Raw genomic sequence first — 43,385 nt, forward strand, 5'->3', positions numbered from 1 at the left:
ACCGCCCGCCGGGACGGGGCGCGATCCGGCCCGGCGGGCGACGTCCGTGGGCCGCCGGGCGCCGTGGACGCGGGCGGCGTCTTCCTCGCGCGCCGCGCGTCCCGCGGGCGGCGGGGCGCGTGCCGCGCGTCCCCGTCCGGCCCGGGAGCCGGATCGCGTGGTCGCGACGGCCGGCCGGGGACCCTCACCGCCTGGATCCTCCTGGCTTCGACCGTCGCCCGTCACGCTAACGCGCCCACCCCACTTAGGCAAGCGCTTGCTCGGTACGGTGCGCGATACGCTTGACGAAACCCCGGAAATCACGCGTTAGGCGACCATGCTCGATCAGCGACTCCAGCCCTCCACGCCGTATGCCGCCCTGATCTTCGACTGTGACGGGACCCTCGTCGACACCGCCGCCGCCAACGAGAGCGCCTGGCGGGACGCGTTGGCCGGATGGCAGGTGGAGCTCGACCCCGCGTGGTACCGCGCGCGCACCGGACTGTCCGGCGACCGCCTGCTGGCCGAGCTGGAGGTCGAGTTCGGGGTGGAGCTCGACCACCGGGCGGTGCGCGCGGCGGCGCTGGACGCCTACCAGTGGCTGATCCACACCGTCACCCCGCACCGGCCGGTCAGCGCGGTCGCCGAGGCCCACCGGGGGCGGGTGCCGATGGCGGTGGCCTCCGGGGGCGCCCGCCAGGCCGTGGAGGAGACCCTGCGCGTCACCGGTCTGCGCCCGCTCTTCGACGCCGTCGTGACCAGGGACGACGTCCGCTATGGCAAGCCCGCCCCGGACGTCTACCTCCTGGCGGCGCGGCTCCTCGACGTCGCGCCGTACGCCTGCGTCGCCTACGAGGACACCGACGAGGGAGTGGCCGCCGCCCTCGCCGCGGGCATGACCGTCATCGACGTCCGCCCCGCCATCCACCGGCCGCACTGACCCGCAACGCTCCTGCCGCCGCGCATCATTGGCTAGTTGTACTATCCAGTAGTGCGGATATCCGAGCTCAGCGCCACGTCGGGCGTGCCCATCCCGACGATCAAGTACTACCTGCGCGAGGGACTCCTCCCGACGGGCGCGCAGACCTCGGCCACCCGGGCGGAGTACGGCGAGAGCCACCTGCGGCGGTTGCGACTGATCCGCGCGCTGCTGGAGGTGGGGCGGCTGCCCATCGCGTCCATCCGCAAGGTGCTCACCGCCGTCGACGACGAGAGCCTGAGCATGCACCACGTGCTCGGCACCGCGCACTACGCCATCGCCCCCCCGGTGGAGCCGCCGGCGGCCGGCGAGGAGTGGCGGCGCGCCCGTGCCGGGGCCGACGCCCTGATCGACGACCTCGGCTGGCGGATCGACCCCGAGGCACCCACCCGCGACGAACTGGCCCACGCCATCCTCGCCCTCGACCGGCTCGGCATGCCCGCCACCGGCGAGGCCCTCCGCCCCTACGCCGAGACCGCCGCCAGGCTCGTCGCGGAACACGAGATCGGCACCATCCCCGTCGGCGGCCCCCGGGAGGCGGCGGTCGAGGCCCTGGTCCTCGGGACGGTCCTGCACGGCAGGGTCCTCGATGTCATGCGGCGCCTGGCCCAGGAGTCGGCCTCGGCCCACATCTTCGGCATCTCCTACGGCGCGGACGGCCCCCGGGACGGAGACGGCCCCCGCAGGCTCCCCGGCGGAGACGACTCTCGCGACGAGAACGGCCCCCGCGGCGAGGGTGGTCCGCGCGCCCGGAACGGCCCCCACGGCGAGGACGGCCCGCGCACCCGGAACGGCTGACGAGGACGGCCCGCGCACCCATAACGGCCCCCGCGGCGGGAACGGCGACCCGCCGCGCGGCGGCGGGAGAAGCCCGAGTGACGGATGTCTCATTCGCTCCCTTCGACCCTGAAACGGGCAGCTCACAGGCGTGTTTTACGGATGTGCGGAGTTCTCCGGTGGCCGCTGCCTGGCCAAACGGCCCTGGGTAACACCCTGTTCACATTCGGGCAACAGTTGCGAAATCGCGACTTGCGAATCTTTGAGCGCAGCAGATCCCCTTCCTCCTCAAGGACTCCGCCGATGACCTTCAAGGCTGAATACATCTGGATCGACGGCACCGAGCCGACCGCCAAGCTCCGTTCCAAGACCAAGATCCTGGCGGACGGCGCCGACCTGCCGATCTGGGGCTTCGACGGGTCCAGCACCAACCAGGCCGAGGGCGGCTCCTCCGACCGCGTGCTCAAGCCGGTCTTCAGCTGCCCCGACCCGATCCGCGGCGGCGACAACGTGCTGGTGCTCTGCGAGGTCCTGAACATCGACATGACCCCGCACGAGAGCAACACCCGCGCCCCGCTCGTCGAGGTCGCCGAGAAGTACGCCGCCCAGGAGTCCTGGTTCGGCATCGAGCAGGAGTACACCTTCTTCAAGGAGGGCCGCCCGCTCGGCTTCCCGCTCGGCGGCTTCCCCGCCCCGCAGGGCGGCTACTACTGCGGCGTCGGCGCCGACGAGGTCTTCGGCCGCGAGATCGTCGAGAAGCACCTCGACTACTGCCTGGCCGCCGGCCTGGCCATCTCCGGCATCAACGCCGAGGTCATGCCCGGCCAGTGGGAGTTCCAGGTCGGTCCGGCCGGCCCCGTCGAGGTCGCCGACCACCTGTGGATCGCCCGCTGGCTGCTCTACCGCACCGCCGAGGACTACAACGTCGCCGCCACCCTCGACGCCAAGCCGGTGAAGGGTGACTGGAACGGCGCCGGCGCGCACACCAACTTCTCCACCAAGGCGATGCGCGAGGGCTACGACGCGATCATCACCGCCTGCGAGGCTCTGGGCGCCAACGCCATGGAGCACGTCAAGCACTACGGCCACGGCATCGAGGACCGCCTCACCGGCCACCACGAGACCGCTCCGTGGGACAAGTTCAGCTACGGCGTCTCCGACCGCGGCGCCTCGGTGCGCATCCCGTGGCAGGTCGAGGTCGACAAGAAGGGCTACATCGAGGACCGTCGCCCGAACGCCAACGTCGACCCCTACAACGTGACCCGCCTCATCGTGGGCACCTGCTGCTCCGCTCTGGAGAAGGCCGGCCAGGTCTGATCCGGGTCCGATCACCGCGAAGGCCGCGAACGCCCTGCCGGGGGCGGTCGCGGCCTCGCCGTTTTCCCGGCCCGGACGGTGCCCGGGGGACGGCCAAGGCAAGACGAGACGTTCCGGCTCGCCGTTTGGTACATTCGGCCGCGTGAAGACACCCAATCCGGCCCGCCGCAGCGAGCGGTCGCGCCGGGCCATCCTGAGCGCCGCGTTCGATCTGGTCGCCGAGGCCGGGTACGCCAAGCTGACCGTCGAGGCGATCGCCGCGCGTGCGGGCGTGGGCAAGCAGACGATCTACCGCTGGTGGCCGTCCAAGGGCGCCGTCTTCGTCGACGCGGTGCTCTCCCTCAGCGAGGACGACACCGGCGGCCTGTCGTTGCCCGACACCGGCGATCTCCGGGCCGACCTGAGCGGCGTGCTCCGGGCCATCGTCGACGAGTACAACGACCCCAGGCTCGACGCGATGAGCCGGGCCCTCACCGCCGAGTCGCTGGCCGACCCCACGCTCAACTCCGAGATCACCGCGCGGATCCTGGGGCCGCTCCTGGAGGTGACCAAGGACCGGCTGCGCAGCGCCCAGCGGGCGGGGCAGGTGGCCGCGGACGCCGACCTGAGCGTGGCCGTCGAGCTGCTGTACGGGCCGATCTACCACCGCTGGATGCTGCGCACCCACCCCCTCACCCACGAATACGCCGACACGGTGGTCGAGTTCGCCCTCCGGGCCCTGGAGCCCGCTCACTAACGAACCAGATTCGGTTTCTAGCAAAGACGCGAAAGATCCCTTCGTGCACCCTCTGACCGGTCTACCAGCGGGAAAGGGGGGCCCAAAATGCCCTCCTCCCGAAAATCCCACGAAACAGGTCCTTTAGGACAGCGCTAAACAGCTATCGCGCGCCGTACCATAACTGCGATGCGCGACGTAGTGGAGCAATTACAGCGCCTGGGCATGTCAGGGTACGAGGCCAAGGCGTACGTCACCCTGGTCGGCGCCGGACAGCCGCTCAACGGCTACGAGGTCGCCAAGCGTTCCGGCGTGCCGCGAAGCACGGTCTACGAGACGCTGGGCAAGCTCGTGGCCAAGGGAGCGGCCTACGAGCTGCGGGAGGCCGACGACGCCACCGACTACCTGCCACTGCCGCCGCGGTCGCTGCTGGAGCGGATGCGCCGGGAGTTCGACGACTCGATCGAGGCGCTGGAGTCCTCCCTGCCGGCGATCGTGGCGCCGCCCGAGGCCCATCTGATCCACAGCCTCAAGGACGCCGGCGCGCTGCTCGCCCGTGCCGAGGACGTGATCGCCGGGGCGCGCGCCGACCTGTTCCTGTCAGTCTGGCCCGAGGAGATGAAGCGCCTCTCCCCACTGGTCAAGCGGGCGGTCGAACGCGGCGTGGAGACCTCGCTGATGCACTTCGGCCCGGCCGAGAACCCCGTGGGACACCTGTACGAGCACCGCTTCTCCTCCCCCGAGGAGGTCTCGGAGGGCCTGGGCTGCCGGCTCCTGGTCGTGGCCGCCGACCGGCGGGAGACCCTGGTCGGCGGCTTCACGGGCGACACGGCGTGGGGCGTCTACACCGAGGACCCGGCCGTGGTGACGATGGCGGTGGAGTACATCAGGAACGACATCGCCCTGCAGATCATCGCCGACCGGGTCGGCCACGAGACCATGCGCGAGTTCTGGGCCGACGACCCCCGGCTCAAGCGCCTGCGCGCCGGCCACGGCCATCCGGCGGCCCTGATGCGCGCCGCGGGCCTGCCCGCCCACCCGCGGGTTCCCCCGCCCGGCGCCGACCGGCCGGGGACCCGCTGACGTCCGCCGGTCCCGCACCGGCCCGTCCACTGGGAGAAGAAGGGCTTTTAACGTAGATGTGACATCCTTCGGAGAGATTGTCGCAATCTGGATTGTCTCCACCTCGGGGAAAGGCAGCACATGGACAAGCCGGTCATCATGACGGTCGACGATGATCCGGGCGTCTCGCGCTCCATAGCGCGCGACCTGCGGCGGAGGTACGGCCAGTCGTACCGGATCGTCCGGGCCGAGACGGCGGTGCAGGGCATCGAGAGTGTGCGCGAGCTGCGGCTGCGCGGCGACGACGTCGCGGCGATCCTGGCCGACTACCGGATGCCCCAGATGAACGGCGTGGAGTTCCTGGAACAGGCGATGGACCTGTACCCGTACGCCCGCCGGGTGCTGCTGACCGCGTACGCCGACACCGACGCGGCGATCCAGGCGATCAACGTGGTCGACCTCGACCACTACCTCCTCAAGCCGTGGGACCCGCCGGAGGAGAAGTTCTACCCGGTGCTGGACGCCCAGCTGGATGCCTGGCAGCGGACGGACCGGCGCGAGACCGACGAGCTGCGGGTGGTGGGGGCGCGCTGGTCGGCGCGGTCGTACAAGGTCCGCGACTTCCTGGCCCGCAACCAGGTGCCCTACCGCTGGGTGCTGGCCGACAGCCCCGAGGGCGCCGAGCTGCTGGCCGCGGCCGGGGAGACGGGCGGGACCGGCCCGGCCAGGCTGCCACTGGTCATCACCGCCGAGGGCGTCACGCTCATCGCGCCGAACACCGCCGAGCTGGCCGAGGCCGTCGGGCTGTCCACCGCCCCCGCCACCGACTTCTACGACCTGATCGTCATCGGCGGCGGCCCCGGCGGGCTGGGCGCGGCGGTCTACGGGGCCTCCGAGGGGCTGCGCACGGTGATGGTCGAGCAGCACGCCTCCGGCGGGCAGGCCGGGCAGAGCTCCCGCATCGAGAACTACCTGGGCTTCCCCGACGGCGTCTCCGGCGCCCAGCTCGCCGACCGCGCCCGCCGCCAGGCGCTGAAGTTCGGCGCGGAGCTGCTCACCGCGCGCAAGGTGACCAGCCTGGAGGTCAAGGGCCAGGCCAAGGTGGTGGGCTTCGCCGACGGCGGCAGCATCGCCGGGCACACGGTCATCCTGGCCACCGGCGTCTCCTACCGGCGGCTGAACGCCCCGGGCCTCGACGACTTCATCGGCTCCGGCTGCTACTACGGCGCGGCCGTGACCGAGGCGCCGGAGTGCAGGAACCGCGAGGTCTACATCGTGGGCGCGGCCAACTCGGCCGGGCAGGGCGCCGTCCACCTGTCGGGGTACGCGAGCAGGGTCCACCTCGTCGTCAGGGGCGACGGGCTGGAGAGGACCATGTCGCACTACCTGATCGAGCAGATCTCGCAGCTGCCCAACATCGAGGTGCACACCGGGACCGAGGTGGTCGGCGCCGAGGGGGACGGCCACCTGGAGCGGATCACGCTGAAGGGCCCGGACGGCGAGCGCACGGTCGACGCCGAGTGGCTGTTCGTCTTCATCGGCGCCGAGCCGTTCACCGAGTGGCTCGGCGACACCGTCGAGCGCGACGCGAAGGGCTTCATCCTGACCGGGCCCGACCTGACCTCCGCCGAGAACCGCCCCCGCAACTGGCCGCTGCGGCGTGAGCCGTACCACCTGGAGACCAACGTGCCGGGGGTGTTCGCCGCCGGTGACGTGCGGGCCGACTCGATCAAGCGGGTCGCCTCGGCGGTCGGCGAGGGCGCGATGGCCGTGGCCCTCGTCCACCGTTACCTGGAGCAGGCGTGACCCGCCGGGCCCCCGCCCGGCGGCGGTTCCCGAAGGAGGCCGCATGACCGGCACGGACGTGCTCCGCAAGCTGTTCCTCTTCGAGAAGCTCGACGAGGAGCGGCTGGAGTGGCTCGCGGCCAACGGCACGGAACGGGAGTTCGCGGCGGGCGAGCCGATCGTCAGGCAGGGCGAGCCCGCCGAGTGCTTCGTCGTGCTGATCGACGGTGAGGTCGTGATGATCACCGAGACGCCCGCCGGGGCGGTCACGATGACCCCCACCTCCCAGCCGGGCGTCTACGCCGGGGCGGTCTCCGCCTACCTCGGCGACCGCGCCCCGCAGAACTACACCCACTCGCTGCGCGCCACCAAGCCGTCGCGGATCTTCGTGCTCCCGGCCGAGAAGTTCCGCCGGATGATGAACGAGTGGTTCCCCATGGCGGTGCACCTGCTCGACGGGGTGCGCCTGGGCGGGATGGCCCAGCGGGAGCTGATCGACCGGCGGCAGCGCCTGACCGCGCTCGGCACGATCACCGCCGGGCTCACCCACGAGCTCAACAACCCGGCCGCCGCGGCCGTGCGCGCCGTGGGCGACCTGCGGGAGAAGGTGCGGATGTCACGCAGGCGCCTGGCCGAGCTGGCCGAGTCGGGCATCGAGCCCGAGCGGCTCCGCGCCCTGGTCGACCTGCAGGAGGCGTGCGCCGAGAAGGCCGGGGAGGCGCCGAAGCGCTCCCCGCTGGAGACCTCCGACGCCGAGGACGAGCTGTCCGACGCCCTGGAGGAGGCCGGGGTGGAGGAGGCCTGGGACATCGCGCCGCCGCTGGTGAGCGCCGGGTTCACCCCCGGCCTGCTGGAGAAGGTCCGGGACGCGGTCGGCGACCGGCACCTGAACGCGGCCGTGCACTGGCTGGCCGAGGCGACCGAGATCTCGCAGATGCTCAACGAGATCACCGACGCGACCGAGCGGATCTCCTCGCTGATCGCCTCCGCCAAGCAGTACTCCCAGATGGACCGCGCGCCCTACCAGACGGTGGACGTGCGGGAACTGCTGGACAGCACGCTCACCATGTTCCGCGGCAAGATCCCCCCGGGGATCACCCTGGCCACCGACTACGACCCCGCGCTCCCGCCCATCCCGGCCTACGCCGGGGAGCTGAACCAGGTGTGGACCAACCTCATCCACAACGCCCTGGACGCGATGGGGGGCACCGGGACCCTCACCGTCCGCACCCGCCTGGAGCACGACACGGTCGCGTTGATCGAGATCTGCGACACCGGCCCGGGCGTCCCCGAGGAACTGCGCGAGCGGATCTTCGAGCCGTTCTTCACCACCAAGGCGGTCGGCGAGGGCACCGGTCTCGGCCTGGACATCTCCTTCCGCATCGTCTCCGGCCGCCACGGCGGCGACCTGCGTGTGGAGTCGCAACCCGGGGACACCCGTTTCCAGGTGCGCCTGCCCCTCGCCGAGACTCCCGGCCCCGCCGCGGCCTCCGGGACGTCCTGACCCCCGGGACGTCCCACGGGACGTCCCGGCTCCCGCGGAGACCCCCTCCCGGGGCGGGGCCGGACCGGCCCCGCCCCGGGAGGGGCCGTGCAGCGAAGCTCCGCCGCGGCCCGCGCGTCCCCGGCGGAAGGGGCACCGCCCGCTAGGAGCCGTGGACGCCGTTGACGATGTCCATCAGGCGGGCGAGGACCTTGCCGCCGGAGACCCGGACGCCGTCGTGCTCCCACTCGTTGGTCACCCACGTCCGCACGCCGCCGACCGCGCGGGCGGTGCGCATGGACAGGCCCTCGTCGACGTACATGTCGTCGTAGTAGACGGCGGCGGCCACGGGGACGCGGTTGGCGGCGAGCCGGGCCGGGTCGTAGAGGGCGGGCCAGCCGGACTCGGCGGCGAGGATCTCCGCGGCCCCCTTGAACGGGCGGAGGGCGGCGATGTCGTCGAACATCCAGGGGTAGATCATCTCCCCGGTGGGGAGCGTCGGCTCGGCGTCCTCGTGGAACTCCTCGGGCAGCAGCCGGTGGGCCGCCCAGGCGGTGGCGGTGCCCTGGGCGTAGATCGACTCGTGCAGGACCGCGTAGAGCGGGTTGCCGACGAACCCGGTGGCCATCATGGCCTCGTACAGGAACAGGTCGGAGAGCCTGTCGCCGTGCCATGCCTCCTCCAGCACCCAGTGCAGGTATTCGGCGCCGTCGCTCATGCCCAGGCACAGGCCGAGGGTCTGCAGGCGGCGCACGGTCAGCACGTCGCCGTCCGGCAGCGTGGCCCGGTGGCGCCGCAGGTGGGCGGCGACCGCCTGGAGGCGCCCGAAGTCTTCGGGGTAGCGGGCGAAGTAGCGGGCGACCTTGTCACGGACCCGCGGGTAGGTGCGGGCGTAGACGTCGTCGGCGGTGGCGTCCAGGCCGGGCAGGCCGCCCGCCACGTAGCAGGCCCGCAACCCCTCGGGAGCCCGGGAGAGGTAGGTCAGCGTGACGAAACCGCCGTAGCTCTGGCCGAGGGTCTCCCACGGCCGGTCGCCGCAGAGCCTGCGCCGGATCAGCTCGGCGTCGGCCACGATCGAGTCGGCCCGGTAGTGCTTGAGGCGGGCCGCGAGCTCCGCGTCCGTACCGGTCACCGTCCGGGCGGTGAGGGGCGTGCTGCGGCCGCTCCCGCGCTGGTCGAGCAGGAGGACGCGGTGGGTCTTCAGCGCGTGCCCCAGCCAGCCGTCGGCCGCGGTGGGCCGCGGTGACTTGCCCCCGGGCCCGCCCTGCAGGAAGAGCAGCCAGGGCAGGCCCTCCCCCCGCCTGGCCGGGTCGACCGCCTCACGGGCGAACACCTCGATCGTCGCCCCGCCGGGATCGGCGTGGTCGAGGGGAACGGTGAACGTGTGATCGGTGAGCGCCACACCGGGCAGAAGGACAGTCACTCGGGAGAAGCTACCCCACCCCGCCGGCCGCTCCCGGTTCCCTCGGCGGCGCCCGGCCCGGTGCCCGGGGGAAACGCCGCACACACGGGGGAGAACGGCGACGGCCGGGACCGCGGAGACCGGGCGGGCGGAAACGCCCCACACGCGAGGGGAGGACCGGGAGGCGGCCGGTGCGCCGGGAAGCGTGGCCGGAACCCCCGTACGCGGGAGAGGACGGCGCTCCCTCGCAAGCGGGAGGCAATCGGCTTGTAAGCGGACGACCGCACGATGCGAACATGACGAACCCCCGCGTCGTGGACATGACGAACCCCCGCGCCGGTGAAACGGCAGGCCCCCGTGCCGTCCCGGTGGCCGTCGCCCGCCCCGCCCGCCCCGCCCGCCTGCTGGGCGTGCCGCTTCTCGCCGCCCTGATCGCCGGATGCGGCGTCCTGGGGGGCTCCGGTGACCCGACCGCCGCCTCCCCCGCCCCGGCCCGCGCGACCTCGGACGCGACCGCGCCACCCGCGACGGACACGCTCCCGCCGCGGGAACCGGCGACATCGCCGGAGCCCTCGGCCCCGCAGGAGACGGCGGACGGCTCTGGCGGGGGCGGGGCGGTCGCCCCCGGGGGTACCCTCGCCGACGGCGGAACGGTCTCCGCCGAGCTGACCCGGGCCGGTCAGAAGGACACGTTCACCCTGGACCTGGGCGACGCCCGGCAGTTCTACGTCGCCGACATGCAGGGAGACTGCGGCATCCGGATCCAGGTGGTCGCCGAGGCCGACGGCCTGCCGGAAGGCCCGGCCGGGATCACCATGTGCGGCGGGAACCAGGTCTTCGAACTGGCCAAGACGGGCGGGCACCGCCTCGAGATCACCGGCGACACCAATGTGATCGGCCCGTACGCCTTCCGCCTCGCGACCGTCAAGGTCCGGTCCTTCCCCGTCAAACTCGGCCTGAAGATCGGCGAGGGGGCTCCCCGGGGCGCGGGAAGGCTGGCGACCGGCGGGGAGGTCCACCGGTTCGAGTTCGACTCCGACGGCGCCACCGCGGTCAAGGTGATCGGCGGATCGGGCTCCTGCGCCGTCATGGAGCTGGAGTTGGTCGACGCCGCGGAGACGAGCGTCGCGACCGCGCGGCAACCCGTCCCGCTGTGCGGGTACGAGTTCCCGATGCCGCTGACCGCCGGCGACGGCCGCTACGCCCTCGTGGTCCGCTCACCGGCCGCCAGGACCGGCCCGTACTCCTTCCGGCTCGTCCGTGCCGGCTGACCGCCCGGGACCTGACGGCGCCGCGTCCCGAAGAGCCCTTCGCCGCGGGGCGACGGCCCGCGGGCGCCGCCTCCCCGGCGTATCCGGCCGCCGGAAACCGTAACCCTCCCCCGGTCAGGACCGGCGGAGTTCCCCCCGGTACTCGATGGAGCTGCCGCCGTCCTGCCCGGTGAAGCGCAGTGCGCCGGAGCCGGTCAGCACCAGGGTCATGTCGCCGCCCACGCACTGATCTTCCTGCTCCAGGGTGAGGTCGAGCGTGTCGCCGCCTCTGACCCTGTTCAGGGTGGCCCGCTGGTCGCAGCCGTTGGCCCGCCAGGTGGCCGTGCCGGAGCCGGGAGTGAGGGTGAGGGTGGCGGAGTAGGTGTCCCTGCGGGCGTCCTGCGAGGTCACCTCCCCCGTCCAGGTTCCGGCGAAGGCCTCCGGGATCCGGCGCGCGCCGCCCGTCCCGGGGTCGCCGCTCGCGCCGCCCCGGCCGGAGGCGCCTCCGGTGGCCCCGGGGTCGGGAGCCGTGCTCGGGCCGGCCTGGCCGGCCGAGGTCGCCGGAGCCGTGCCGTGATTCGCGGCACCGGCACCGGCACCGCCGCCGAACGTCCCCCTGACGAACGGCACTCCGGTCACGCCCAGGACGGCGATCACGGCGAGGGCCGCGGCCAGGGCCGCGTTGCGCACCCGGCGGCGCCCACCGGGCGCACGCCTGCCGTGCGGCGGCCCCGGTGCCCGGGGTGTCGTGGACGGGCCGGCGGTGGGGCGGCCTCCCGGGGTATCGGGGAGCGGGGCCGTGGAAGGCCCCGGCGAGCCGGCGGGGAGCGGAGACCCGAAGGGGGCCGGCGGGCCGGCGGGGAGCGGGGCCGTGGAAGGCCCCGGCGGACCGGCGGGGACGGGCCGGGTGCCGGGGACGTAGGCGCTGGGCACCGGGCCGACACCGGGGACCGCGACGGTGGAGGCACCCGGGTCGACGAGGCGGATCATCAGGTCGCGGGCGGTGGGGCGGGCGGCGGGGTCCTTGGCCAGGCAGGCCGCCAGGGTGGGCAGCAGCCCGGCGGGGACGCCCGCGAGGTCGGGCTCCTGGGTGAGGATACGGCCGAAGACGATCGCGACCGTGTCGCCGCCGAACGGTGAGCGGCCGGTCGCGGCGTAGACCATGGTCCCGGCCCAGGCGAACACGTCGGACGCCGGCGAGGCGCGGACCCCGTTGAGCTGCTCGGGCGCCATGTACGGCGGCGTGCCGGACAGCGCCGAGGTGGCCGTGCCGGCGTCCGGCGGCCGGGCGATGCCGAAGTCGACGACGCGCGGCCCGTCCGGCCCGAGCAGCACGTTCGCGGGTTTGAAGTCGCGGTGCACGACACCGGCGCCGTGGATGGCGGCCAGGGCGGAGGCGGTGCCGACCGCGAGCCGGTCGAGGTCCCCGCCGCGCAGCGGGCCGTTCTCCCGCACCCGCTCGGCGAGGGAGGGACCGGCGACGAACTCGCTCACCACGAACGGGTCGGGGCGGTCGAGGTCTGCCGTGATCACCCTGGCCGTGCAGAAGGGCGCGACCCGCCGGGCGGCCTCGACCTCGCGGGCGAGCCTCGCCCGGGTCGTCGGGTCGGCGCCGTTCTTGAGCACCTTGACGGCGACGCGCTCACCGTCGGAGGCCAGGGCCTCGTAGACGACGCCCTGGCCGCCCTCGCCCAGCCGGGCGACCACCCGGAAGTCACCCAGCGTGCGGGGGTCGGTGGGAAGCAGGGGTCCGCCGGGCATGTGGCTCCTCCTGGCCTCGTGACACGGCCAACGTTAGCGACGCGGAAGGCCACCCACCAGCCTCCGCCGGCGACGCGGAAGGCCGACCACCGGCCTCCGCCGGCGACGCGGAAGGCCGACCACCGGCCTCGGGAAGGCCGCCCACCGGCCTCGGGCCACGTGGGGACTTCCCCCTCGGCGGAGAACTGATACGCTTCCCAAGCGAGCGCTTGGTTTCGTGCGGACCACCGTACCCGAGACCGCGGAACGGGACAGCCGGAGACGACCGCCAGGGGACAGCCGATGAAGTTCTCGACCTTCCACCTCTTCCACCGGTTCGACGGCCAGAGCTTCAAGGACGTCTACGACTACCACCTGCGGCTGGTCGAGCTCGCCGAGGAGCTGGGCTTCCACGGGGTCCGGCTGGCCGAGCACCACTTCCGCGACTACGGGGTGGTCCCGAACCTGTTCACGATGCTGGCCGCCATGGCGGCGCGCACCGACCGGCTCCGGCTGGGCACCGGAATCGTGGTGCTGCCGCTGCACAACCCGATCCACGTCGCCGAGGAGGCGGCGATGGTCGACGTGCTCTCGGGCGGCCGGCTGGAGCTGGGCATCGGGCGCGGCTACCAGAGCTTCGAGTTCGAGGGCTTCGGCGTCGACCTGGCCGAGGCCCGCGACCGGTTCAACGAGGCGCTGGAGGTCGTCCTCGGTCTGTGGGGCGCCGGGCCCTTCCGGCACGAGGGCAAGTTCTACCGGACCGGAACAGAGGTGGAGCTCGCCCCCCGGCCGCTGCAGACCCCGTACCCGCCGATTCACGTGGCGGCCGTGTCGCCGGAGACCGTCACCATGTACGCCGAGCGCGGCCTGCCGATCCTGGCCGACCCGGCGGCGCCGTTCCGCAAGGTGGTCAAGGCCGCGGAGACCTGGCGGGAGACCGCCGGGCTGGCCGGGCACGACGTGGCCGGCCCCGAGCTGGTGGTCGCGCGCAGCGTCTACGTGGCCCCGACCCTGGAGCAGGCCCGCGAGGACCAGTCCAGGTTCGAGGCGCGGTTCGACCGCAGCCGGATCTTCAACGACAGGAGCGCCCCGATCGACCCGAAGACGGGCCGGGCGGCGCAGGGCTTCGAGTACTACCAGGACCGCTACCTCAAGGGCGGCTCGCTCTCCAACGACTTCCGCTGGGAGCAGCTGGAGGTCATCGGCGACCCCGAGCGGGTGGTCGGCCAGATCCGGCTGCTCCAGGACGCCGGGTTCGCCAACCTGCTCTGCGACTTCGGCAGCACCCGGCCGATGCCGCTGGAGGAGATGGAGAGGGTCATGCGTTTCTTCGCCGCCGAGGTCATGCCGGCTTTCCGTTGATCTGTCCCGCAGTACGGCGCGGGCCGGCCGCGGCGCGAGGGCGCGAACGCGGACGGCACGCCACCCCCCAGCAGGAGGCGCGATGATCCACCAGTTGACCCTGTCCGACGTCCTCGCCGAGCACGCCCGCAGCCGCCCCCTGGTGACGGCGGTGGTGGACGGCGAGACGCGGTTCACCTACCCCGAGCTCGACCTGCGGGTCACCCGCCTGGCGAACGCGCTGGCCGCGCGGGGCGTCACGGCCGGGGATCGGGTGCTCTGGCTCGGGCGGAACAGCCACGCGGTGCTGGAGCTGCTGCTGGCCTCGTCCCGGCTCGGCGCGATCTTCTGCCCGGCCAACTGGCGGCAGTCGGCCGACGAGCTGGCCTTCGTCCTGGACGACCTGGCCCCGAAGGTCGTCGTCTGGGAGGAGTCGGAGACCGCCGCGCCGCTCCGCGGGGACGGCTGGGTTCCCGCGGGGGCCGGTTACGAGGAGTTCCTCGCGGGCGGATCAGCGGGCGTCGCGCCCGGCCCGGAGCGGAGCAGGGACGCGGGCGGCGTGGACGGGGACGGGGGCGCGGGCGGCGGGGGTGCGGACACGGCGCCGGTGCTCGCGCTCTACACCGCCGCCTTCGACGGCCGTCCCGCCGCCGCACTGCTCAGCAGTGCCGCCCTGATCGCGCACAGCGCGTCGCTGCTGGTGGTCCGCCAGATGGAGCCCGGCTTCACCTTCCTCAACAGCGGCCCGCTGTTCCACGTGGGCACGATGATGTTCTGCCTGGCCACCCTGCAGATCGGCGGGACGAACGTCTTCACCCCGGCCTTCGACGCCGAGGAGGTCTGCCGGCTGATCGACGCGGAGAAGGTCACCCAGGCGTTCCTGTTCGGCCAGATGATCGACGCGGTGGCCGGGGCGAACGAGAGCGGCAAGTACGACCTGACCTCGCTCCGCTTCGTCTCCCACTCGGCCGCGTGGGACGCGATGACGACGGTGGACGACTCCCCCTGGTGCCGGTCGAAGATGGGCGGCTACGGGCAGACCGAGGTGGGCGGCATGCTGACCTTCCTCGGGCTCGCCCCGGACGCCGCCGGGGCCGCCGGACGGCCGTCGCCGCTGGTCCAGGTGCGGATCCTCGCCCCCGACGGGAGCGAGGTGCCCCCCGGGGAGGTGGGCGAGATCTGCGCCCGCGGCAAGTCGATCTTCTCCGGATACTTCAACAGGCCGGAGCTGAACGCGGCCAGGACCCGGGGCGGCTGGCATCACACCGGTGACCTCGGCCGCCGCGAGGCCGACGGCACGATCACGTTCATCGGTCCCCGGCTCCGCATGATCAAGTCCGGTAACGAGAACGTCTACCCGGCCGAGGTCGAGCGCGTGCTGAAGACCCACCCCGCCGTCGCGGACGCCGCCGTCATCGGCGTCCCCGACGACCGGTGGCACCAGGCGGTCAAGGCCGTCGTGGTCCTCAAGGCCGGTGCCGGGCCCGTCGGCGCCGAGGACGTCGTCGAGCACGTCCGGGCCCGGCTCGCCTCCTACAAGAAGCCCCGCGACGTCGTCTTCGTCGAGGCCATCCCCAAGAAGGGCTTCGTCCCCGACTACGACGCCCTCGACGCCGCCCACGGCGGCGGCAACTACCCCGGCGCCTGACCCCTCCCCGCGGAACCCCGCGCCGTGCCGCCCGCCGTGCGGGCCGGCCTCCCGGGGAGTCGGCCGCACCGGCCCGGGGCCGGTCGCCGGAGGACCGTCTCCCTCAGAGGATAGCCAGGGGGGTGATCGGGCTGCCGGTCCCGCCCTCGATCCGCAGCGGGGCCGCGACGAAGACGAAGTCCCCGCCGGGGCGGCCCGCGCAGGCCGCGCCCAGTTCCTCCAGTGAGAGCATCTCGGCCAGGTGGATGCCGTGCCGCCAGAGCAGGATCATGTGCAGGTCGTCCTCCAGGTCCTCGTCGGCGAGCTGGCGGGCGTTGAGGCCGCCGATGGCGGCGTTGTCGGAGGCGACCACGGCGACGTCGCGGGCGGCGAGCCACCGGCCGCCGTCGGCGGACAGCCCCGGCTGCCCCGCCCAGTAGGCTTCGGGCGAGTTCTCCCAGACCAGGGGCCAGCCGGTGCGGACCACGGCCACGTCGCCGGGGCGCACGTCGTCGTGGATCTCCGCCAGCAGGTCGCCGGAGACGCGGAAGCCCGCCGGGAGATGGTCGAGACCGAGGTGGCGGGGGACGTCGAAGAGCACCCCGCGCGCCACGACCCCGCCGACGTTCTCGATGCCGCAGCGGGCGGCGCCGTACGACCTGACCCGGGCGGCGGGGTGGCCGTTGTAGAGCTCCTCCCCCGACCACATGTGGCACAGCGCGTCCATGTGGGTGGTGGTCCCGTGGTGGGTCACGACGAGAGCGTCGTCGGCCATGCGCAGACCGGCCCCGATCGCTCGGGCGCCGGCCGCGTAGTCGCCGCCGTCGACGGACATGAAATGCTGCGGCAGCGGCCGGCCCCGCAGGTGGGGGACCGTCGTGGGGGCGGCCGAGGAGGTCGCGCCCCTGATCGGCATGGCCAGGCTGACCACCCGGCCGGTGACCGCGGCGCCGAGTGCGGCCAGGACCGTCGCGGGGGTCAGCAGGTTCAGGGTGCCACGCTGATCTTCTGGGCCGAAGCGGCCCCAGTTGTTAGGCTCGGTTACCAAGCAAGCGCTCACTTTCAAAGAGATGCGGGGACGGACGATGACGGCAGAGGGCGAAGCCCGGGGTCGCCCCCGGGTGGACACGTACGGATGGTGCGACCCCCGGTTCCGGCGGGTGCGCGAGGTGTTCGACGGGCACTTCGCCGACGGCGAGGAGCTGGGCGCGGCGTTCGCCGTCTTCCTGGACGGCGAGCCGGTCGTGGACCTGTGGGGCGGCGTCGCCGACCGGCACAGCGGGCGCCCCTGGGAACGCGACACCCCCGCGCTGGCGTACTCGTGCACCAAGGCGGTTACCGCCACGGTGGCGCTGCTGCTGGCCGAGCGCGGGCTCCTCGACGTCGCGGCCCCGGTCGCGGACGTCTGGCCGGAGTTCGCCCGCAAAGGCAAGGAACGCGTGACGGTCGAGCACCTGCTCACCCACCAGGCCGGGCTGCCCGTGATCGAGGAACCGATCCCGGTGGAGGAGTTCGAGGACCAGCCCGCCATCGCCGACCGGCTGGCCGGTCAGGAGCCGATCTGGGAACCGGGCACCGCGCACGGCTACCACGCGCTGACGTACGGCTTCCTGGTCGGCGAGGTGATCCGCAGGGTGTCGGGCAAGAGCGTGGGCGAGATCGTGTCCGCCGAGATCTCCGGGCCGCTCGGGCTGGAGCTGTGGGTCGGCGCCCCGGACGGGGTGGCGGCACGGGCGGCCCGGCTCTCCGCGGGCGAGCGCCGCGGGGCCTCCGCCCCGCCCGCCTCCCCGGACGCCCCGCCCGCCTCTTCGCAGGCGGCGCCGGAAGCGGTCTCCACGGTGGCCGAACTGCCGGGCCGGGAACCCGGTGACCCGATCCACGAGATGGCCAGGGCCTCGCTGGACAGGGACAGCCTGATGAACCGGGCCCTGGGCAACCCGCCCGTCCACCGGCTCAAGGGGGGCGCCAACCATCCGGTCGTGCTGCGCGCCGGCTGGCCCGCGATGGGCGCCGTCACCACCGCCCGGGGCCTGGCGGGCTTCTACCGCGATCTGGTGGCCGGACGGATCCTGCGACCGGCGACCCTGCGCGACGCGATCCGCCGGAGGGTGCACGGACCGGACCGGGTGCTGTTCGTCGACAGCTCCTTCGGGCTGGGTTACATGCGCCCCGCCCTGACCTTCCTCACCCCGGCGCGGGGCGCGGACTCCGCCTTCGGCCACACCGGTCTCGGCGGCTTCCTGGGCCTCGGCGATCCCGGGCACGGCCTCGGCATGGGCTACACCATGAACAAGATGGCCGACGCGGTCTCCGGCAGCCTGCGCGCCCACCGCCTGGCCGAGGCCGTCTACGACTCGCTCTAGGCCCACCGCACCGTGACATGGGCCCGCCGCCTCGCGGCACGGGCCCACCGCACCGCCACACGAGCCCGCCGCCTCGCGGCGCGGGCTCGTCGCACCGTGACATGGGCCCGCCGCCTCGCGGCACGGGCTCGTCGCATCATGGCGCGGGCTCATTGCATGGTGACGCCGCCGCTGACCGACAGGGTCTGGCCCGTGATGTAGGCGGCCCTGTCGGTGCACAGGTAGGCGACCAGCCCCGCGACGTCCTCGGGAGTGCCCAGGCGGCGCAGCGGGATGCCCCGGACGAGCCTGTCGACCAGCCCCGGCCTCTCGGCGTCCACGCGGCGGAGCATCGGGGTGTCGGTGGGGCCGGGACAGACGACGTTCGACGTGACACCGTCCCGCGCGCCTTCCCTGGCCAGGGTCTTGGCCAGGCCGAACAGCCCGGCCTTGGTGGCGGCGTACGCGCCCTCGCCACCGGAGCCGGCCCGCGCCCCGTCGGAGGAGACGAAGACCAGGCGGCCCCAGCCACGCCCGGTCATGCCGGGCAGCAGCAGGCGGGTCAGGAGCATCGGACCGCGCAGGTTGACCCGCCACATCAGCTCCCAGCTCGCCGGGTCGCTCGTGGCGAACGGCTCCACGATCGAGATCCCCGCGTTGTTGACGAGGATGTCCACCGGCCCGGCCCGGTCGTGGAACTCCTCGACGGAGCCCGGGTCGGCCAGGTCCACCCGCAGGGCCGTGGCCGGCGCCCGCGGTCCCGCGGTCGGCCCGGACGGCGACCGGGGTCCCCCGCCCGGCCCGGAGGGCGCGTCCCGGCCGATGGAGGCGTCGTTGAGCTCGTCGGCGACGGCGGCGGCGCCGTCCTCGTCCACGTCGGCCACGACGACGCTGGCCCCGAGCGCGGCGAGGTCGCGGCAGACGGCCGCGCCGATCGCCCCCGCCCCGCCGGTCACCACCGCGACGCGGCCGTCCAGCCGCAGACCGTCTATCACGTCCAGACCTCCGTCAGGTCGGCGGCGCGCACCCGGGCGGCGAGCAGGCTCACCGTGTGCCTGAGCACGGCCTGCGCGTAGTCGTCGGGGACCCCGGCCACCGCGTCGGTCACCACCGCCACCCGGTAGCCGAGGTTGACGGCCTCCAGCGCGAGTCCGGGGATGCCGAGGTTCAGCGAGAGCCCGACGGCGACCACGGTCGAGACGCCGAGCGAGCGCAGGGTCATGTCCAGCGAGGTCCCGGTGAAGGGCGAGAAGCCGTGGTAGCGGCGCGACTCCAGGTCTCCGGGGTCGCGCAGGCCGGGCAGCACCTCCACCGCCCCGGTGCCCTCCAGCATGTGCGCGGGGTCCTTGAGCAGGGCGGTGACGAAGGGGCTGTTCGTGGTGTGCGAGCCGGCGCGGTCGGCCCGGAAGGCCGCGGTGCAGTGGATCACCGGCACCCCCGCCGCACGGGCCGCGGCGAGGACGGCCGCGGCGTTGGCCACGACGTCGTGCCGGGCACACGCCTCCGCCAGTTCGGGGAATCTCGTCAGGTCCCCCACGACACCGCGCTGCATCTCCATCACCAGCACCGCGCTGTGCCCCGGCGCGGCCAGGGCCCCCAGATCGACCGGCATCCCACCTCCACCACACCGACACTAAGCCGAGCGCTTGCTTGGTTACCGCTCGGAGCCTAACATGCGGGCGGATCGGCTACTCGGCACGATGCTCACGTCACCCTCCGCCAAAGTTCGCCAACCGTGACAACCAACCGCGTGGGTGAGACCGTCGAACAAGTCGACGGCACTCGGAGGGGGACTGCATTGGTTCCGGGATACCGCGAGATTCGAGAGCTCGGCGTCGGCGGAGGCGGGCGCGTGGTGCTGGCCACGTACGCCCCCACCGGGGCCTACGTGGCCATCAAATACCTCAACGCGACCCTGAAGGACGACCACCGGTTCCTGGCGCGCTTCCGCGAGGAGGCGCGCGTCATGGTCGAGTTGCGCGACCCGAACGTGGTGCAGCTCTACGAGTACTACGAGGACGTGCTCGACGCCGCGATCGTGATGGAACTGGTCGACGGGGTGGCGCTCAGGAAGATCCTGTCCGAGCACGGCAGCACGAGTCCCGAGGCGGCGCTCACGGTGCTCAAGGGCTCGCTCCTGGGCCTGGCGTTCGCCCACGCCGCGGGGGTCGTCCACCGCGACTACAAGCCGGAGAACGTGCTCATCCAGGCCGACGGCACCAGCAAGCTGGCCGACTTCGGCATCGCCACGCACGTCGGGGAGGCGGGCGTGCCCGCGGGGACCCCGGCCTACATGGCCCCCGAGCAGTGGGAGGACGCCCCGGCGAGCGCGGCGACCGACGTCTACGCGGCCACCTGCGTGTTCTTCGAGTGTCTCACCGGGCACCGCCCGTACCGGGCCGACCACCGCGCCGCGCTGATGCACCGGCACCGCAACGCGCCGATCCCGGTGGAGGAGGTGCCGAGCTCGGTCCGCGGGCTGGTCGCGCGGGGTATGGCCAAGCACCCGATGGACCGGCCGGCGAGCGCGCGGGCGTTCCTCGACGAGCTGGAGGCGGCGGCGCTGGCCGCCTACGGGCCGGAGTGGGAGCAGCGCGGGCGACGGCATCTGGCCGAGCTCGCCACGTTGCTGGCGCTGGCGTTCCCGCTGGCCAAGCCGGCCCCGCGGGCGAGCAGTTCGGTCGCCCGGACCGTGCTCGGCCGGGTGGGGCGGATGCGCCGTCCCCGGCTGGGCCCCCGGACGCTGGCCGGGGTCGGCGTGGTCACCGTCGCGGTGACCGCCGGGCTGATCGCGGCCAACCGCCCGCCCGACCGGCTCTCCGCGGACACGATCTTCACCCCGCCGCCCGGCCCCACGGTGATCGGGGAGACGCCCACGCCGCACCGGCGGGGCCCGTCGCCCGTGGCGCCGGGGGGGTCGAGCCCGGCCGAGCCGTCTCCCGCGCCGGAACCGTCGCCGCCCACCTCGGCCACCGGACGCGCCGCGCCGCCCGCGCAGACCGCCGGCCCCGGCGGGCCGGGCACCGTCACCCGGCCGCCGTCGCCGTCCCCGACGCGGACCCGCGTGCGGACCGCGACCCCCACACCCACACCCACGGGAACCCCCACCCCGACGGGCACGCAGCGGCCCCCGGAGCCGGTGCACACGGTCAGCGGCCTGACGGTCGCCGGGATCGACGCGGGCGGGGCCACGATCGGGCTGCGGGCCTCCACCCCGGCGGACGTCGTGCTCACCGTCACCTTCGCCGAGGGAGACGACCCGGACCGGCTCCGGGAGGCGCCCCCGCGCAGCGTCACGCTCACCGGGTCCGCGACCTACTCCCGGGCCGTCCCGTACGCCTTCACCGTCCCGGCCTGCGGGCAGACGCTCTACCGCAGGGTGACCGTCTCCACCTTCCCGCAGGCCGCGAACGGCACGCGCAGCCGGACCGAGACGGTCCGGGGCGAGCCGTGCGGCGCGCCCCCGGTCGAGAGCGTGGACATCGCCGCCTGGAACGGCACCGCGGCGACCGTGCGGATCCGCGCGGGCGGCCCCGGCCGGGTGCTCCTGCGCGCCACCTTCACCCGCGGGGACGGTGACGGCCCGGCCAGGACCCTGGAGACGCAGACCAGGACGCTGTCCGGGGAGACCGGCTACAGCGTGACCCTCTCCCGGCCCGCGGCCGAGGTTCCCTGCGGCGCGCGGGCGGTGCTGGGGGTGACGGTCGTCACCGACCGGCCCGCGGCCAACGGCGCCCAGACCAGGGAGATCACGGTCAGGGGGCCGGAGTGCGCGCCGCCCTCGGTCTCGATCGACTCCTTCGACGGCACCACGGTGGGCTTCCGGGTGCGAACGCCGGACACCTCTCCGGTGACCGTGCGGCTCGGGTTCGCGCAGAAGGTCGTCACCCGCGGGGACGCGCTGACCAGCACCACGCAGGAGCTCCGGCTGTCCGGGGCCACCGACTACACGCGCCGGATCACCGGGGAGTTCGCCGCGCTCCCCGACTGCGGGGGACACGCCGTCCGGCTGGTGACGATCACCACCGTCCCGGCGGGTGAGATGGCCGCCCGGGACGTGCGGCTCGACCTGCCCGCCTGCACGTCCAGCCCGCGGCCGGACCCCTCCCCGCGGCAGGAACCCACCGGGGGCGCGGAAATCCCGGACGGAACCGGCGAAGACGACATCTTGTGAGGCAACCAAGCGTGCGCTAGCTTGGCGATCGATGACCGTTGACACGCTCACCTACTGGGACGCCTGCCGTCGCGGCGAGTTGGTCATCCAACGCTGCACGGCCTGCGACCGGCGGGTGCACCTGCCCGCCCCCGAATGCCCCCACTGCGGCGGCACCGACCTGCCCTACGAACCCGTCTCCGGCGACGGCACCGTGCACACCTTCACCGTGGTGCACCGCTCGTTCGTGCCGGAGTTCCGGGGACGGGAGCCGTACGTGCTGGCCTGGATCGACCTGCCCGAAGGGGTACGGGCGTTCGGGCAGGTGGTGGAGTGCCCGCCGGACCTGGTTCGGATCGGCATGCCGGTGCGCGTGACCTTCGTCGACGACCTGCCCCAGTGGAGGCCCGCTTGAGCAAGCTCGGCAACGTCCTGATCCCCGTGGACGACCTGGACGGGGCGATCGCCTTCTACTCGGGTGCCCTGGGGTTGGCGGTCAGGTTCCGCGACGGCGACCGGTTCGCGGCCCTGGACGGCGGGGGCGCCACGGTCGCGCTGGTGGCGGCCGGAGAGCGCGTCGCGGGCGAGGCCACCGCCCCCTCGTACAAGGTGGACGACGTCGCGCGGGCCGCGCGGGAGCTGGCGGAGGCCGGAGCCGTCCTGGTCCGGGAGCCCGAGGCCGGTCCGCACGAGGTCAGAGCCGTGCTCCGCGACCCGTCCGGCAACGTCTTCGTCCTCTACTCACCCCGCTGACGCCCCTCGCCCGCGACCCACCCCGCCCCCTCCCCCGAACGGAGGCCAGCCATGGCGCGCCCGACCCCGGCAGGCAGCCCCTACGGCAACTACGCCCACGCCGTCCTGACCGCCAACGCCCTGCGCACCCCCGACCGGGTCGCGCTGACCTACTGCGGCGAGCAGAGCTTCACCTACGCCGAACTCGACCGGCTCGTCAACAGGCGCGCCCACGCGCTGTCGTCCGCCGGGGTCGAGCCGGGGCAGCGGGTGGCCGCGCTCCTCAACGAGACCCTGCACGTGGCCGAGGTCTACCTGGCGGCGGCCAAGCTCGGCGCCGTCACCGCGGCGCTCAACCCGTACTGGCCGGTCGACACCCTGCGGGCGGTCGTCGCGCACTCCCGGGCCGACACGTTCGTCTACGACTCCACCGTCGAGCGCGCCGTGGCGGAGATCCGGCCGCGACTGCCGGAGATCACCCGCTGGATCAAGGTCGGCGGTCCCGGTGCGGACGCCGTCGACCTGGACGCGCTCACCGGTGACGCCCCCGAGGAGGAGCCCGCGCTGGGCGCCTCCGGCGACGACCCGCTGGCGCTCTACTACACCTCGGGGACGACCGGGCTGCCCAAGGCCGTGGTCCACACGCATGCCTCGTCGCTCGCCACCGCGCAGATCTGGCTGGACGTCCCGCGCGCCGAGGACTCGGTGCTCGGCACCGGAGCGATCATCTGGGGCATCGGCTTCCCCGCGCTGGTCGGCCCCGCGCTGTACGCGGGCATGCGGCTGGTGCTGGAACAGGACTGGGGCCCGGGGAACTTCCTGAAGGTCGTCCCGCGCGAGCGGGTCACCCACGTCTCGCAGATCCCCTCCTTCTACGCGGCGCTGCTCGGGTCGGACGAGCACGAGGGGGTGGACCTGTCGTCCCTGCGGGTCATCATGCTGGGCGGCGAACCGCTCCCCGCGGCGCTGCTGGCCAGGATGAAGGAGCGGCTCCCCGACGCGGGCGTCTACTCCTACTACGGCCAGACGGAGGCGCCCTACACCTGCTTCGGCCGGGTCGACGACGGCAGCACCCCGCTCGGCTCCTCCGGCCGGGCCAGGACCGGCAACGCCGTGCGCGTCACCGGCCCCTCCGGCGAGCGGGTGGTCGGCGAGGTCGGTGAGATCAACCTCGCCGGGCCACACCGCATGGCCGGGTACGACGGGCTGCCCGACAAGACCGCGGAGGTGCTGCGCGGCGAGTGGTACGTGGGCGGCGACCTGGGCGTCCTCAGCGAGGACGGCACCCTGACCGTGCTCGGCCGCCGCGAGGACTCCATCCTGAAAGGCGGAGTCTGGTCGCAGCCCTCGTCGGTCGAGGAGGCCGCGGTGGCGCTGGACGGCGTCGCCGAGGCCGGGGCGGTCGGGGTGCCCGCGCAGGCCGAGGGCCGGGACGCGGTCGAGCAGCGGATCCTGCTGGCGGTGGTCGCCCGGTCCGGCCACTCGCTCGACCCGGCCAAGGTCGCCCTCTCCCTCGCCGAGGCCCTGCCCGCCCACCGGCGCCCGGACCACGTCGTCGTCGCCCCCGAGCTCCCCCACTTCCAGGACGCCTCCGGCGGGCCGGGCAAGCTGCTGCGGCGGGAGATCCGGGACAGGTACCACCACCTCCTGGACGAGGCGTGACCGAGCCGACGGGCACGCCGGCGGGCGCGGCCGCCCCACGGACCCCTCTGACGGAGGACACGTGAACGAGCGAGCCAGGGAGCACCGCGGCTTCGCGGACACCTCCGGCGGAGGACACGTGAACGGGCGAAGCGCGCGGGCCGATGAGCGCGGCCGCTTCGCGGACGCGTCCGGCGGAGGAGCCGCCCGCGAGCGGGCCGCGCCTTTCGAGCACGAGGTCAAGGCGCTGCTGCGCGAGTACGGCGTGACGGTGCCGCGGGGGGTGACGGCGGACTCTCCCGGCGAGGTCGCCTCCGCCGCCGGGGAGCTGGTCCCGCCCCTGGTGGTCAAGGCCTTCGGGCCGGGACTGGTGCACAAGTCGGACTCCGGGGCGGTACGGCTGGGGCTGGCCGGCCCGGCCGAGGCGGAACGGGCCGCCGTCGAGATGCTCGCCGGGCTGGCCCGCCTGGGCATCGCCCCCGACGGCTTCCTCGTCGAGGAGCAGGCCGCGCCGGGGGTCGAGCTGATCGTCGGCGTGGTGCGCGACCCGGGCTTCGGGCCCGTCCTGCTCGCCGGGCTGGGCGGCGTCTGGACCGAGGTCCTGCGTGACACCGCGCTGCGCCTGTGCCCGGTCTCCGAGGACGACGCCCGGCGGATGCTCGCCTCCCTGCGGGGCGCGCCGCTGCTGGACGGTCACCGGGGCCGCCCGCCAGCGGACGTGGACGCCGTGGTCCGGCTGCTGCTCGCGATCGGCGGGCGGGGCGGGCTGTGGGAACGGCTGGAACTCGGCGAGTTCGAGATCAACCCGGTGATCGCCACCGGGGACGGCGCCGTCGCGGTGGACGCGCGCTACCTGCCCGCCCCGCAGGCGCCCCGGGCCCGGCGGGCACCTCTGGTCCGGCAGGCGCCCGCCGCTCCGGAGACGACCGGCACCGCGCGAACACCCGCCGCCCCGCGGCCACCCTTCCCGCCGGAAAGCGCCGGGCGGCGAGCGCAGGACTTCACCGCGCTGTTCGAGCCCAGGGCCGTGGCCGTGGTGGGGGCGTCGGCGGGCAGGCCGAACTTCGGGAACATGTTCCTGGAGTTCTACAAGGCCACCGGGGTACCGCTGGTCGCGGTGCACCCCGAGGCGGACGAGATCAACGGCGTGCCCGCGGTGCCCACGCTCGCGGACGCGGACGCCGACTACGCGCTGGTCGCCGTACCGGCCGGCCGCTGCGCCGACGTCGTACGCCAGGCGTCGGGCGTGCCGTTCGTCCAGGTGATGAGCGGCGGGTTCGGCGAGGCCGGGGCGTCCGAGCTGGAGGCCGGGCTGGTCGCCGCCGCGCGGGAGGCCGGGACGCGGCTGCTCGGGCCCAACTGCATGGGCGTCTACAGCCCGCGCGGCCGCCAGACCTTCGTCGGCGGGCGGCAGGGACCGCCGGGGCACGTGGCGCTGATCTCGCAGAGCGGCGGGCTGGCCGGTGAGGTGATCAAGGTCGGCGAGCGGCGCGGGCTGGCGTTCAGCCGGGTGGCGACGGTCGGCAACGCCGCCGATGTCACCCCGGCCGAGCTGCTGCGCTGGCTGGCCACGGACGAGCACACCTCGGTCGTCGGCATGTACCTGGAGGACCCCCGGGACGGCCGGGCCCTGTTCGAGGCCCTGATGTCGGTGCGCGGCCGGCTCCCCGTCGTCCTGCTGGTCGGCGGCCGGAGCGGCCAGGGCCGCAGGGCCGCGGCCTCCCACACCGGCGGCATGGTCGGTGACGGCCGCGTCTGGCGGGCCCTGGCGGACCAGGCGGGCGCGGCCCTCGTCACCGGCCAGGACGACCTGGTCGGCACCCTGTCGTTCTTCCAGTCCCACGCCCCCCGGCTCGCCCGCGCCGCCCCCGGCGCGCCCGAGGACCCCTCCGTCCTGGTGATCGGCCCGAGCGGCGGGGCGAGCGTGCTGGCGGCCGACGTCTTCGACGCGGCGGGACTGGACCTGGCACCGCTGCCGGACGGGACCGGGAAGGCGCTCGGCGCCCTGGGCGCCGGGGCGGCGGGGACGTCGTCGGCCAACCCGCTGGAGATCCCGGTCGGCCCGCGGGCCCGCCCGGAGCTCGTCCGGGAGGTCGTCACGGCGATCGTGGCGCGACGGCCGTACCCCGATGTCGTCGCGCACGTGAACGTGCAGAGTTTCTTCACTTTCGGCACCTCCGCCGACCCCCTGTACGCCTACGCCCGCGACCTCGCCCGGGCCCAGGAGGAGCTGCCGGAGGTCAGGATCACCCTGGTGTGCAGGAACGGGGAGTGCGCGCCGCCCGGGGTCGAGGACGAGGTTCGTGCGATCACGGCCCGCGCCGGGATCCCCGTCTACCGCTCGATGGAGGCGGCCGCCGTGGCCGTCGCCGCCGCCAAACGTTTCACCCGAGGAGCTTGAGATGGGTCTTCTGGACGGCAAGGTCGCGCTGATCACCGGTGGGGCCAGGGGGATGGGCGAGTCCCACGTGCGGCTGTTCCTCGCCGAGGGGGCCCGGGTCGTCTTCGGGGACGTGCTCGGCGACGAGGGCAAGACGCTCGCGGAGGCCACCGGGGCGCTCTTCGTCCACCAGGACGTCACGAGGCCGGAAGACTGGGAGCGGGCGGTGAACACCGCGCTGGAGACGTACGGCAGGCTCGACGTCCTGGTGAACAACGCCGGAATCCTCACGTTCCGCCGCATCGCCGACATGACGCCGGAGGAGTTCGACCGGGTTCTCGACGTCAACCTCAAGGGCACCTGGCTGGGCGTCAAGTCCGTCATCGACCCCATGAGGGCCGCGGGCGGGGGCTCGATCGTGAACATCTCCTCGATCGAGGGCTTCATCGGCGCCGCGGGCCTGTCCGCCTACTCCGCCTCCAAGTTCGGCGTCCGCGGGGTGACCAAGGCCGCGGCCCGCGAACTCGCCCCCTTCGGGATCCGCGTGAACTCGGTGCACCCCGGCGCCATCGACACCCCCATGGTCGCCGACCCCGGCATCGCGGCCGAGGTGGACGGTGCGGCGTTCGTGAAGTCCATGGTCATCAAACGCTTCGCCGAGCCGGTCGAGGTCTCCCACCTGGTGGCCTTCCTCGCCTCGGACCGGGCGAGCTACTGCACCGGCAGCGAGTTCACCGTCGACGGCGGCCTCCTGACCGGCGCGGGCTACTAGGGTCTGCCGCCCTGCGGGCGCCAAGCCGTTGCCGAGGGTGACGGTCCAGCGGACGGTGATGACCCGGCCGCCGCCGGAGGACAGGCGGCGGAGCCGGCCCGGTTCCGCTCCCCGGTGGCTCCGCGGTCCGACGACGAGGCCGTAAGCATGGGCGACCGGTCCGGTGCGGAGCACGGGCCTGTCGTGGGAAGGCGCCCACCCTCGGCGTTGCGGTCGTGCGTCGAGTTGCCCCTCCACCCGGCGGATACTACAGTCCTCCAAGGATTTATGGAGGACTGTCGATGGGTGAGACGACGGGCAAGACGGCGCTGTTCGAGGCGTTCGCCGCGGTCGGCAAGGCGCTGGCCTCGGCGAAGCGGCTGGAGCTGGTGGACCTGCTGGCCCAGGGGGAGCGCTCGGTCGAGGCCGTGGCGACCGCGGCCGGCCTGGGGGTGACCACCGCCTCCAACCACCTGCAGATCCTCCGGCAGGCCGGCCTGGTGGCCACCCGCAAGGAAGGCACCAGGGTCTTCTACCGGCTGGCCGGCACCGACGTGGCCGCCCTCTGGGCGCACCTGCGCGAGGTCGCCTCGGCCCGTCTCGCCGAGGTCGATCGCGCCCGCGCCGCCTACCTGGGCGCCGACGACACCGAGGAGGTCACCCGCGAGCAACTGCTGGCCCGCGTCGCGGCCGGCGACGTCACCGTGATCGACGTGCGACCGGCCGAGGAGTACGCCGCCGGGCACATCCCCGGCGCCATCTCCGTTCCCCTGGACGAACTCGCCGCCCGCCTGGCCGAACTGCCCGCCGACGGCACCGTTGTGGCCTACTGCCGGGGCGCCTACTGCGTGCTGTCCCACGAAGCCGTGCGCCGGCTGACCGCCGGCGGCCTCCGAGCGGCTCGGCTGGCCGACGGCATGCTGGAATGGCGTCTGGCCGGCCTGCCGGTCGCCGTGTGAACGCCCCGCGGGCGACGCCGGCGGCGGCGGCGGCGGCCGGACGTGCGTGCGACTCCACGCCCTCGCGCCCCCTGGCGTCGTGACCACCCGCGCCCCCCTGGCGTCGCCGTACCACCCGCGCCCGTCCCGCCCGGCGGGCGCCCCCTCGGAAGCCCCGCGGCGGACGGCCGTAGCCGCCGCCCGAACACGACCCCGTCACCCGGCCGGTCCCGTCCCGGCCCTTGAGGCCGGCCGGCCCGACACCACTGGAGAACGATGCGCCACCCCGCAGCCACCACCGCCGACGCGCCCTCCGCGGCGCAGAAGCACATCCTGACCGTCCTGGTGATCTCCCAGGTCCTCAGCGGCGCCGGGCTCGCGGCCGGGATCACCGTCGGCGCCCTGCTGGCTCAGGAGATGCTCGGCTCCACCGGCCTGGCCGGGGTACCCAGCGCCTTGTTCACCGCCGGTTCGGCACTCGCCGCCGTCGCCGTCGGCCGCTTCTCCCAGCGCCGCGGCCGCCGCCCGGGGCTGGCCGCCGGATACGCCACCGGCGCCCTGGGCAGCCTCGGCGTCGTCGTCGCCGCCGTCGCCGGCAACGCGCCCCTGCTGTTCGCCGCCCTGTTCGTCTACGGCGCCGGCACCGCGACCAACCTCCAGGCCCGGTACGCGGGAGCCGACCTCGCCGAGCCCCGGCACCGTGGCCGCGCCGTCAGCACCGTCCTGGTCGCCACCACCGTCGGCGGCGTGGTCGGCCCCAACCTCGCCTCCGCCACCGGCGCCCTGGCCCACTCGGTCGGCATTCCCCATCTCGCGGGGCCCTTCCTGCTGGCCACCGCCGCCTACGCCGCCGCCGCGGTGGTCCTGGCCGGGTGGCTGCGCCCCGACCCGCTCCTGCTCGCCCGCGCCCTCGACGCCCGGACCCCCACCGCGACGGGCACCGCCGAGGAGCGCGGCTCCACCGGCGGCACCCCGCGTGGCGGAGCGGGCGGCGTCACCCTCGGCGCCGCCGTCATGGTCCTCACCCAGCTCGTCATGGTCGCGATCATGACGATGACCCCCGTGCACATGCACGCCCACGGCCACGGCACCACCGCCTCCGGCCTCGTCATCGCCATCCACGTCGGCGCCATGTACCTGCCCTCGCCGCTCACCGGGCTGCTCGTCGACCGCTTCGGGCGGCTGTGGATCGCCGCCGCCTCCGGCGTCACCCTGCTCGCCGCCGGCGTCCTCGCCGCCGCGGCGCCCCCCGCCTCCGTCCCGCTGCTCGCCACCGCCCTGGCGTTGCTGGGGCTCGGCTGGAACTTCGGCCTGGTCAGCGGTACCGCCATCATCACCGACACCGTCCCCCTGGCCACCCGTGCCAAGACCCAGGGGCTGGTCGACGTCGCCATCGCCATCGCCGGCGCGGGCGGCGGCATGGCCTCCGGCGTCGTCGTCGCCGTCGGCGGCTTCACCGCGCTGTCCCTCGGCGGCGGCATCCTCGCCCTGGCCGTCCTCCCCGTCATCGCCTACGCCGCCCGGCCCCGGCCCGCCGCCGGGCGGTGACCCGGCCCGCGACCGCGAACGCCGGCCACCGGCCGGCGAGGTGACGATCCGACGGGCAGCGTTCATCTCTCATACGTGTTCTCTCCCCCGGGTGTTTACGCAGGCCCATGCCGGTGTCCGGGGAATTTGGGCGCCGGCGCGGAACGGACCGTCCACAACCGACTTTTCATCCGTTTACAAGTCAAGCCCAAGAGGTCTATCCAAAGCTGATCTTCTGGAGGAGAAAAGAAACGACGCCTCGTTCGCCTGAGGCCGACCGTACCGCCCGTGTCACAACATTAGCTCCATACAACCTAAAACCGTATATTCACCCACAAAAGGGTCATAAAACAGTCGCCGCATCTACTGGTGTCAGGGTGAAGGCATGGATTTCCGGGTTCTGGGTCCCTTCGAAGTACGTGACGCCGGCGCCCCCGTCGGTCTCGGCGGGCCACGGCAGCGCGCCGTCCTGGCCCGGCTCGTGGTCGCGGCCGGCGCGGTCGTCCCGACGGACACGCTGATCGACGACCTGTACCGGGGCACGCCACCGGCGACCGCCCTCGCCTCGCTCCACGTCTACGTGTCGAACCTGCGCCGCGCCCTGGAGCCGGAACGCGCCCCGCGGACACCCCCCCGGCTCCTCGTCGCGCGACGGCCCGGCTACCGGCTCGCCACGACCGACATCGACGCGCTGCGGTTCGGCAGGCTCGTGTCCGACGCGGAGCAGGACCCCTCCCCTCAGACGCTCGCCCGCCTCGAGGAGGCGCTGGGGCTCTGGCGCGGCCTGCCGTACGGCGAGTTCGCGAGCGAGCTGTGGGCGGTGGCCGAGGTGAACCGCCTGTGCGAGCTGCGCCTGGTGGCGGTCGAGCGCCGGGCGCGGGTGCTGCTGGATCTCGGACGGCCCCAGGCGGTGATCCACGACCTGGAAACCGAGATCGGCGAGCACCCGCTGCGAGAGCGACTGTGGTGGTTGCTGGCCCTCGCGCTCTACCGCAACGGACGGCAGGCCGACGCGCTGGGAGCGCTGCGCCGGGCCAGAGGACTCATCGCCGACCAGATCGGCCTGGATCCCGGCCCCGAGCTGCGGGCGCTGGAGGAGGACATCCTCCGTCAGGATCCGTCGCTCGCCCCGCGGCCCGAGCCCGTCTCGGTCACGCCGGCCGCGAGGGCCGTGACCTCGCTTCGAGCCCCCGCCGCCGAGGAGAGGCCCTCGCACGGGCGGGACCTTCAGCTCGCCGAGATGGAGGCCATGCTCGGCCGCGGGACCGTGAACGCCATCGCGGTGAGCGGCGAACCGGGCATCGGCAAGACCTGGCTCCTGGACGCCTTCCGCGAGCGGTGCGCCGAGTCGGATCACCTCGTGCTCTGGGGCGGCTGCCAGGATCTCGAACAGGCCCTTCCCCTCAGACCGTGGATCAGGATCCTCACCTCGCTGGCGCGGATCCACCCCCCTCCCGACCGCCAGGCGTTGGCCGGACTTCTCGACGAGGAGACGCCTGAAGGCTCGACGGAGAGGGCGCGGCTCCAGCGTCACCAGGCGATCGCCGGATGGCTCACCGCCGCGGCCCGGACGCGGCCACTCGTGATCATCATGGACGACCTGCACTGGGCGGATCAGGCGACGCTGGAGCTGACCGGCGACGTGGTCACGCTCATCCTCGACTCGGGACGGAACGTCCCGCTCACCCTGGTGGCCGCGTACCGGGACAGCGCCCGGCCCTCCGGCGTCGACGCCCTGCTCAACAGGTGTGCTCGCTGCGACCTGCTCCGCGTCCGCCTCAACGGTCTCGACCCGGCCACGGTCCGGGGGATCGCGGCCGACCTGGGCACCGAGATCGACGAGGCGACGGCCCGCGTGCTCACCCGGCGCACCGGAGGCAATCCCTTCTTCGTCCGGGAGACCGTCCGGGTGCTCGCCCAGGGTCGCCCGCTGGACACCGTTCCCGACGCGGTGGCCCGCCTGATCCACCAGCAGCTCGCGGCCGTCGGCCCGCACGTGAGCGACGTCCTGCAGGCGGCAGCCGTGATCGGCAGAGAGTTCGACGCGGACGTCGTGGCCGAGGTACGGCCGGGGCCCGTGTACGACCTGCTGGATCAGGCGGTCAAGTCGGGGCTGGTCGTGACCGTGGCGAACCGGATGGCCTTCGCGCATGACCTGGTGCGGGAGACCCTCCTCCGGGAGATTCCGCCCCTGCGTAAGGCGATCATCCATCGGGACACGATGAACGTCCTCGCCACCCGGCCGGGCGTCGACGTGGCGGTCATCGCCCAGCACGCCATCGAGGCCGGCCCGACGGCGTACGGGGAGGCGGCCCGTTGGTCGGCCGCGATGGCCGAACAGGCGAGCCTCCGCCTCGCCTATCGCGAGGCGGCCACGTGGTGGTCCCGCGCGGTGGAGGCCCACGGCGCCTCCTCCGGCGCCCCCGCCGATCACGTCGAGCTGCTGCTCCGCCAGGTTCACGCGCTGCTGGAGGCGGGCGACGTCCTCGCCGCCAGAGACGTGCGCGGCCAGGCGATACGCATCGCCGACCGCGTGGACGGGCGAGACCGCCCCATGCTGGTCGCGCGGGCGCTCACCGCGCTCGACGCTCCCTGCATCTGGAATCTCCGCAACCCCTACGAGGCGGTGGAGCTCCGGCTGGTTCGCCGGTTCGAGCTGGCGCTGCGCGCGCTCCCCGGGAACAGCGGGGCCGAACGCGCGCGGCTGCTCGGCGGTCTGGCGCAGGAACTGTACGACGGGACCGACGACCCCCGCTGTCACACCTATTCGGCGGAGGCGGTCGAGATCGCCCGGCGGTGCGGGGATTCGCATCTCCTGATGCGGATGCTCAACGCGCGCTACCTCTCCATACCCGGCACCTTCTATCCCCGGCAGGTGCTGCGCGTCGCCGAGGAGCTGGAGGACCTGGCCCTGAAGACGCAGACGCCCGAGTTCGAGCTGCTCGCGCGCATGATGCTGACCCACCGCCGGTTGGAGGAGTTCGATCTGGCGAGAGCGGACGAGGCGGCCGAGCGCTGCGACGCCATGCTGGCCTGGATGCCGCTGCCCTGGCCGCGCTTCCAGCACACGTTGTGGCGCGCGGGGCGGCTCACGCTCGCGGGACGGTACGACGAGGCCGAGGACCTCTACGCCGAAGCCGACCGGCAGACCGAGTCGATCGGCATGTGGTACCGGAGCTCGGTGGTCGCCTTCGGCCGCATTCTCCTTCGGTACCAGCGTGGACGCATCGCCGAGGCGGCTCCGCTGATCGACTCGGTGACCGGCGTCAACTCCGGCGGCGATCAGGCGCTGCGCGTCCTGCTGCTCTGCGCCCAGAACAGGGTGGAAGAGGCACGCGGCCTGACCCGGGACGGGTGGCTCCCGCTTCCCCGCGACTGGTCGTGGCTGACCCTCACCTGCCTCCAGGGAGCCGCGCAGGTGGCGGTCGGTGACATCCGGGCATGTGCGGCCACCTACTCGGCTCTGCTGCCCCACAGCGGACGGATATCAGTGGGCACCGCCATCGCCTTCCTGGGCCCCGTGGACTGGTTCCTCGCGTCGCTCGCCGCCACGATCGGGGACCGGAACGCGGCGACGCGGCATCTGACCACGCTCGCGCGGCTCGCCGGAGAAGCGGGACTGCCGGCCTGGAGAGAACGCGCGACGAGCACGGACCTGTCCGCACCCGGATGGCACCGGCCGCTGCCGCAGGCGGGATGACAGGAGCCGGGCGGGGCCGGAAGACGCGAGGGTGGCCCCGGCACGCGCCGGGGCCACCGGGGACTATCTCAGACCCACCTGTAGTCGAGCGAGATGCCCATGCCGGGGGGGTTGGACGCGCTCGGGATGTTGCCCCTGCTGTTGGCGCTGACGTTGTAGTAGGAGTCGACGTAGTCGTCGTCGTCCTTCGTCCAGCCGCTGGGCAGGCCCGCGATGATCTTGTCGGCCAGCGGGACGTACTGCCCGTAGCCGCTGGCGACGAGCGCCGCCTCCACGATGGCGCGAGCGAGCCCGGACAGGTCCGCGTTCTCGTCGTGCTCCATGAAGACCACGTCCAGCGAGGTCCACTTGAAGTTGTTCCACTCGATCAGGGTCTGGCCCGGGTTGTAGGTGGCGTTCTCCTTCTGGATGTACGGCATCCAGACCTGGTCGACACGCGCGGTGCCGTCACTGCCCAGGCCCGTGACCCAGGCGTAGATCTCCGGTCCGCCCTTGTACCAGGGCTCGTGGTCGTTGATGTTCCGGACGCCGTCCAGAATCTGCACCGGCCGCGTCTCAGCCGCGTTCTGCTGAGCCTGGGGCTGGGGCTCCTCGGTGACCGCCCGGTCGATCCCGGCGACGCCCGCCTCCTTCAGGCGCTGCCGGACGAAGCGCTGCGCCAGCTCGACGGACTTCTGCTCGTCGAGGCCGACCACGAGCACCGGGCGCTCGGGCGCCTTGAAGGCGTCGAGTTCGTGGCTGCGGCCCTTCGCGTCGAAGGCGACGACGGTGCGGACCGTCTTCTCGTCACCCGACGGGGTGGCCATCACCAGCGCCTCGCCCGCCGAAATCCGCTCGACCATCTTCGGGTCGATCCGGATCTGCAGCAGCGACTCCTCGGCCTGGACGCCCTTGAGCTTGAGGATCTCGCTGTTGGCGTTGCGCGCGTACTCGGCGACGCCCTTCGCGCTCGGCACCGAGCCGAGCAGCGCCGCCAGGTCGGCCTGGCCGTCGTCGGTCAGCTCGCGGACGAGCGCGTCCCGGAACTGCTGCTCGCCCAGCCGGCGCGCCACCTCCCCGGCGAGGTGGCGCTTGTAGCCGTCCATGGCGACTGCCCGGTCGTTGGCGGCGGACGCCGCCGCCTGCGACGGCTGGGCCGGCGAGGCCGTCGCGGCGGGCGAGGCGGCAATGCCGGCGAGGGTGGTGGCCAGGGCGAATGCGGCGATTGTGGCGGTCTTCTTCACGTGGACCTTCCTCACGCATGGGGGGGACAGTCCGAGCGGAGACCGGCGGGTTCGGCGGGACGGCGTCACGGGAAACGCGCGTCGTCACCGGGCGGGAGCCGGTGCGGTGCTCGGGCAACATCGACACCGCGGCGGCCGCGTGGACGACGTCCACACCGCGCGGTGTCTCCGGTGCTGAAGCAGCGTCACACCGGACCCTTGTGAGTCACTTATAACGCCGTACCAGTCTCACCCTGCCGCTGCCGCGGGTGGTGAACCCCCTCGCCACCGGCGCTCTCCCGGCTCCCCGAGGAGTGGCGGGCCGATTCCGTCGAGCGGCCGACGCGGTGACGGCCGTGTAGGACTTGTGAGGTCACAAGGGGTCTTCCAGACCGGGCCCAGGCCGGCCTGGGCCGCTCGCGGAGGAGCCCGGCTCCCGCCCCACGACCACCGACGACTGCCGGGCGGCCGCCATCCGGGGCGGTGGAGGATAGCCCGTCCGGGGTGGAACCGTCAAGAGACCCTGGACGTGGCGGCGAAGGTGTTGCAGGCGCCGGGGCCCTTCCCCTGGAAGCCTCGGGTCAGCCAGTATGCCTGGTTCTTGGCCTTGCCGTGGGTGGAGCTGTCCGTGCCGAGGAGCCGGAGGTAGGCGAAGTCCTCCTTGGAACGGTCCAGGGAGTGCCGGACGCTGCCGATGAAGGCGCCGCTCAGGCAGTCGGCCTGGAGCTCGTACCTGCGCTGATCGGCTCTGAACGCCTTCGTGGTGGGGTGCTTCCAGTAGAAGAAGGCGTGGCTGATCCCGGTGTACTCCTGGACATGGTGGCCGTACTCGTGGGCGATGACCTGGAACAGGAACAGGCTATCCGCGTCGTCGAGGGCGGCCTTGTCGAGGAGGACGACGATCGTCTTGTCCTCCCCGCAGTAAACCGCCTGGGCGCCCTCGGGAAACTCGCCGCAGCCGTCGTCCACGCCGGAGCGGGTGACGATTTTCAGCTTCGGCGTGGAGAAGTGCAGCCCCGCCTTGGCGAACTGGCGCGTCCAGCTCTTGTCGAGGCACTTGAGGATGGCGGCGAGGTAGCTCTCGGCGCCCTTGGCGGAACCGACATGGCGGACCGGTGGCTCCGGGCAGTTCTGCGGCTCCAGTTCACCTGTCTTGTAGATCGGGTTGTCGACCAGCGCGGTCTTGCCCGTGGGGACCGGTCTGAGCGGGTCGTCGGCGACCGCGTCGGCCGTGCCGGTGAGGAGCAGGCTCGCCAGCGCGCCGGAGACTACCCGCAGAAGGGGGAGGTGCATGATCTTCAGCCCATTGAGGTTCGGACTCGCGTCCGGGATGTCCGGGAGAACGTCGGCCACGAGGCGCGGCCACGCCCACGAGTGATGTCGTGAAGAAGTCTGCTCACACCGGCTTGGCGGTGACTTGCAACCCTCTTGGAGATCAACTCCGCCGCACCGCTGCGTCCGGCCGGACGCAGCGGTGCGGTTCCGGCTGGACAGACCGGTGAACGGACCGTGGACGTGTTCGCGACTCGCCCTGTCACAGCCTCGACGGTTCACACGGGGCTGACGTCCGTCCTCCAGCGCCGGGCGACCCGCAACAGCGTCCCCGGCCGCAGCAGGGTGTTCGGATGGGCGCGCATGTTGGCCACGTCCAGGAAACGGCGGTGCACCTCCCGGTCGACCAGAGAAGCACGCAGGACGGCATCCATCACGACTTTGGCCGCGCGGTCCTGTCTGGTGGGTGTGGCGGACGAGTGCGGCAGCAGTGCGTCGCTTGCCGCGGACGTCTGCCAGGCGGCGGCGACGACCTTGTCGACGTTCTCGAAGTAGTCACGTGCGGGCTCCGACAGGGACGGCCCGCCCCTCAGGTATTCGTCGAGGCACGCGGCGTGCAGACCCGCGCTCGACATGCCCTGCCCGTAGATGGGGTTGAAGGAGGCGACCGAGTCTCCCAGCGCCACCAGCCCGCCCGGGAACCGGCTGAGCCGGCTGAAGGCTCTCCTGCGGTTGTCCGGGTGGCGGTAGGTGGCCACGCCTCCGAGCATCCTCTCCAGGCCGACGGCCTTGCCGAAATGGCCGCTCGGATCCTGCCGGCACCTCTCAAGGAAGTCCTCGGTGTCGCGGACGGGCCGTTCCCGTGCGTAGCCGGTGACCACGACGATCCAGCGGTTCCCCTCCACCGCCGCCATGCTTGCCAGCCTCGGCATGCCGGAGTCCGGCAGGGACAGCGAGTGGACGGCGAGCATGCCGGAGTCAGCCGGGTCCCGGGTGAAGAGGGCCGTCGCGTATCCGAGGTCCACGTGGAGGCGCTCCAGCGCCGGAGGCTGCCAGCCCGCTCCGGCCAGCCACTCGCCCAACCGGCTGGACCTGCCCATGGCGTCCACCACGAGATCACTCGACAGGGTCTCGGAACCGTCCGCGTCGTCGCCTCCGGAGAACAGGACACCGCTGACCCTGCCCGAATCGAACCGCAGTCCACGGGCGCGCCCTTTGCGGAAGACCACGTTCCCGCACTCCGCCAAGCGGCTGTGCACGTACGACTCCAGGAACGGCCGCGTCGAACTGATCACCTCGTTGCCCGGGACCGGGACCTTGCGGTGGCCGTTGAGATAGAAGGCAGCGGTCGATCCGACGTCGGCGAGGACCGCCCCGCGCGACAGCATGCCGTCGGAGAAACCGGGGAACCACCTGTCCAGCTGAGTCCTGCCGGCATCCAGCAAAATGTGCATCTGCGCGCTCTGCGGGACACCTGGCCGTGGGCGATCCGCCGGTAGGTCATCGCGTTCGACGACGGTCACCTCATCGAAATGGCCACTCAGCACGCGGGCCGCGAGCACTCCGCCGATGCTGCCGCCAAGGACGATCGCGCGTCTCATTCCTTCTCCTCACTCATAGGAATGCGCCGGACTCACCGGGATGCGCCGGGCCGACCCGTGATGGAACGGCGGAAGGACGGAGGCCGGCGCGCCCTGCTGCATCCCCCACGGCCCCGAAGGGGTTCGGATTCGTTCCGGCGTCATGCCGTCTCGACGCCGCCGACATGCGGGAAAAACCGGAGCGGATCATCCGCCGCCCTGCCGCCGGAGCCGGTGGAAGCTTATCCGCGGGGACCACCCGGCACTTGAGTAATTTCCATCCGCCTGCCGGGGCGGCAGGTGAGTAGAAATTACTCAAGCCGGCGTGCCCCGCGAAGAATAAAGTCGGCCGGGCAGCCGTGGACCACGCCCGTCCACCGGAAAGACAGAAGGAGCGGAAAATGCAGCGAATCCTCGACCTGATCGAGCGGCGGAGACTCGCGCTCGACGAAACCGAATTCCTCAGGCGCATGGCGGATCCCGGAATCACCCCGGCGCGGAAGCTGAGTTTCGCCCCCGCCATGGCCCCCTTCGTCATGGCCTTCGCCGACATCAACAAGTACGTGCTTCGCGACGAGACGAGCAGCGACCCTCTCCAGCGGATAATCAACACGCATACGGAGGAGGACGACCACCACTTCGGCATGTTCCTGCAGGACCTGCGTGTTCTGGGATTCGACGACGCCGCGACCTTCACCGAAAGACTCGAAATGCTGTGGGGCGACGGCACCGCGAGGACGCGGCAGGTGGTTTACTCGCTCACCGGCCTCATCGCTCCCGCCGACCCGACGATGCGCCTGGTCATCGTCGAGGCCGTCGAGGCGGCGGGCAACCGGACCTTCGACAAGTGGCGTGACGTCGCCGAGGCGTTCCGGGCGGAGACCGGGAAGCAGCTGTACTACTTCGGCGAAGCGCATTTCGATCTCGAAAGCGGCCACGCGATGGGAACCGAGAACATCGAGAACGACCTCGCCGCCATCGTGCTGACCGAACAGCAGGAAAAGGAAGCGCGGGCGTTGGTCGACAAGGTGTTCCAGGGCTTCATCGACATGGGTGAAGAGTTGCTCGCGCATGTGGATCGGCAGGCCCAGAGGGTCTGAGAGCAACCCGACACGGTGATACGGGCCGGTTCACCGGCAGCGGGCCGCGGGACCGGGCCGGGCCGGGCCGGGCCGAGGTGGACACGATCATCGCCCGGACGGAATTCGCCGCCGGGCGCCGTCCAGACCACGTCTCCCCAGAGGACTCGGAACACGAAATGCCACAATCCATCTCTCCGCTGACAGCCGACGCCGTCGATCTCACGGACATGGATCTCTTCACCGAAGCTGCCGCCCCTTGGCGGATGTTCGACGTACTGCGTCGCACGTCCCCGGTTCACTGGCAACCCGAGCCTGCTCCGAACAAGGGATTCTGGGCGGTCACCCGGCACGCCGACATCGTGGCCGTCCTGAAGGACCCCGGCACATTCACGTCCGAGAAGTTCGTGACCCTCGAAGAGGTGGAAGACGACTCCGTCATCGCGGCACGCAGTTCCATGCTGGAGATCGACGGCCTGCGGCACACGGCACTGCGGCGTCTCCTGCAGCACCGGTTCACACACCGGGCGATCGCCGGGTACGCGGACCTCGTCCGCGACCTGACCGTCCGGACGCTCGACAACGCGCTCGCAGAGGGAACCAGTTTCGACTTCGTCAGCAAGATCTCAGCGGAATTCCCGATACAGGTGCTCGCGAGGATGATGGATGTTCCCGAGGGCGATACACACAAGTTCGTCGACTGGGGGAACCGCATCATCGCCGCCGGCGACAGTGACTACTCGGACGGCCACGGTGAGAACGCGAGTGGCGACGGTCATCGGAATCTGCCGTTCGGCAGCCCCGCCTCGCTTGAGCTTTTCCAATACGGACGGTCCCTCGCCGCGAAGCGGCGGGCGAACGCGGGCACGGACCTGGTCAGCCTCCTTGTCAACGGTGTGCCCGTCGACGGCGTCCCCCTGTCGGGCACCGAGTTCGACAACTACTTCCTGCTTCTCGTCCTCGCGGGGAACGAGACGACGCGCCACACCATATCCCACGCGATGCTCGCGTTGATGCAGAATCCGGAGCAGTTGGAAAGGCTCCGCGCGGACTTCTCGCTGATGCCGGACGCCGTCGAGGAGTTCCTACGGTGGGCATCGCCGGTTTACTACTTCCGCCGGACGGCGACCCGTGCTGCGGAAATCGGCGGCACGCCGATACAGGCCGGTGACAAGGTCGCCGTCTGGTTCGCGTCGGGCAACCGCGACGAGTCCGTGTTCGACGCGCCGTACCGCTTCGATGTGGGGCGGCAGAACAACGACCATCTCGCCTTCGGCAAGAGCGGACCGCATTTCTGCCTGGGCAGCGCGCTGGCACGCCTGGAACTCAAGATCATGTTTGAGGAACTGCTGCAGCGGATCAGCGGTGCCCGGCTCATCGGCCCGGTCAGGCGAGTGCGGTCGAATCTGGTCAATGGCATCAAGGAACTCCCGGTCGAGGTGACGCCGGCCTCAGGCGGATGATCGTCACCACGTTCACCCGGCCCGCCGGCACCCGGGACCGGCATCCGGCCGCGCTTTCCTGACGCGGGATGTCGTGCCCGAGCGCCCCGCCGACCGCCACACGCCCGAACCGGATCAGACCACCCCTCAGGACACGGTGCCCGAGGGTGACGCATGGATCGCCTGCGACGGCGCAGGACTGCCGAGGGAGAATGCCCTGAGGTGATGGGAGAGCTGGCGGCGGGTGGTCACCCCCACCTTTGTGTAAATCCGCTGAAGATGGTTGTCAACGGTGCGGACGGAGAGCATCAGCCGGGCCGCTATCTCCTTGCTGGACGCGCCGGTCATGGCCAGCAGAGCGATCTCCCGTTCCCGTTTCGTCAGCGGGGACGCGGTCACGCCGGGCGCGACGGCCGGCGCCAGCGCCGGCGTGCGGGCGCCCTGGCAGCGGGCGAGGGCGGACCGCGCGCGCAGGGTCGCCGCCGTAGCCCGGCGCGGTTGCTCCGCCTTCTGCCAGGCGGCGGCAGCAGCGGTGCCCGCCTCGGCGGCAAGCACATCCGCCCCGATGGCGTCAAAGGTCTCGGCGCAGATGATGAGGGCTTCAGGGTCCTTGGCAGCCAGTGCGACGGCGAAGGCGGCCCTGGCCGGGGCCAGCTCGCCGTCGCATCCGCGGGCGAGCTCGGAGAGCCTGACAGCGGCGGCCTCCGGCGCCCCCAACCGCGCGAGGTCGGTCAGCAGCAGCGCCTCAGATGTCAGGTGCCCGGCCGCGCGGGCCGCGCGAGCCGCCTCCCCGAGGACGTTCCGGGCTGCGGCGACCTCCCCCTCGGCCGCACGCAGCCAAGCCTCACCCAGACGCTCCTCCCCCGCCAGGTAACCCGTGGCGGGGAAGGAATCGCTCTCCCGCAGCGCGGCGCGGGCGGCCGCAAGGTCGCCCAGGACGGCCGCGGCGGCGGCGAGGCCGGACAGCGTCAGCCGCAGGATCTTGATGTGATGGTACGTGCGGGCCTGGGCCGCGGTCTCGGCGTACAGCCGGCGTGCGGTGACCGGATGCCCAGCCAGCCATTCGCTGCGGGCCATGTGAAATGTCAGCCACAGGTGGGGGAACCACGCTTTCACGGCGAGCAGTTCGGCCGAGCCCCGCATGCCCGTCCGCAGCGCCTGGGTGAAGGCGCCCGCCTCGGACAGCGCGAGAACCATGGACACCAGTTTCGACGCCGGGTGGGGCACGAGTACGGTCTCGTCCACATGGTGGCACGCCTCGTCGGCATGCTCGACCAGCCGGACCGCGGAACGCGTGTGACCTGTCACGGCCAAGGCGGCGGCCTTCATCTGCGCACCGATCATCCACGCGTTGGCGTCCGCGGCGTCGGCGATGTCGGACGGCAGGGAGTCGAGCAGGGCGACGGCGCGCGCGGGCCGGCCGGAGACCGCGAGCATGCATCCTTCGTTGAAGAGCAGGAGTTCCCGGCCCGCCGGGTCGCCGACCCGGTCACGGGCGGCGTCATTGATGGCCAACGCCTCGTCGACGCGAGCCCCCAGCCAGAAGAGGTTGTGCGTCCGGGCCCTGACGGCAGCCACCACCTCGCGTTCGCCGCAGGCGTTCTCGTGGGCCTCGGCCAGTACGGTGTCAGCCTGCCGGAACCTGCCGAGCTCCAGCAGCGCGTCGCCGAGCAGCAGGCGGCTCTCCGTGGTGTGGTCCTCAGGACGGAGACCGCTCAGCAGGGTCACCACCCCTCGGTAGTCGTGAGCGTGCCGGGCCAGGGCCGCGGCCCGGGTCAGCAGTGCGCGGTCGGCCGCCCCCGTGGCTTCCAGACGCCACATCGCGATCCGCAGGAGATCTCCCCTGCGACGCGCGCCGTGGGCCTCGATGCGCTGCGACTGGCGCAGGAGGATGGCCCGGCGGCGCAGAAGGGGCAGGTCCGCGCGTAGTGTCTCGCCGTACAGCGGATGGGCCAGCCTGACGCTGACGCGTCCTCCGTCCAGGGTGCCGCGGATGAGATCCATGCGTTCCAGCTCCGGCAGGATCCGCGTGCCGGCTTCGGCTTCGACGTCGGCGAGCGACACGGGCTCGCACAGCGCCAGCAGTTCCAGGACGGGGCGGGCCTCCGTCGCGGCGTCGGACAGGCGGGCCCTGATCAGCTCCGTGAGCCTGCTCGTGACGGCAAGCCCCCCGGTCAGCTCCCATATCTCGCCGTCGTAGGTGAGCCGTCCGCCGGCCAGCGAACCGAGCACGAGCTCGCGCAGACAGAGGACGTTGCCGCGGCTTACCGTGAGCAGTTCCCGGACGGCGTGCCGCCCCACGGCGCCCCCGAGGACCCGCGGCAGCAGGGCCTCCACCGCCTGGTGATCCAGCCCGTCGAGATCCACCCGGTAGACGGCGTCCTGCCGCAGCAGGGCGGCCACGGCCTCACTCATCGGCTGGTCGGACCGGACCGCGGCGATGACGAACACCACGCCGGCGTCCATGAGCTGCCGCAGGAGGACCGCGGACATGCTGTCCAGCAGGTGCAGGTCGTCGACCGACACCACCAGCCGCCGCTCGGGATCCTCCAGCGCCCGAGCCGCGGCGGAGAAGACCGCCACCGGATCGGACAGGTCCACTCCCGGCGGGACGAGGTGGGCGACCGCGCCGAAGGGAATCGCAGTGGCGGCGGCACTCGCCACGACCCGCCGCCCTCGCATGCCCGACCTGACCGCGTGGTCGAGGCACTCGTCCGCCAGCCGCGACTTCCCGACGCCCGCGGGGCCGTAGACGGCGAAGCCCTGTCCCCGCCGGTCCGCGATCGCCCGCCGGAAGACCGCCATCTGGGAGTCACGCCCCACCAATGGCCACGTCGTCACGTACTCTCCTTCCCTCATGGGTGACATCTCCGATCGGGACCGTTGACGCTCCGCCTCACCGAGGGCATCCGCCGGCCGGCCTGGCAAGCACACCCGAGGTCGCCGAGGAAGACGGTGACCGTCGACTTCCGAGCGCTTTCCCGCCCGTCTCACCCTCTCCGGGACGGTGACAGCCGGCGGCGGCGTTCGCCGCGCCGTGGCCGGCTGTCACCCGGCCGATGTCCGCGCGTCGGGCCGGTGCCGGGGCGGCCCGGTCGCGAGCCAGGCGGCCAGGCCGTCCGTCGCGAGGGCCCGCCGCCAGTCGTTCAGGGGTGGGCGGATGAGTCTGGGGGCGTGTCGTAGGTCGGT

General features: G+C 72.8%; 31 protein-coding genes. 22 read left to right on the top strand and 9 right to left on the bottom strand.

Annotation, left to right across the window (positions count from 1 at the left end):
• Positions 1-316: 316 nt before the first annotated feature.
• The 7 genes from ABD841_RS33005 (at position 317) to ABD841_RS33035 (ending at position 8,118) form a co-directional block, all read left to right on the top strand.
• Complete coding sequence (locus ABD841_RS33005; protein ID WP_344979969.1) at positions 317-919, top strand: HAD family hydrolase; 603 nt, start codon at positions 317-319, stop codon at positions 917-919.
• Positions 920-955: 36 nt separating this feature from the next.
• Positions 956-1,756 carry a MerR family transcriptional regulator gene (locus tag ABD841_RS33010; RefSeq protein WP_344979971.1) on the top strand — a complete coding sequence of 267 codons (801 nt, stop codon included), beginning with the start codon at positions 956-958 and terminating at the stop codon, positions 1,754-1,756.
• 282 nt (positions 1,757-2,038) lie between these two features.
• A complete protein-coding gene (glnII, locus tag ABD841_RS33015; protein ID WP_344979973.1) occupies positions 2,039-3,052 on the top strand; it encodes a glutamine synthetase in 1,014 nt (337 codons plus the stop codon).
• Positions 3,053-3,194: 142 nt separating this feature from the next.
• Complete coding sequence (locus ABD841_RS33020; protein ID WP_344979975.1) at positions 3,195-3,788, top strand: TetR/AcrR family transcriptional regulator; 594 nt, start codon at positions 3,195-3,197, stop codon at positions 3,786-3,788.
• Between the two features lie 168 nt (positions 3,789-3,956).
• Positions 3,957-4,850: a TrmB family transcriptional regulator gene (locus ABD841_RS33025; protein ID WP_344979978.1), complete on the top strand. Its 894-nt coding sequence runs from the start codon at positions 3,957-3,959 to the stop codon at positions 4,848-4,850.
• Positions 4,851-4,970: 120 nt separating this feature from the next.
• Positions 4,971-6,635 carry an NAD(P)/FAD-dependent oxidoreductase gene (locus ABD841_RS33030; protein ID WP_344979980.1) on the top strand — a complete coding sequence of 555 codons (1,665 nt, stop codon included), beginning with the start codon at positions 4,971-4,973 and terminating at the stop codon, positions 6,633-6,635.
• Positions 6,636-6,678: 43 nt separating this feature from the next.
• Positions 6,679-8,118, top strand: a complete 1,440-nt coding sequence (locus ABD841_RS33035) for an ATP-binding protein (protein ID WP_344979982.1) — start codon at positions 6,679-6,681, stop codon at positions 8,116-8,118.
• A gap of 142 nt (positions 8,119-8,260) precedes the next feature.
• On the opposite strand, the gene ABD841_RS33040 is transcribed toward ABD841_RS33035, so the two are convergent.
• Positions 8,261-9,520: an alpha/beta fold hydrolase gene (locus ABD841_RS33040; RefSeq protein ID WP_344979984.1), complete on the bottom strand. Its 1,260-nt coding sequence runs from the start codon at positions 9,518-9,520 to the stop codon at positions 8,261-8,263.
• 275 nt (positions 9,521-9,795) lie between these two features.
• Between ABD841_RS33040 and ABD841_RS33045 the strand changes: the two genes are divergently transcribed.
• Positions 9,796-10,770: a hypothetical protein gene (locus tag ABD841_RS33045; protein WP_344979986.1), complete on the top strand. Its 975-nt coding sequence runs from the start codon at positions 9,796-9,798 to the stop codon at positions 10,768-10,770.
• A gap of 114 nt (positions 10,771-10,884) precedes the next feature.
• On the opposite strand, the gene ABD841_RS33050 is transcribed toward ABD841_RS33045, so the two are convergent.
• Positions 10,885-12,510, bottom strand: a complete 1,626-nt coding sequence (locus ABD841_RS33050; RefSeq protein WP_344979988.1) for a protein kinase domain-containing protein — start codon at positions 12,508-12,510, stop codon at positions 10,885-10,887.
• 282 nt (positions 12,511-12,792) lie between these two features.
• Between ABD841_RS33050 and ABD841_RS33055 the strand changes: the two genes are divergently transcribed.
• Positions 12,793-13,851 (top strand): LLM class flavin-dependent oxidoreductase, encoded by a 1,059-nt coding sequence (locus ABD841_RS33055; RefSeq protein ID WP_344979990.1) that lies wholly within the window; start codon positions 12,793-12,795, stop codon positions 13,849-13,851.
• Between the two features lie 82 nt (positions 13,852-13,933).
• A complete protein-coding gene (locus ABD841_RS33060) occupies positions 13,934-15,478 on the top strand; it encodes an AMP-binding protein (protein ID WP_344979992.1) in 1,545 nt (514 codons plus the stop codon).
• Positions 15,479-15,581: 103 nt separating this feature from the next.
• Here ABD841_RS33060 and ABD841_RS33065 read toward each other — a convergent pair whose 3' ends face one another.
• Positions 15,582-16,505, bottom strand: coding sequence for a cyclase family protein (locus tag ABD841_RS33065; RefSeq protein ID WP_344979994.1), 924 nt, complete (start codon positions 16,503-16,505; stop codon positions 15,582-15,584).
• A 73-nt stretch (positions 16,506-16,578) separates the two neighbouring features.
• On the opposite strand from ABD841_RS33065, the gene ABD841_RS33070 reads away from it, so the two are divergent.
• Positions 16,579-17,820: a serine hydrolase domain-containing protein gene (locus ABD841_RS33070; RefSeq protein ID WP_344979996.1), complete on the top strand. Its 1,242-nt coding sequence runs from the start codon at positions 16,579-16,581 to the stop codon at positions 17,818-17,820.
• Positions 17,821-17,969: 149 nt separating this feature from the next.
• Here ABD841_RS33070 and ABD841_RS33075 read toward each other — a convergent pair whose 3' ends face one another.
• The gene (locus tag ABD841_RS33075) at positions 17,970-18,791 is read right to left on the bottom strand and encodes an SDR family NAD(P)-dependent oxidoreductase (protein WP_344980031.1); all 822 of its coding nucleotides are present in this window, start codon (positions 18,789-18,791) and stop codon (positions 17,970-17,972) included.
• Entirely contained in the window at positions 18,791-19,411 is a 621-nt protein-coding gene (locus tag ABD841_RS33080; protein WP_344979998.1) for an isochorismatase family protein, read from the bottom strand. The genes ABD841_RS33075 and ABD841_RS33080 overlap by 1 nt, the downstream gene beginning before the upstream one ends.
• Before the next feature lie 138 nt (positions 19,412-19,549).
• On the opposite strand from ABD841_RS33080, the gene ABD841_RS33085 reads away from it, so the two are divergent.
• The 9 genes from ABD841_RS33085 to ABD841_RS33125 all read left to right on the top strand — a co-directional run bounded on the left by ABD841_RS33085 (position 19,550) and on the right by ABD841_RS33125 (position 33,621).
• Positions 19,550-21,973, top strand: a complete 2,424-nt coding sequence (locus tag ABD841_RS33085) for a protein kinase domain-containing protein (RefSeq protein WP_344980000.1) — start codon at positions 19,550-19,552, stop codon at positions 21,971-21,973.
• Positions 21,974-22,004: 31 nt separating this feature from the next.
• Entirely contained in the window at positions 22,005-22,367 is a 363-nt protein-coding gene (locus ABD841_RS33090) for a Zn-ribbon domain-containing OB-fold protein (RefSeq protein WP_344980002.1), read from the top strand.
• Complete coding sequence (locus ABD841_RS33095; RefSeq protein WP_344980004.1) at positions 22,364-22,705, top strand: VOC family protein; 342 nt, start codon at positions 22,364-22,366, stop codon at positions 22,703-22,705. The genes ABD841_RS33090 and ABD841_RS33095 overlap by 4 nt, the downstream gene beginning before the upstream one ends.
• Before the next feature lie 51 nt (positions 22,706-22,756).
• Positions 22,757-24,346, top strand: coding sequence for a class I adenylate-forming enzyme family protein (locus ABD841_RS33100; protein ID WP_344980006.1), 1,590 nt, complete (start codon positions 22,757-22,759; stop codon positions 24,344-24,346).
• A 61-nt stretch (positions 24,347-24,407) separates the two neighbouring features.
• Positions 24,408-26,726, top strand: a complete 2,319-nt coding sequence (locus ABD841_RS33105) for an acetate--CoA ligase family protein (RefSeq protein WP_344980009.1) — start codon at positions 24,408-24,410, stop codon at positions 26,724-26,726.
• A gap of 1 nt (position 26,727) precedes the next feature.
• Positions 26,728-27,477, top strand: a complete 750-nt coding sequence (locus ABD841_RS33110; RefSeq protein ID WP_344980011.1) for a glucose 1-dehydrogenase — start codon at positions 26,728-26,730, stop codon at positions 27,475-27,477.
• A gap of 281 nt (positions 27,478-27,758) precedes the next feature.
• Positions 27,759-28,415, top strand: a complete 657-nt coding sequence (locus tag ABD841_RS33115) for an ArsR/SmtB family transcription factor (RefSeq protein WP_344980013.1) — start codon at positions 27,759-27,761, stop codon at positions 28,413-28,415.
• A 255-nt stretch (positions 28,416-28,670) separates the two neighbouring features.
• A complete protein-coding gene (locus tag ABD841_RS33120; protein ID WP_344980015.1) occupies positions 28,671-29,942 on the top strand; it encodes an MFS transporter in 1,272 nt (423 codons plus the stop codon).
• A gap of 364 nt (positions 29,943-30,306) precedes the next feature.
• On the top strand, positions 30,307-33,621 hold the full coding sequence (locus ABD841_RS33125) for an ATP-binding protein (protein WP_344980017.1): 3,315 nt from the start codon (positions 30,307-30,309) through the stop codon (positions 33,619-33,621).
• Positions 33,622-33,689: 68 nt separating this feature from the next.
• Here the strand turns inward: ABD841_RS33125 and ABD841_RS33130 are convergent, their stop codons facing one another.
• From ABD841_RS33130 to ABD841_RS33140, 3 genes are all read right to left on the bottom strand, one after another.
• Positions 33,690-34,844 carry a DUF3103 family protein gene (locus tag ABD841_RS33130; RefSeq protein WP_344980019.1) on the bottom strand — a complete coding sequence of 385 codons (1,155 nt, stop codon included), beginning with the start codon at positions 34,842-34,844 and terminating at the stop codon, positions 33,690-33,692.
• A gap of 492 nt (positions 34,845-35,336) precedes the next feature.
• The gene (locus tag ABD841_RS33135) at positions 35,337-36,116 is read right to left on the bottom strand and encodes a neutral zinc metallopeptidase (protein ID WP_344980021.1); all 780 of its coding nucleotides are present in this window, start codon (positions 36,114-36,116) and stop codon (positions 35,337-35,339) included.
• Positions 36,117-36,373: 257 nt separating this feature from the next.
• Positions 36,374-37,696: an NAD(P)/FAD-dependent oxidoreductase gene (locus ABD841_RS33140; protein ID WP_344980023.1), complete on the bottom strand. Its 1,323-nt coding sequence runs from the start codon at positions 37,694-37,696 to the stop codon at positions 36,374-36,376.
• Positions 37,697-38,076: 380 nt separating this feature from the next.
• Between ABD841_RS33140 and ABD841_RS33145 the strand changes: the two genes are divergently transcribed.
• Entirely contained in the window at positions 38,077-38,775 is a 699-nt protein-coding gene (locus ABD841_RS33145; protein ID WP_344980025.1) for a hypothetical protein, read from the top strand.
• Positions 38,776-38,852: 77 nt separating this feature from the next.
• Positions 38,853-40,217 carry a cytochrome P450 gene (locus ABD841_RS33150; RefSeq protein WP_344980027.1) on the top strand — a complete coding sequence of 455 codons (1,365 nt, stop codon included), beginning with the start codon at positions 38,853-38,855 and terminating at the stop codon, positions 40,215-40,217.
• A gap of 126 nt (positions 40,218-40,343) precedes the next feature.
• Here ABD841_RS33150 and ABD841_RS33155 read toward each other — a convergent pair whose 3' ends face one another.
• The gene (locus ABD841_RS33155; RefSeq protein ID WP_344980029.1) at positions 40,344-43,037 is read right to left on the bottom strand and encodes a LuxR C-terminal-related transcriptional regulator; all 2,694 of its coding nucleotides are present in this window, start codon (positions 43,035-43,037) and stop codon (positions 40,344-40,346) included.
• Between the last annotated feature and the right edge of the window lie 348 nt (positions 43,038-43,385).

It is taken from the genome of Streptosporangium fragile, from assembly GCF_039534445.1.
Classification (GTDB): Bacteria; Actinomycetota; Actinomycetes; order Streptosporangiales; family Streptosporangiaceae; genus Streptosporangium; species Streptosporangium fragile.

Bases quoted from the DNA above. Each gene is read 5' to 3' on its own strand.
- ABD841_RS33140 (WP_344980023.1), bottom strand. From the start codon at position 37,696: ATGAGACGCGCGATCGTCCTTGGCGGCAGCATCGGCGGAGTGCTCGCG.
- ABD841_RS33100 (WP_344980006.1), top strand. From the start codon at position 22,757: ATGGCGCGCCCGACCCCGGCAGGCAGCCCCTACGGCAACTACGCCCAC.
- ABD841_RS33025 (WP_344979978.1), top strand. From the start codon at position 3,957: ATGCGCGACGTAGTGGAGCAATTACAGCGCCTGGGCATGTCAGGGTAC.
- ABD841_RS33120 (WP_344980015.1), top strand. From the start codon at position 28,671: ATGCGCCACCCCGCAGCCACCACCGCCGACGCGCCCTCCGCGGCGCAG.
- ABD841_RS33110 (WP_344980011.1), top strand. From the start codon at position 26,728: ATGGGTCTTCTGGACGGCAAGGTCGCGCTGATCACCGGTGGGGCCAGG.
- ABD841_RS33080 (WP_344979998.1), bottom strand. From the start codon at position 19,411: ATGCCGGTCGATCTGGGGGCCCTGGCCGCGCCGGGGCACAGCGCGGTG.
- ABD841_RS33055 (WP_344979990.1), top strand. From the start codon at position 12,793: ATGAAGTTCTCGACCTTCCACCTCTTCCACCGGTTCGACGGCCAGAGC.
- ABD841_RS33060 (WP_344979992.1), top strand. From the start codon at position 13,934: ATGATCCACCAGTTGACCCTGTCCGACGTCCTCGCCGAGCACGCCCGC.
- ABD841_RS33030 (WP_344979980.1), top strand. From the start codon at position 4,971: ATGGACAAGCCGGTCATCATGACGGTCGACGATGATCCGGGCGTCTCG.
- ABD841_RS33145 (WP_344980025.1), top strand. From the start codon at position 38,077: ATGCAGCGAATCCTCGACCTGATCGAGCGGCGGAGACTCGCGCTCGAC.
- ABD841_RS33090 (WP_344980002.1), top strand. From the start codon at position 22,005: ATGACCGTTGACACGCTCACCTACTGGGACGCCTGCCGTCGCGGCGAG.
- ABD841_RS33135 (WP_344980021.1), bottom strand. From the start codon at position 36,116: ATGCACCTCCCCCTTCTGCGGGTAGTCTCCGGCGCGCTGGCGAGCCTG.
- ABD841_RS33005 (WP_344979969.1), top strand. From the start codon at position 317: ATGCTCGATCAGCGACTCCAGCCCTCCACGCCGTATGCCGCCCTGATC.
- ABD841_RS33050 (WP_344979988.1), bottom strand. From the start codon at position 12,510: ATGCCCGGCGGACCCCTGCTTCCCACCGACCCCCGCACGCTGGGTGAC.
- ABD841_RS33115 (WP_344980013.1), top strand. From the start codon at position 27,759: ATGGGTGAGACGACGGGCAAGACGGCGCTGTTCGAGGCGTTCGCCGCG.
- ABD841_RS33045 (WP_344979986.1), top strand. From the start codon at position 9,796: ATGACGAACCCCCGCGTCGTGGACATGACGAACCCCCGCGCCGGTGAA.
- ABD841_RS33125 (WP_344980017.1), top strand. From the start codon at position 30,307: ATGGATTTCCGGGTTCTGGGTCCCTTCGAAGTACGTGACGCCGGCGCC.
- ABD841_RS33035 (WP_344979982.1), top strand. From the start codon at position 6,679: ATGACCGGCACGGACGTGCTCCGCAAGCTGTTCCTCTTCGAGAAGCTC.
- glnII (WP_344979973.1), top strand. From the start codon at position 2,039: ATGACCTTCAAGGCTGAATACATCTGGATCGACGGCACCGAGCCGACC.